Below are 56,481 nucleotides of genomic sequence, written 5' to 3' on the forward strand. Positions count from 1 at the left end.
TGATGCCGACCGCCTTCCACTTTTTCCTGGAGTTTCAGGGCAACAGCAGCGGCCTATCGGTCGAAGCGCTGCCCAGCGCGGACGCCTATCTCGGCCTCGTCATGCAGTTCATCCTGGCCTTTGGGATCAGTTTCCTGATGCCGGTGCTGCTGATGCTGCTCAATCGCGCCGGTTTCGTCACCCGGGCGCAACTGATCGGGTTGCGCCGCTACATGATCGTTGCGGCGTTCATCCTGGCCGCCGTGTTGACGCCGCCCGATGTGGTGTCGCAGCTGATGCTCGCGATCCCGCTGCTGCTGCTTTATGAAATCACCATCGTCGCGATCTGGTTTACCGATCGCAGGGCGGCGAAAGTGGAAGCGGCGGAGGAGGCCTCGGCCTGAGCCGGTGCTGGGTTGTCTGGCGGATTGCCGACATTTCACTTCGTCATGCTGAACGTGTTTCAGCATCCATGGTGCGCCAAAAGCCTTGTCCCATTTGGACAAATGGACCCTGAAACAAGTTCAGGGTGACGATGCTTAAGAGGTGGCCCAAACCCATTATTCCACCTCATCTCCACCCCAAAAAAAGGCCCGCCGTTTGACGGGCGGGCCATGCTAGGGAGCGGGGTAGTAAACCGAAAGTCTGCGCGACCCTTAGTTCGCGGATTTTTCCACGGCCTTGCCAGCGCTCTGCACGTCGCGGCCTGCGCCTTCGACCGTGTTGCACGCGGCAACCATGAGCGATCCGGTGAGCAGCACGGCGGCCAGAATCTTCTTCGTCATCGGAAAATCTCCTCGTCAAAATCTGTGACCGGATGGCGACGCCATCGCAGTGACGAAGCAAGAACCCGCGCTGCACGGATACGTTCCGCAGGCGAAAAGAATAATGATTTCAAAGGGGAAAGCCCCGGAAAAATTCTGAGCCCGGAACGCGTCGGGGGGGGGGAAGCGATCCGGGCTCATATTTTTTGGATAGCAAGAGCGGGGGGCAAAAGATTTGCTATCCGGAATGTAGAACCCGCCATCGCGCAAATCGGTTCCCGTTCGGCGCCGAAAAAAGCATTTTTTAATATGCTTTTTTCCAGTCACTTCGATGATCACCGGATCGTTAACCGCAAGAAAGTGGCGTTTCGGGCAAAAACATACGTCAAATGAGTGGGCGGCCGCTGTTGCGATATTCCGGCCGGATGGTGGATTCCGGCAGGCCGTCATCGGCGGGCTGGAGCGACGGTGCGGGCGTCCAGCCGGTGCGCGGCGCGGCCGGCGCCGGGGTCGGGGCGGGCGGCGTATAGGGTGTCGCCAGCATCTCGACCGGCTGCACCGGGCGCGCGGGCCAACTGGTGCGCGCCGGTCCCGAAATCGTCTCGCGCCCAAGATAAGGGTCCGAAAAGGCGGCGGCCGTGCCGTTGAAGCCGGGATTGCGATAGAAGATATGCGCGCCGATCACCGCCACGGCCTGCAGGCTGGAGGACCATAGGGGGCGTACCGCCAGCGTGTGATAATGGGTGGCGAGGCCAACGGGGGCATAGACCTTGCCCGCCAGTGCGTCTCCCGCCACGCGCCGCGCCCGGACCCAGGCGGCGGCGGCCGGCATCCGGGCCATCGCGCCGTCGCAACTGAATGTGAACTGGCATTTATAGTCGGTGCGTTCCGACCCCTGATAGACGACGCCGCAGACCGTATTGGGCCAGAGCGGGCTGCGCACGCGGTTCAGCACCACCTGCGCCACCGCGCGCTGGCCGTCATCGGGTTCGTTGGCGGCTTCATAATAGACGGCGGAGGTCAGGCAGTTGAGTGCGCGATAGCTGTCGAGGCCAGTGAGGCCGCGAAAGACCATGGCGGGCGCGGCCTTGGCTTCGTCCAGGCCCAGCACATGTTCGCTCTGCACCGTGGCGACGCCGGGCACCGGATCGAACGCGCCTTCGGCATAGAAAAAGGCGGAGCCGGGGAAGTTCGCGCCCGAATCTTCGGCCGGATCGGCCAGCGACCGGCTCTGTTCGCCATCCAGCATGTCGAGCGGCGCGGCGGTGATCAGGCGCGGCGCGACGAGCAGCAGCAGCGCGATCAGGGCGATCGCGCCATGGCCCTTCCACCCCTGCAACTGCGCAAGAAAACCCATGCCAAGCCCTAGTCGTCGCGCGACCCCATGTCGCCCAACGCGCCCTTAGCCCAATTTTCTTTTCCTTTCCTCTATGCATTTGGCCTGTGCCGCGATGGGACGCCGGAGGGTGAAAAGATTAACCGGGCAAAGATTGACGGGGCGATGAAATGGCCGCTTTCGCGTCGGCATCATTCCCTTGCTTGGCAAAGTCGCGCCCGCTCCGCTATGCGGGTGTCATGCTGCTTCAACCCAATAGTCTCGCATTGATCGGCAACACGCCGATGGTGCGCCTCGCCGGCCCTTCGCAAGAGACGGGCTGCGACATTTTCGCCAAGTGCGAATTCGCCAATCCCGGTGCCTCGGTCAAGGACCGGGCGGCGCTGTTCATCGTCAACGATGCCGAGGCAAAGGGGCTGCTCCAGCCCGGTGGCACCATCGTCGAGGGGACGGCGGGCAATACCGGCATCGGCCTGGCGCTGGTCGCCAATGCGAAGGGCTACAAGACGATCATCGTCATGCCCGAAACCCAGAGCCGCGAGAAGATGGACACGCTGCGCGCGCTCGGTGCGGAGCTGGTCACGGTGCCGGCCGCCCCCTATTCCAACCCCGGCCATTTCGTCCATACGTCCCGCCGACTGGCCGAAGAGACGGAAGGGGCGATCTGGGCCAACCAGTTCGACAATATCGCCAACCGCAAGGCGCATATCGTCGGCACGGCTGAGGAAATCTGGACCCAGATGGACGGCCGGATTGACGGCTTCACCTGCGCGGCCGGCACCGGCGGCACGATCGCGGGCGTGGGCCTGGGCCTGAAAGCCAAGGATGAGGCGATCACCATCGCGCTCAGCGATCCGCATGGCGCCGCGCTCTACAGCTATTATGCGACGGGCGAATTGAAGTCCGAAGGGTCGTCGGTGGCCGAGGGGATCGGCCAGGGGCGGATTACCGCCAATCTGGAAGGTGCGCCGATCGACACGCAGTTCCGCATTTCCGACGCGGACGGCATGGAGTGGGTGCGCCGCCTGCTGAGCGAGGAAGGGCTGTGCCTGGGCCTGTCTTCGGGCATCAACGTCGCGGGCGCGGTGGCGCTCGCGCGGGAGCTGGGGCCGGGCAAGCGGATTGCGACCATCCTGTGCGACACCGGCTTCCGCTATCTGTCGACCCTCTACAACCGGCAGTGGCTGGAATCTAAGGGCTTGACGGTATTCCCCTGGCTCGCGCAGACTGCATGACCGCCGACACGGGTCGCGGCGAAGAGGTCCAGAGCGTCACCATGGCTGAAACGCCCCGCCGACAGGAAGGGTTACAGCGCGTCCAGATCGGCCTGACCGGTCTGGCGGGTGTGGTGCTGCTGGTGGGCCTGGCCAATATCGTCATCGAAAAGGCGCGGATGGACGATGCCGCGCTGCCGCCGCCGGTGGTGCCGACGCTCAGCACGAACGGCAATGCCGTGTCGCCGCGCGATCCGCTGGCCGAGCTGGGCGTGCAGCCCGCGCCGGAACAGGCGCCGATCGTGCCCGACCTTCAGCCCGATCCCAATATCCGCAAGCCCATGGACCGCGACCCCGCGCAGCAGCAGCGCTGAGCGATGCAGCCGGGCCGGGATCGCCGCCGATGATGGCGGGGCTGAAACGATTCCTGTGGCTTTGGCTGCCGCCGCTGGCGATTGTCCTGATCGGCCTTTGGCGCGCCTGGCTGACCGGGCAGACCGATCCTTGGGACTGGGGCCTGCCGATGGCGTTGCTGCTGGCGGGCGCGGGCCTGCTGCTGGCGCGGCGCGGCCCGGCGATGCTGACCTGGGTGGGGATGGGTGGCGTCGGGATGGCGCTGCTCTTCTGCACGGTGGCCGCAGGACGCGCGCCGGATGACATGGCGGCGCTGGGATTGCTGGCCGTGGCGCTGCTGGCCGTTTTTGGCGGGGCGACGCTGCGCCACTTCCCGTTCGCTTCGAGCGAAGGCGAGAAGCCTGGCGCGAACACGTCTCGACTGGGCTCGAAGCGAACGGGCCTGGGCATGATTTTCCTCGTCCTGGCGGCGCTGCTCCTCTGGCGCGGTCCCGCTCAACCGTTGCAGCCCGTACCGGATCGTCCAAGGCTAGCCGTCATCGCTGGCTTGCCGCTCTTCTGGAACGAGGCGGGGCCACAGGACGCGCCCATCGTCAAGCTCCTGCGCACCCGCTTCACCGTGATCCCGATCGACGATCCGGTTCAGCTCAGGGCATCGGGCGCACGGCGACTCCTGCTGGCCCAGCCGCGCGCGCTGACGCCCGCGCAACTGGTCGCGATCGACAAATGGGTGGGGGTGGGCGGCACGGCGCTGGTGCTGGCCGATCCGCTACTGCGCTGGCCGTCCGACCTGCCGCTGGGCGATCGCCGCCGCGCACCGTCCGCCAGCCTGCTGGGCGCGCTGCTCGACCATTGGGGGTTCGCGCCGCCGGGCGTAGTGGATCAGGCGGAAATCCGGCATTTCCTGCCCGACGGCCCGCTCATCACCCTGTCGGGCGCCGGGCGGTCGGGAGACGCCCTGATGCAGCGCAAGCGCATCGGCAAGGGCGCGGTGCTGCTGCTGGGCGACGCCGATCCGCTCGACGACCGGCTGTGGCTCGCCGATCCCGCCGATCCGCTCGACCCGCGCCATTGGGTGGCCGACACGCCCGCCCTTGTCGTTCAGTGGCTGGGTGGGGCGTCCATTCCCGGCGACCGGCGCTGGATGCGGGAGGCGCAGGACGTCACCCGCGCGATCCGCTGGGCGCTCCTGGCTGGGACGATATGGGCGATAGTGGGCGCGATCCTGCTCCGCCTAGAAAGGCGGGGTCCGGCCCCCGGAACAAAAGGAGAAGATGGCAGCGGGAAAGATAACAATTCCAGTTAGTCCCGTATTTCACCGTCTTTTCCCATCACTACCCATGCTTTCCCATTGCAGTCGCCCCCTATGCTTGATAGGTAAATCGGCATTGGGGTTCGTCAGGCTTTGCGTTGTCCTGTGCGCTGGATGGTGTTCTCATGATTCCGGCGACAGGCGGCCTGCGCCCCGAATAAAAGGGGTCGGTTGCCAGCGTGTCGGACGTCATTCTCTATTCGGGCAACGCATTCAGCGTCGCGGACGGCAAGGGCCGTTTCGTGCTGCCCCTGGAGATGCGCAAGCTGGTCACCCAGGCCAGCGGCGGCCAGAACCGCCTGTGCCTGTCGATCCATATGGACAATGGCTGCGCCACTGGCTTTGGCCTGTCCCACAAGCAGTTTCTGTTCGACGAGGTCGAAAAGCTGGAACGTCAGGCCTATGAGGCCGGGCGCGATTTCAACGCCGATCTGGAACGCGAAAACCGCCTCGGCACGATCGAGGACGTCAATTTCGACGATGCCGGCCGTTTCTTCCTGCACCCTGATATCAAGGATGAAGCCGGCATCACCGACGCGATCTTCTTCTATGGCGTGGGTCGCTATTTCCAGGTCTGGAAGCCCGAAGCGCTGGTCGAAAGCCCCGATCGCCCGGCTTTGATCCGCAACAAGGTGCGGCGCTGGATCGACGCGCGTGCGGAAGGGGCGGCCAGATGAGCGACGCGCCCCACATCCCCGTCCTGATCGACGAAGTGCTGGACGCCCTCGCCATCGCCCCCGGCGAGATCCATGTCGACGGCACCTTCGGCGCGGGCGGCTACAGCAGCGCCATGGCCCGTGCCGGCGCGCAGGTCTTTGCCTTCGATCGCGACCCCGATGCGATCCGCGAAGGGCAGGCGGTCGCCGACGCCCATGGCATCACGCTAATCGCGGGCGAATTTTCGCGCATGGCGGAATTGCTGGCGGAGCGCGGCATCGACAAGGTGTCTGGCATCACGCTCGACATCGGCGTGTCGTCGATGCAGCTCGACCGCGCCGAGCGGGGCTTTTCCTTTCAGTCGGACGGCCCGCTCAGCATGACGATGAGTCAGGACGGCATGAGCGCCGCCGATTTCCTCAACAGCGCGTCGGAAGAGGATATCGCCAACGTCATCTATCGCTATGGCGACGAGCCGCGGTCGCGCCGGGTCGCCCATGCGATCGTCGATGCGCGCCCGCTGGAGCGCACCGGCCAGCTTGCGGCCGTGGTCCGCCGCGCGCTGGGGCACAAGCCGCATGACAAGAAAGACCCGGCCACCCGCACCTTCCAGGCGATCCGCATCCATGTGAACCGCGAACTGGAAGAGCTGGAACTGGCACTCGACGCGGCCGAGGAACTGCTGGAGGAGGGCGGCCGCCTCGCGATCGTCACCTTCCACAGTCTGGAAGATCGAATCGTCAAGCAGTTCCTGCGCAAGCGCAGCGGCGGCGAGGGGGCGGGGTCCAGACATCTGCCCGAACGCGCGGCCGGGCCGCAGCCGACCTTCGCCAAGCCGGCCAAGGCGGTGCGTCCGGGTGACGCGGAGCTGGTGCGCAACCCCCGCGCCCGATCGGCCACCCTGCGTGCCGCCGTCCGTACATCCGCCCCCGTTTCCTCGTCTCCCCGGAGTGCCCGCTCATGATCGCCGTCAAGAGGTTGCAGAGCCTGATCTGGGTGATCCTGGTCGCACTGGGCGCGCTGGGCGCCTACATGGTGTCGCTCAAGGTCGCGACCGAGCGCAACGAGTTGATGAAGGTGCGTGCGCAGATTGCGGGGGCGAAGGGCGACATTCGCTATCTGGAAACGGAATTCAGCGCGCGCGCCTCGATGCGCCAGCTCGAAAGCTGGAACCAGCATGACTTCATGTATGCGACGCCCAGCGCGCAGCAATATCTGGGCGGCGAGCGGGCGCTGGCGCATCTGGACGGCGTCCAGCCCAATGGTCCCGACTATGTCGCGCCGCCGGTGATGGTGGCGATGGTCCAGACCGCCGCCGACCTGCCGTCCGCGCCGCAAAAGGCGCCCGAAAGCCCGGCTGCGACCCAGATTCGCAGCGATATCGCCGTGATCCGGGAGGCCCATGCCGCCGATGCCGTCGACAAGCTGCCCAAGCCTGCGCCCCGCACCCCGGCGCAGCAGGCCAAGGTTGACGCCGATGTGACCAAGCCCAATCCGATCGCGCGCAAGGCGGAGCGGATGGCGATGCTCGACGCCAAGCTGCTGGACGACAGCACGCTGGGCGATCTCAGCGCCAAGGCGGCGCGCGAGAAGCGCAGGGAGGCGCGCTGATGGCCACAATCATTGTCCAGCCAGGCGGGGAACGGGCGGGGCGGCAGCGGGTCAACCTGACCGCCATCGCCCACAACCGGCTGATGCTGCTGCTGATCCTGTTCCTGGCTATCACCTCCATCCTGATCGGCCGACTCGCCTGGGTCGGCATTTTTGCGCATGGGGCGACGGGCGACGGCAGTCTGTCCGCCTTCCTGCCTGCACGCGCCGACATCGTCGATCGCAACGGCGTGCCGCTGGCGCGCACCATGGACGCCTATTCGGTGGCGGTCCGCCCGTCCAAGCTGATCGGCGAGCCGGCCGAACTGGCGCGCAAGCTGCACGAAATCTTTCCCGATGAACCCGAGGCGGCCTTCTACAAGAAGCTGCGTGGGCGCGGCTGGGCCTATCTGCGCCGCCGCGCGCTGCCCGAACAGGTGGCCGCAGTGAACGCGCTGGGCGAGATCGGCATCGAATTTCCGCGGGAGAAGGAGCGGCTCTATCCGCAGCGCACGCTCGCGGCGCATGTGCTGGGCTTCGCGCCCAATGCCGATGGCGTGGGCGGCATGGGGGTGGAGGCCGCGTTCAACGACCGGCTGACCGACGCCGCGCAGCGCGGCAAGCCCTTCGCCGTGTCGATCGACAGCCGGGTGCAGGGCGCGCTGGAAAGCGAACTCTATGCGCAATTGGTACAGACGCGGGCCAAGGGCGCGGGCGGCATCATCATGGACGCCAATACCGGCGAGATCATCGCCATGGCGTCGATCCCCGTCTTCGATCCCAACAAGCTGCAAAATTATGCGGGCAAGACGTGCAGCGAATCGCCGCTCTGCAACCATATGGTGCAGGCGCGCTACGAACTGGGTTCCTCGTTCAAGCCGCTGTCGATCGCCGCAGCGATGGACGCGGGCGTGGTGACGTCGATGAGCAAGCGGTACGACGCCACCGCGCCGCTTGCGGTCGCGGGCTTTCGCATCAAGGACGACCATGCGATGGGCCGCTGGATCAACGTGCCGGAAATCCTGGTTCACAGTTCCAATATCGGCACGGCACGGATCGCCGACGAAATGGGCGCGGCGCCGCTCCAGAAGATGTTCCGCAGCCTGGACTTCGACCAGCGCGCGCCGATCGAGTTCAACGAGCGCGCCAAGGGCATCTGGCCGTCAAGCTGGGGCCGGATCACCAGCATGACGACGGCCTATGGCCATGGCATTGCGGTCACGCCACTGCATCTGGCGGCCGCCTATGCCGCTTTGGTCAATGGCGGCATCTGGCGCCCCGCGACCGTGCGCAAGCTCAGCCCCGACGAAGTGCCGGAGGGACGCCGCGTCTTTTCCGCCGCCACCAGCGCGCGGATGCGGCAACTGTTGCGGATGATCGTGTCGGCGGGTACAGGACGAAGCGCCGACGCCAAGGGATTCCGGGTGGGCGGCAAGACGGGTTCCGCCGAAAAGCCTCAAGAGGGGCGCTATAACAAGACTTCGCTGGTGACGACTTTCGCTTCTGCCTTCCCGATGGACAATCCCCGCTATGTCGTCGTCGCGATCATGGACGAGGCGACGGGGCAATATGGCCTGCGCACGGCGGCCTGGACCGCCGCGCCGGTGGTGAAGCGGGTGGTTGAGCGCACCGGTCCGATGCTGGGCGTATTGCCGGACGAGAGCCGCGACGTCGATATTTCCGACCTGATGCCGTTGCTGCACGGCGACAAGGAGAAAGAATGATGCGCCTTGGCTCGCTGGTCGACGGTCTGGACGCTGCGATATCGGGTGAGGCTGGCGCGGGTGCCGGCCTCGATTCGTCGGTGACCGGTTTCGCCATCGACAATCGCAAGGTCGCGCCCGGCACCGTCTTCGGCGCGTTCCAGGGGCTGCGCGTCAATGGCGAGGATTATATCGCCGACGCCGTAAAGGCGGGCGCCGTCGCCGTGGTCGCCCGGCCGGAGGCGAAGGTCGACGGCGCGATCCACATCGCCCACGCCAATCCCCGCCGCCTGCTGGCGCTGATGGCGGCGCGCTATTTCGCGCCGTTCCCGGACGTAACCGTCGCCGTCACCGGCACAAACGGCAAGACCAGCACGGTCGAGCTCGCGCGCCAGCTATGGCGGATGATGGGGCATAAGTCCGCATCGATCGGCACGCTGGGCGTCACCACCGCGGTCGATCAGGTGTCGACCGGCCTTACCACGCCGGACATCGTCACCTTCCTCGCCAATATGTCGGGCCTGCGCCGCGAGGGCATCACCCATGCCGCGTTCGAGGCGTCTAGCCATGGGCTGGACCAGTATCGCACAGAAGGGCTGCCGGTAATGGCGGGGGCCTTCACCAACCTGTCGCGCGACCATCTCGACTATCATGGCGACATGGATCGCTATTTCGACGCCAAGATGCGGCTGTTCGATGAAGTCGTTTCGGCGGATGGCGCGGCGGTCGTCTGGGCGGACGATGGCTGGTCGGACAAGGTCATCGCGCGGGCTACGAAGCGGGGGCTTCGTGTGCTGAGCGTCGGGGTGCAGGGACAGGCGCTGCGCCTGGTCAACCGCACCCCGACCCAGTTGGGCCAGGCGCTGGAGATCGAAGCGGATGGCAAGATTTATAAGGTCAACCTGCCGCTGATCGGTGCTTATCAGGCCGCCAACGCCCTTACCGCTGCGGGCCTCATCATCGCGACCGGCGGAGACACGGCCAAGGTGCTGGAACTGCTCGGCCGGGTCCAGCCGGTGCGCGGACGCCTTGAACGCGCCGTCATCAGCAAGGCGGGGGCACCCGTCTATGTCGATTATGCCCATACGCCCGACGGGCTGAAGGCCGCGATCGAGGCGCTGCGCCCGCATACGCGCGGCAAGCTCATCACCCTGTTCGGCGCGGGCGGCGATCGTGATGCGGGCAAGCGCCCGTTGATGGGCAAGGTCGCGGCGGAACTGTCCGACCATGTCATCGTGACCGACGACAATCCACGCTCCGAAGAACCCTCCGCCATCCGCGCCGCCGTGCTGGCCGGCGCACCGGAGGCGCAGGAAATGGGCGGCCGCCGCGCCGCGATCGCCGCCGCGATCGCCATGGCCGGCGCGGACGACATCGTCCTGCTGGCGGGCAAGGGGCATGAGCAGGGCCAGATCATCGGCGACCGCGTGCTGCCCTTCGATGACGTCACCGTGGCGGGGGAGTGCGCGGGTTGATGCTTAACCCCCCTATATCCGAATCGAACCGGGGTTGGCGCTGATGCCAGACCTCTGGACCTCCACCGAAATCGCTGAGGCCACAGGCGGCGCCGCGTCGGCGCCGTTCGCCGTTTCGGGCGTCGCCTTCGACAGCCGCGAAGTCGGGCAGGGCGACCTGTTCGTCGCGATGAAGGGCGAGAAGACCGACGGCCACAGGTTCATCGACAAGGCGTTCGGGCAGGGTGCGGCAGGCGCGATCGTCAGCGAGCCGGTGGCGCACCCCCATATCCTGGTGCCCGACAGCGCCGCCGCGCTCGAAGCGCTGGGAAAAGCGTCGCGCAAGCGTATGGGCGGCAAGGTAATCGGCGTGACCGGATCGGTCGGCAAGACCGGCACCAAGGAAGCGTTGTTCCAGGCGCTCGATCGCGCCGCGCCGGGGCAGGTGCATCGCTCGGTCAAAAGCTACAATAATCATGTCGGCGTACCGCTCAGCCTCGCCCGGATGCCGCGCGGGTCGGCCCATGGCGTGTTCGAAATGGGCATGAACCATGCCGGCGAACTGTCCGCCCTGACGCGGCAGGTCCGCCCCCATGTCGCCATCGTCACCGCGATCGCGCCGGCCCATATCGAATTTTTCGGCACGGAGGCGAAGATCGCCGAGGCCAAGGCGGAGATTTTCGAGGGGCTGCAACCCGGCGGCACCGCGATCATCCCCTATGACAGCCCGCATGTCGCGCTGCTCTACAACAAGGCGGAACGCCACGCGGCGCGCATCCTGACCTTCGGCGCCAGCCCGCAGGCCGACATCTGCGCGCGCGAAGCCGTGCCGGCGCCGGGCGGCGGTACGCTGGTCACCGCAACCCTGCCCGACGCGGAGCTGTGCTTCACCGTCGCCGCGCCGGGCGACCATTGGGTGTCGAACGCGCTGGCGGTGCTGGCGGCGGTCGATGCGGTGGGCGGCGATCTGGCCGCAGCGGGCCTGGCGCTCGCCGAAATGCCGGGTCTGCCGGGCCGGGGCGAGCGGCGCATCCTGCCGGTCGCGGGCGGCGAAGCGCTGCTGATCGACGAAAGCTACAACGCCAATCCGCTGTCCATGACCGCGACGCTCACGCAACTGGGCCGCGAAAAGGCCGACCGGCGTATCGCCATATTGGGCGGCATGCGCGAGCTGGGCGACCGCAGCGTGGAACTCCATGCCGGCCTTGCCGAACCGCTCGGTACGGGCCGGGTCGATTATGCGATATTGGTCGGCGCGGAAATGGCGCCGCTGGCCGATCTGCTCGACGGCATCATTCCCTATGCGCATGTCGCCGATACGGCGGCGGCCATTCCCCTCATCCAAAGCGAAATACGCGCGGGCGACGCGATACTGGTCAAAGGCTCGAACGGTGTGGGCTTGTCCCGCCTGGTCGCCGCCATGGCCAACAGCGCCCGTGACGGAGATAGGAACTAATGCTCTACTGGCTGGCCGAAACGCTCGATTTCGCGGGGGTGTTCAACCTCATCCGCTACCTGTCCTTCCGTGCGGGCGCGGCGATCTTCACCGCGTTGCTGATCGGCCTGGTCATTGGCCCGAAATTCATCGGCTGGCTGCGCGTCCGCCAGGGCAAGGGCCAGCCGATCCGCGACGACGGCCCCCAGACCCACCTCGCCAAGCGCGGCACGCCCACCATGGGCGGCCTGATGATCCTGACCTCGATGGTCATTTCGGTGCTGCTGTGGATGGACCTGTCCTCCACCTATGTCTGGGCCTGCCTGTTCGTGACCCTGGGCTTCGGCGCGATCGGCTTCCTCGACGATTATGACAAGGTGACCAAGGCCAGCCACAAGGGGCTGTCGGGGAAGATGCGGCTGCTGTTCGAATTCCTTATCGCGGGCTTCGCCGCCTGGATGATCGTCAACCAGCATGGCAATACCGCGCTCTACGTGCCCTTCTACAATGGCCCGGCGATCGAGCTGGGGCCATTTTACTTCTGCTTCGCCGCCTTCGTCATCGTCGCCTTCGGCAATGCGGTGAACCTGACCGATGGCCTCGACGGCCTCGCCACCATGCCGGTCATCATCGCCAGCCTTGCCTTCATGCTGATCGTCTATCTGGTCGGTCGGGCCGACTTCGCCGCCTATCTGGGCATCCCGCACGTGCCGGGCGCGGGGAACCTGACCATATTGTGCGGGGCGATCATCGGGTCGGGCCTCGCCTTCCTCTGGTTCAACGCGCCGCCCGCCGCGGTGTTCATGGGCGACACGGGGTCGCTGGCGCTGGGCGGAACTATCGGGGTGATCGCGGTCACCGCCCATCATGAGATCGTGCTGGGCATTATCGGCGGCCTCTTCGTCGTGGAGGCGCTGTCGGTCATCATCCAGGTCTTCTTCTACAAGCGCACCGGCAAGCGCGTGTTCAAGATGGCGCCGATCCACCATCATTTCGAGCAACTGGGCTGGGCCGAGCCGACCGTGGTGATCCGTTTCTGGATCATCGCCTTCGTGCTGGCGCTCGCCGGTCTCGCCACCCTGAAGCTGAGGTGAAGGGATGATCGTTTCGGAGGCATTTGCGGGCAAGCGTTACGCCGTGCTGGGTCTGGCGCGGTCGGGCCTGGCGACGGTCGAGACGCTGGTCGCCAGCGGCGCGCGTGTCGTGGCGTGGGACAGTCGGGAAGAAGCGCGCGCTCTGGTCGAGGGCAAGGCGGAACTGGGCGACCCGATGGAGATCGACCTCAGCGGCTTTGACGGCATCGTCGTGTCGCCGGGCGTGCCATTGAACCGCCACCCCATCGCGATGCGTGCGAAGATTGCTGGCGTCCCGATCATCGGCGACATCGAACTGTTCGCGCTCGCCCGTCCGACGTTGCCGCCGCACAAGGTCGTCGGCATCACCGGCACCAACGGCAAGTCGACCACCACGGCGCTGATCCATCACATCATCGAGCAGGCGGCTTTCCCCACGGTGATGGGCGGCAATATCGGCCTGCCGATCCTGAGCCAGCCGCCGCTGGAACCCAATTTGCATGGGGTGGGCGTCTATGTGCTGGAACTGTCCAGCTACCAGATCGACCTGACCCGCAGCCTCGATTGCGACGTCGCGGTGCTGCTCAACATCACGCCGGATCATCTCGATCGCTATGATGGGTTCGAAGGCTATGTCGCGTCGAAGGCACGGCTGTTTGCGATGCAGTCGGCAGAATACGACGCTGTTTTTGCCGCAGACGATGCATCGACGCGTGAAATCGCTGAGAAGGAATGGCGTCGTCGAGGTGATAAGCCCAAATGGCATATCGTCCATGCGGCCGATATCGACCCTGCCACCCAGCTTGGCTGGCCCGCCCTGCAAGGCCCGCACAACGCGCAAAATGCAGCTGTCGCGATGGCGGTATCAAAAGCGCTGCGCATAGACGAACCCACCATCGACAACGCCCTCGTCAGCTACGCCTCGCTCCCGCACCGGATGCAGGCGGTGGGCACCCATAACGGCGTCCTCTACGTCAACGACAGCAAGGCGACCAACGCCGCCTCCACCGCGCCCGCGCTCGCCGCCTGGCCGGCAAAGGACGGCAAGCCCCGTATCCACTGGATCCTGGGCGGCGTCGCCAAATCCGACAATCTGGACGAATGCGTCCCCCATTTCGGCAATGTCGCCCACGCCTATACCATCGGTGAAGCGGGGCATATGTTCGCCGATCTGCTGCGCCCCGCTATGGCGGTGGACGACAGTGAAATGCTAAGCGCCGCCGTCCGCCGCGCGGCGCGCATCGCGCAGCCGGGGGATGTGGTGCTATTGTCGCCCGCCTGCGCCAGTTTCGACCAGTTTCGCGATTTCGAAGCGCGCGGCGATGCCTTCGCTGCCGCCGTCGCGGCGTTGGGATCGACGGGCGATTAAGCCAGCATAGCCGGGGGGCGAGACGATGGGCAGGGAAGGGACGACACGGATGTTCAAGGCTGGCGAACTGGTGAAGGGTTTCCGCACCCGCACCGTGCCGCGCGAACGGACGGCGCTTGCCATCTGGTTCTGGGAGATCGACCGCGTCCTGCTGTCGCTGATCGTCACCTTGATGGCGATCGGGCTGGTCGCGGTCGCGGCCGCGTCCCCCGTCGCGGCGATCGACCGGTCGACGGCGTCGGTGGCGGTCAATCCGCTCATCTATTTCTACCGTCAATTGATGTGGGTCTTCATCGGCCTGCCGATCATGCTGGTCATCTCGATGCTCCCCCGGCCGCAGGCGCGGCGGCTGGCGATATTCGGCTGCGCCTTCTTCTTCGTCATGCTGCTGTGCGTGCCGATATTGGGATCGACGGTGAACGGCGCGAAGCGCTGGATCGACCTGCCCGGCTTCCGCTTCCAGCCGTCCGAGTTCCTCAAGCCCGTCTTCGTCGTGGCGCTGGCCTGGCTGCTGTCGCTGCGGACCAAGGATATGAGCCTGCCGGTCGTGCCGCTGAGCTTCTGTGTCACCGGCCTGATCGCCATCATCCTGATGCGCCAGCCTGATTTCGGCCAGACCGTCATCTTCGCCGCCTGCCTTGGCGTGTTGCTGCTGCTGTCGGGCGTGTCGATGCGCTTCATCGGCGCGATGGGCGGGGTGGCGCTGGTCGGGTTGATCGCGGTCTATATGTTCTATGAAAATGGCCGCCAGCGCGTGAACGACTTCCTGGGCATCGGTGTCCAGCTCGACGCCGGCCCGGACCAGACCGATCTTGCCTTCCGCACCATTTCCCATGGCGGCTTCACCGGTGTCGGGCCGGGTGGGGGCCAGAACAAGTTCCGCCTGCCCGAAGCGCATACCGATTACATCTTCTCGGTCATCGGCGAAGAGTTCGGCCTGCTCGCCTGCATCGCCATCGCCTGCGTCTATCTCGCTATCGTGGTGCGCGTGCTGTTGCGCCTGCTGGACGAGGAAGATGTGTTCACCATCCTCGCCGCTGCGGGGCTCACCACCCAGTTCGGGTTGCAGGCGATCATCAATATGGGCGTCAATGCGCAGATATTTCCGTCAAAGGGTATGACGCTGCCCTTTATCAGCTATGGCGGCTCCTCTATGCTGGCGCTCTGCATCGGGGTCGGCCTGCTGCTCGCCTTTACCCGGCGCAATCCCTTCATGGGCCGGCATACCGTCGTCAAATGGAGTGGTCGATGAGCATTTCCCGTCACTTCGTCCTCGCCGCCGGCGGGACGGGGGGCCATATGATTCCAGCGCACGCCGTCGCCGAAGAGCTGATGGCGCGGGGCCATCATGTCGCGCTCGTCACCGATGAGCGCGGCGCGAAAATCCCCGGCATTTTCGATCACGCGCCGGACAATCGGGCGCAGGTCCATGTCATGCCCGCGGGACGCATGACCAAGAATCCGTCGAGCTGGCCGGGCGCCCTGAAGGCGATCCTGGCAGGCCGCGCCATGGCCCGCCGTTTGAACGAAACCTTCCGCCCCACCGCCGTCGTCGGCTTCGGCGGCTATCCTGCCATGCCCGCGCTGCTGGGCGCATTGGCGGATGGCATCCCGACCGCCATTCATGAACAGAATGCTGTGCTGGGCCGGGTCAATCGCCTGCTCGCCGGGCGCGTCGACGCCATCGCCACCGCCTATCCGGACGTGGAGCGTCTGAAGAGCGCCTATGCGGGCAAGGTTCACCTGATCGGCAATCCGGTGCGCGAGGAAGTGAAGCAGTTGCGCGAGGAGGATTTCCCCGCGCTGACCGACGAAAGCGTGTTTCGCGTGCTGGTGATCGGCGGCAGCCAGGGTGCCTCCATCCTCTCCAGCGTCGTGCCCGAAGGCCTGTCGATGCTGCCGGTGGCGCTCCGCCGCCGGTTGCAGGTGACCCAGCAATGCCGTGCCGAGGATATCGATCGCGTGCGCAAGACCTATGCGGAGATGGAAATCCCCGCTGACCTCGCCACCTATTTCAACGACGTGCCCGAAAAGCTGGGCTGGTCGCATCTGGTGATCGCGCGCGCGGGTGCCTCGACGCTGGCCGAACTCACCTGCGCCGGGCGTCCGGCGATCCTGATCCCGCTGCCCAGCGCGATGGACGATCACCAGACCGCCAATGCCAGGGAAATGACCGAGGCGGGTGGCGCGCGCACGATACCGCAGGCCCGCTTCACCGCGGTCGAACTGGCCAAGCAGATGCAGAAAATGGCGCTGGAACCCGGCGCGCTGCTGAACGCGGCCAAGCGCGCGCGCGGCTGCGGCCGCCCCCATGCGGCGCGCGACATGGCCGACCTGCTCGAAAGCATCGGCACTGCGCCGATCATGAACGATCCGGTGCGGGTCGGGCCGACGCCCACTACGCTCAATTTGCAGGGTGTCCCGGCGTGACCGGCCTTTTCCTTCGTCATCCCAGCTTCCGCCGGGATAACCGTATAGTTTCGGAGTTTATCGCATGAAGGGTGTCGGCACGGACATCGGCACGATCCATTTCATCGGCATTGGCGGCATCGGCATGTCCGGCATCGCCGAAGTGATGCATAATCTGGGTTATGACGTTCAGGGTTCGGACGTGGCCGAAGGCTATGTGGTCGAGGGGCTGCGGGCCAAGGGCATCCGCGTGATGATCGGCCATAAGGCGGAAAATCTGGGCGACGCCGCTGTGGTCGTCACCTCCACCGCGATCAAGCGCGGCAATCCGGAGGTCGAGCTGGCGCTGGAAAATCGCGTCCCCGTCATTCGCCGCGCCGAAATGCTGGCCGAACTGATGCGCCTCAAATCCACCGTCGCGGTGGCGGGCACCCATGGCAAGACCACGACGACGTCGATGGTCGCCGCGCTGCTGGACGCTGGCGGGGTGGACCCCACGGTCATCAACGGCGGCATCATCAACAGCTATGGCTCCAACGCGCGGCTGGGCAACAGCGACTGGATGGTTGTCGAGGCTGACGAAAGCGACGGCAGCTTCCTGCGCCTCGACGGCACGATCGCGGTCGTCACCAATATCGATCCCGAACATCTGGATCATTATGGCAGCTTCGACCGGGTGAAGGACGCCTTTGTCGAGTTCGTCGGCAACGTCCCCTTCTACGGCGCGGCCTTGCTGTGCCTGGATCATCCCGAAGTGCAGGCGATATTGCCGCGCGTGCAGGACCGGCGGATCGTGACCTATGGCTTTTCGGCGCAGGCGGACATTCGCGGCGACAATGTCGTCAGCTTCCCCGGCGGCAACCGCTTCGACATCCAGGTGCGCGAGCGCGACGGATCGACGCGCAAGATCGAGGGTATCGAAATGCCGATGCCCGGCCGCCATAATGTGCTGAACGCCATGGCGGCGATCGGCGTGGCGCTGCACATGGGCATCGATGACGCGACGATCCAGACCGGCTTCGCCAAGTTCGGCGGGGTCAAGCGTCGCTTCACCAATGTCGGGCAGATCGCCATCGCAGGCGGCACCGCCACCGTGATCGACGATTATGGCCACCACCCGGTCGAGATCAAGGCGGTCCTCGCCGCCGCGCGAGAAGGCGCGAAAGGCCGCGTCATCGCCGTGGTCCAGCCGCACCGCTTCACCCGCCTGCGCGACCTGATGGACGAGTTCCAGCAGGCGTTCAACGACGCCGACATGGTCTATGCCGCGCCGGTCTATACCGCGGGCGAGCAGCCGATCGAGGGCGTGGACAGCGCTGCGCTCGTCGCCGGCCTCAAGCGGCGCGGGCATCGCCATGCTTCCACCGTCACCGACGCGGCCGATCTGGCCGCGCTGGTGGCTGCCGATATCCAGCCGGACGACATGGTCATCTGCCTGGGCGCGGGGGACATCACCAAATGGGCGGCGGGGCTGTCGGCGGCCGTGTCCGCCAAGGTCAAGGAAGCGGTCTGATGTTCGAGCTTTTCGCTGTCGGCCTGGAAATGCAGAAGCGCATGATCGACGCCCAGATGCAGGGCGTGGAAGCCGCGCGCGACATGGTGGAGGCGGCCCAGCGTCAGGTCGAAACCGGCATGGCCACGACCCAGGCGAATGAAGCGGGCCTCAAGGCCATGAAAAACTGGATGAACCTGTGGGGCATGCGCGGTTGAGCACGACGATCGCCCTTCCGCCGGTGCGCGGCACGTTGAAGGCCGACGCCCCGCTGGCCCCGCTCGTCTGGTTCAAGGCGGGCGGCGCGGCGCAATGGCTGTTCGAGCCGAAGGATGCGGACGACCTGTCCGACTTCCTCGCCATGCTCGATCCGCAAGCGCCGGTGATGGCGCTGGGCCTCGGCTCCAACCTCATCGTCCGCGACGGTGGCGTGCCGGGCGTGGTCGTACGTCTGGGCAAGCCCTTCGCCAAGGTCGTGGCGCTGGATGAAACCACGCTGACCTGCGGCGGCGGCGCGTCAGGCATCCTCGTCTCCTCGACCGCGCGCGACGCGGGCATAGCGGGCCTGGAGTTTCTGCGCTCCATTCCCGGCACGGTCGGCGGCTTCGTGCGCATGAACGGCGGCGCCTACGGCCGCGAGACGCGCGACATATTGCTGTCCTGCGAGGTCGTGCTGCGGTCGGGCGAACAGGTGACGCTCCTGAACCGTGACCTTGCCTATACCTACCGCCATTCCAACCTGACCGATGGCGCGATCGTGGTGTCGGCGACCTTCCGCGGCGAACCGGGCGAGCCGGCCGCGATCCAGGCGGAAATGGATCGCATCGCCGCCGCGCGCGAGGAAAGCCAGCCGCTGCGCAGCAAGACGGGCGGCTCGACCTTCAAGAACCCCGACGGGCACAAGGCCTGGCAGTTGGTGGACGAAGCAGGCTGTCGCGGCTTGGCTTTGGGCGGCGCGCAGGTCAGCGAGAAGCACACCAATTTCCTGCTCAACAGCGGCGACGCCAGCAGCGCCGATATCGAAGCGCTGGGCGAAGAAGTCCGCCGCCGGGTCAAAGACAAAAGTGGAATAGAATTGGAATGGGAAATTCAGCGCGTCGGGATCGTGAAGTGACCCGTGGCCCCTGGCATGTCGCCGTCCTCATGGGCGGCTGGTCGGCGGAACGCCCCGTCTCTTTGTCCTCCGGCGAAGGTGTGGCCAAGGCGCTGGAATCGCGCGGCCATACCGTCACCCGCATCGACATGGACCGCAACGTCGCCGCCCGCCTGGCGGAGACCAGGGCGGACGTGATCTTCAACGCGCTGCACGGCGTCCCCGGCGAAGACGGCACGGTGCAGGGCATGATGGACCTGATGGGCCTCACCTACACCCATAGCGGCCTCGCCACCTCGGTCATCGCGATCGACAAGCAATTGACCAAGCAGGCGCTCGTGCCCCACGGCATCCCCATGCCCGGCGGCCAGATCGTGGAAAGCGAAAGCCTCTTCGCCGCCGATCCGCTGCCGCGCCCCTATGTGCTCAAGCCCGTCAACGAAGGCAGCTCGGTCGGCGTCGCCATCGTCACGGCGGAGGGCAATTATGGCAACCCCATCGCCCGCGGCAGCGTCGGTCCGTGGCAGGATTTTCCCGAACTGCTGGCCGAACCCTATATTCGCGGCCGCGAACTCACCACGGCGGTTCTGGGCGATGAGGCACTGCTCGTCACCGAATTGCGGCCCAAGAGCGGCTTTTACGATTTCGATGCCAAATATACCGACGGCATGACCGAACATGTCTGCCCCGCCGACCTGCCGCCGGAGATTACCGAGGCCTGCAAGGCGATCGCGCTGCGCGCCCACCAGTTGCTGGGCTGCAAGGGCGCATCGCGCGCCGATTTCCGCTGGGACGACACGCAGGGGATCGAAGGGCTGTTCCTGCTGGAGGTCAATACCCAGCCGGGCATGACTCCGCTCAGCCTCGTCCCCGAACAGGCGGCAAAGCTGGGCATTGACTATGCCACGCTGGTGGAGACTATTGTCGAGGAGGCGCTGAACCGCGCCCAAGGGCCAGACAAGGCAGGAAATGGTGATGGCTGAGGCACGGATCAGGCGCGGCGGCACCGCGCGGCTGAGCAGCGCGAAGGGCAGGGTGAACGCCGGCAAGTCCGGGGGCGGTCGCGGCCGCGCCCTGAAGCGCCAGAGCAGCCTCGACCGGCTGGTCGAGATGCTGCCGGTCAGCGAAGCCACGCTGCAACGCATGGCGAGCTGGGCCATCGTCGGCATCTTCGGCGCCATCGTCATCGCCATCGCCATCTTCATGGGCCTGCCCGGCATGGCCCGGCAGCAGGCGGCAGACATCGCGGCGCGCGCCGGCTTCGAGGTCGACAAGGTCGAAGTGCGCGGCGTCGAACGGATGGATGAACTGCCGGTCTATAATATCGCCCTGGGGCAGGTGGATCGCTCCATGCTCTCGCTCGACCTGCCCAGGGTGCGCAGCGAGATGCTCAAGCTCGGCTGGGTCAAGGATGCGCGCATTTCCCGCCGCCTGCCCGATACGCTGGTGGTCGACATCGTCGAGCGTGATCCTGTCGCGGTGTGGCAGCATAATGGCCAGTTGCACCTGATCGACGTGTCGGGCGTGGTGTTGCAGTCGGTGTCCGCCAGCGCGATGCCCGACCTGCCGCTGGTCGTCGGCCCCAACGCCAATCGCCAGACGGCGGGCCTTAACCGGCTGATGGAAAACGCCCCGGCGCTCAAGCCGATGCTGGCCGGCGCGACCTGGGTCGGGAACCGCCGCTGGGATCTGCGCTTTCAGTCGGGTGAGACGCTCTCCCTGCCGGAGGGCGACAAGGATTCGGCGGGCGCCTTGGTGAATTTCGCACGGATGGACGGCGTCAATCGCCTGCTGGGTCGCGGCATCGTCAAGTTCGACATGCGCGATCCCGACCGTTTCGTCCTGCGCCTGCCGCAGGGCAAGGTGGAGGAAAAGCCGGTGGACGACGGGACGAAGGACGTCGCCGCCGCGACGCCGGGCGAGGAAGGCTAAGGCCCATGGCGCAGCCCAAGGTCGAGAAGCTTATCACCGCGATCGACATCGGATCGTGGAAGGTGTCCGCCTTGATTGCGGGGCGCACCGACACGGGCGAGCTGGCGATCCTGGGCACCGGCCAGCGCGAAAGCCGCGGCGTGCGGCGCGGCTTTATCGCCGATATGGAGCGCACCGAACTGGCCGTGCGCGAAACGGTGGAGCAGGCCGAACGTGTCGCCGGCACCAATATCGAGGATGTCTGGGTCAGCTTCTCGGGCGGCAGCCTGGTCAGCGACGTCGTCACGGTCGAACGCGACATGGGCGGCTATCGCATCGAACAGCCCGATATCGACGATCTCCTGACCACCGGCCAGCAGGGCATCGACCCCGACGGCCGCATCGTCCTCCATGCCCAGCCGACCTGCTTCACCATCAACGGCAAGGTGCCGGTGAAAAAGCCGCTGGGCATGCACGCGGACCTGCTGGGCGTCGACATCCATGTCGTGCTGGCCGACGGCGCGCCGCTCGCCAATCTCGACCTGTGCGTGCGCGGCGCCTATCTCAACGTCAATTCGATCGTCGCCGCGCCGATCGCCACGGGCCTGGCCTGCCTGTCGGAAGAGGAGCGCGACCTGGGCGTCGCGCTGGTGGAGATCGGGGCCGGGGTCACCAACGTCTCGCTCTATGCGGGGGGAATGCTGGTCGGCCTGCATTCGATCCCGTTCGGCGCATCGGACATTACCGACGATATCGCCTCCGCCTTCGGCATCCGCCGCAGCCAGGCGGAGCGGATCAAATGCTTCTACGGCTCGGCGATGCAGAACCCGCGCGATTTCCGCGAGATGATAGAGATCGCGCCGCCCCATGGCGAAATGGCGGTGCCGGGGCAGGCGGCCGGGCCGAACGCCGAAGGGGGCAAGATCACCCGCGCCGCGCTGGTCGGGGTCATCTGCGAACGGCTGAACCAGATCATGACCGAAGTGAATGCAGCGCTGGCCGGCATGGGCTTTAACTCCACCGGGCGGCAGGTGGTGCTGACCGGCGGCGGCGCGGAAATGAAGGGCATTGCCGATTATGCGCAGGGCGCGCTGGGCCGCGCCGTGCGGATCGGGCGACCCAGGGGCTTGTCTGCGATGCCCGAAGCGCATAGTGGGCCCGCCTTCGCGACATTGGCGGGACTCGCGCTTTACGGCGCTTCCAACCCGGTTGATCTCCGCACGATGGCGCCCGCGCCGCAAACGGTGCATCGTCTGGGAGCGCCGCTCTGGTGGCAACGCATGATGCGCGCAATGAAGACCAACTATTGAACGAAATTGGACCAAGACGAAAATAGGTGGTGAATTCCCCTATTTTCTGGTGTTAACATTTAATGACGGCGTTGCTTCCTGACGAGGAAGCTGAGGGAGCACTATTTATGAGCATTGAAATCAGCCCACCGCATGTGGACGAACTGAAGCCGCGGATCGCGGTGATCGGTGTCGGCGGCGCGGGCGGCAATGCCATCGCGAACATGATCGCCGCCCATGTCGAGGGCGTGGACTTCATCGTGGCCAATACCGACGCGCAGGCGCTCAACGCCTCGCCGGCCGAACGCCGCATCCAGCTCGGCCCGCAAATCACCGAAGGGCTGGGCGCCGGTTCGCGCCCCGAAATCGGCAAGGCCGCCGCTGAAGAAACGATCGCGTCGGTCGAGCAGGCGCTGGAAGGCGCGCATATGTGCTTCATCGCCGCGGGCATGGGTGGCGGCACCGGCACCGGCGCGGCCCCCGTCATCGCCAAGGCCGCCCGCGACAAGGGCATCCTGACCGTCGGCGTCGTCACCAAGCCCTTCACCTTTGAAGGCAATCGCCGCATGAAGTCGGCGGATTCGGGCATCGATGAGCTGCAGAAGCATGTCGACACGCTGATCGTGATCCCGAACCAGAATCTGTTCCTGATCGCCAACCCGAACACGACCTTCAAGGAAGCGTTCCAGATGGCGGACGAAGTGCTGCAGCAGGGCGTGCGCGGCATCACCGACCTCATGGTCATGCCCGGCCTCATCAACCTCGACTTCGCCGACGTGCGTTCGGTGATGGGTGAAATGGGCAAGGCGATGATGGGCACCGGCGAAGCCGAAGGCGACGGCCGGGCGCTCCAGGCGGCGGAAAAGGCGATCGCCAACCCGCTGCTCGACGGCGTGTCGATGCGCGGCGCCAAGGGCGTGATCGTCTCGATCGTCGGCGGCGAGGACATGCGGCTGATGGAAGTGGACGAGGCCGCCAACCATATCCGCGAACTGGTGGACCCGGACGCGAACATCATCTGGGGCAGCGCCTTCAACGACAATCTGAACGGCAAGATCCGCGTGTCGGTGGTCGCTACCGGCATCGACAATGAAGTGGGCAACCATGCCGCGCCGCTGACCCAGCCGTTCAGCTTCGCCAACCGACCCGCCGTGGCCGTGCCTCAGTCGGCGGCGCCCAAGCCTGCGCCGGTCGCGCAGCAGCCCGCGCCGGTTGCAGCGCCTGCGCCGACGCCTGCTCCTGCGCCTGCGCCGCAGCCCGAAACGCTTGAACTGGACGTGCCGGCCGCGCCTGCGCCCGCGCAGCCGACGGTTGCACCGGCGCCGTTCGCTCCGGCCAAGCCCGCCGCGGTCTTTTCCGACGAAGATCCGGAAGAGGATGAACTGATCCTGGGCGCAGACAGCGCCGAAGCGGCCGCGCCGGCCGCACCCGCACCGCGCGTCGCCACCGGCGGCACGCTGTTCGAGCGGATGGCGGGCCTGACCCGTGGCACGGACAAGGCGCCGGGCGCCGCGGACGACGTCGCGCCGGGCGTCGATATCCCCCGTTTCCTCAACCGCCAGAACAACCAGTAAGGCGCAGTCGGTAAAAGGACGCACGGCTTGGGCCGTGCGCGACAGGAAAAGCGCGCTGTCGGTCGTCTGGGGCGACCCGGCGCGCTTTTTCGTTGGGCTAATTTCCCATTCATCCTGGGATCGGCTAAGGCGCGGATGTGACACGCACTTCTCCATGGATTCTCGGTCTTTGGCTGCCGGGCGCGCTGCTGCTCGCGGCCCCCGCGCATGCCCAGCAGGACCAATCGCAACTGGTTCGGCCGCTCGGCGCCGCCGACCTCAACAGCAATTTGGCGCGCCTGGCGTCCAATCCGCGCGACGTCGTCGCGCTGATCGGTGCGGGGGAGGCGGCGCTGTCGCTGGATGACCCGCGCGCGGCGGCCGGCTTCTTCGCCCGCGCCGACGCGATCGAGAGCGGCAATGGCCGGATCAAGGCCGGGCTGGGACGGGTCATGCTCAAGCTGCAAAACCCGGTCGAGGCGCTGCGCCTGTTCGACCAGGCGGGGCGGCTGGGCTATCCCGATGCGACGATCCTGTCCGACCGCGGCCTGGCGCGCGACATGACCGGCGATCAGGCGGGCGCGCAGCGGGACTATCAGGCCGCGCTCCTACGCACCCCCGGCGATGATGAACTGGTGCGCCGCTACGCCGCTTCGCTCGGCATAGCGGGGCAGGTCGCCGCGTCCGACAAGATCCTCGAACCCCTGTTCTACAAGAGCGACCGGGCCGCCTGGCGCTATCGCGCCTTCATCCTGGCGATGAACAACAAGCAGGCCGATGCGAAGAAGGTGGCGGAGCAGACCATGCCGGCGCAACTGGCCGCCGCGATCATTCCTTATATGCAGAAAATGCCCTATCTGACTGCCGCGCAAAAGGCGGCGGCGCTGCATTTCGGCCATTTCCCGGCCCAGATCGGCACCAGCATCGCCGCGATCACGCCGACCCCGCCGGCACCGGGCATCGCGGTGGCCGCCAGCGCGCCGGTCGCCGTCGCCTCCGCCAGCCCTGCGAAGACCAAACCGCTCAGCCGGTCCGAACAGCGTCGCCAGCAGCGCGAGGCCGCCCGTATCGCCCGCGCCGAGGGACTGGCCGCCGCTCGTCGTCCCGCCCAGCCGCAACTGGCCCAAGCCCAGACGATCCCGCCCAGAGCGCTCCAGCCCCAGCCGGCCCAATCCGCGCCCGTCCAGTCTGCGCTGCGATCCACGCCGACCCCGCCGCCCGCGCAGCAGCCGAGCGCGCCGCTGCCGGCCCCGGTGGTCCAGCCCTTGCCGTCGTCCACGGCACCCGCGTCGGCGGAGCAAACGCCGTCCGAACCGTCGCCCGTGCGTCAGGCGGCCGCATCGCCCGCCGCCGCTACGCCCAATGGCGCGGTGCAAGGGCCGCCCGCCCCCGGCTTCGATTCGATCGATCGTGCGCCGCCGGCCGCCGCGCCGCCCTCCAACGCGGGATCGCAGCTCAATGCGATCGCGCTGGCGCAGGCATCGCCGCCGCCTGAACCTGCGGGTTCAGCTCCGCCCGCCGCTGCAACCGCCACCACATCGCCCGCCGCAACCGTCCAGCCGCTCACGGCCGTGCCGCCGCCTTCTGTCCCGCAACCCGATCCGGTCGCCACCCGCACGCTGGCGGACATCATTCGCGCGATCGACGTCCCCGAAGCCGAGCGCCAGCCGACCGTCGCCGCCGTCGACCTCACGGAAATCGCCGCGATCCAGGCCGCCCGCCGCGCCGAGCGGCAGGCCGCGGCCAAGGCCGCCACGGACAAGGCGAAGAAGGACGCCCTCGCCAAAGCCAAGGCGGAAGCCGACGCCAAGGCGAAGAAGGAGGCCGAAGAGAAGAAGCGCCTGGCCGACAATCCGTCGCGCAACTGGCTGCAGGTCGGCGTGGGGCAGAGCAAATCGGCGCTAGGCTTCACCATGAAGGGGCTGCGCAAGAAATATACGATCCTGTCCCGCCAGGACGGATGGAGCGCCGGCTGGGGGCGGACCAATCGCCTGCTGGTCGGTCCCTTCGCCAGCTTCACCCGCGCCAAGGAACTGGAGGCTAATCTGAAGGCCGACGGCGCCGATGCCTTCGCCTGGAAAAGCGAAGCGGGGGAGGTCGTGGAGAAGCTGGGGGCCGAATGAGCATTTTGCAGTCGGCTGTTTCGGCCGGCTGGAGAAGGCTCTAAGAGGGCGGGCATGACGATCCTCGCTTCCTATGCCTGCCATTCCTCCGCCAGCCGGGGCCGCCTCCATCCCGAAGCGGGCGGCGAGATGCGCGGGCCGCGCGACGTCTTCCAGCGCGACCGCGATCGCATCATCCATTCCATTGCCTTCCGTCGCCTGCGGCACAAGACGCAGGTGTTCGTCTCGCCCGACGGCGATCATTTCCGCGTCCGCCTGACCCACAGTCTGGAGGTTGCCCAGATCGGCCGCACCACCGCGCGCACCTTGGGGCTGAACGAGGATCTGACCGAAGCGCTGTGCCTCGCCCACGACATCGGTCATCCGCCCTTTGGTCATGCCGGTGAAGATGCGCTGGAGGTCGCGCTCGACGATCATGGCGGCTTCGACCACAACGCCCATACGCTGCGCACGCTGATGCTGCTGGAAAGCCCTTATCCGCGCTTTGCCGGTCTTAACCTGAGCTGGGAAATGCTGGAAGGGCTGGCCAAGCATAATGGCCCGATCGTCCATCCCGGCTGGGCGATGCGGGAGCTGGACGCGCTCTTCCCGCTCGACCTGACCAGCCATGCCTCGCTGGAGGCGCAACTGGCCGCGATTTCCGACGACATCGCCTATGACAATCACGATATCGACGATGGTTTGCGCGCCGGGTTGCTGACGCTCGACCAGTTGATGGAAGTGCCGTTCGTGCGCGGCTGCTGGGACCGGGTGCGCGCCCGCTATCCCGACGTGGCGGAGGACCGGCTGCTGCGCGAGCTGGTGCGCGAGCAGATCGGCGTGATGGCCACCGACCTGATCGAATCGACCCGCGCCAACATCGCCGCATCGGGCGTGGAGACGGTCGAGGATGTCCGCGCGCTCGGCCGCACCCTGGTCGCTTTCTCGCCGGACCTTGCGGCGCAGGAGCGCGACCTCAAGCGTTTCATGTACGCCACCCTCTATCATCATCCCGAACAGCTCGCCGCCGCCGACCGGGCGCGCGTCATCGTCACCGACCTGTTCCGCGCCTATCAGGCCGATCCCGCGCTCATGCCGCCCGAATGGCGTGACGACTGCGTCGGGCAGGAACCCACCCGCAGCCGCCACATCGCCGACTTCATCGCCGGCATGACCGACCGTTACGCCGAAAAGCGCCATGCGGAAATCTATGGGGCGATGGCGCTGGCCGATTGACGCGCCCCTGCGATTGACGCAATGCGGACAGGTCTCCGGCGGATTCGTTCGTCGGGCATGATGCGGGAGAGCATGGGAAGCCTTGGAGGCCACCCCGTCACCGAAGGAGCAACCGCCCCGGAATCTCTCAGGTCAAAGGACCGCATCGCGCGCAAGGCACTCTGGAAAGCGGACAGTCGCATGACTGTCCCACCGAAGGGGTAAGCCATGTGGCCGCAAGGCCGCTGGTCAAAGCTCTCAGGTTCCGTGACAGAGGGGGTGGCAGATAGGACAGGTCCGACTCCGGGCCTTTGCATCGGTCGCCATCAACCCCGCACGGAAAGGACGCTTCATGTCCGGCAATGACGATATCGCCACAATCGCAGAGGAACTGCCGCTGGAGGCCCTGCCGCTCGATGCCTGGCACCGTGCCCGTGGCGCGCGCATGGTCGGCTTCGCCGGCTATCATATGCCGATCCAATATGAAGGCATCATGGCGGAACATGCTTGGACCCGCGAACATGCCGGCCTGTTCGACGTCAGCCATATGGGCCAGCTCAATTTTTCCGGCGAAAACGTCGATGACGCGCTGGAATATCTGTTGCCCAGCGACATCAAGGGGCTGAAGCCCTTCCGCCAGCGCTATTCGATGCTGCTCGATCAGGAGGGCGGCATCCTCGACGATCTCATGGTGTCGCGCTTGGGGGATGGCGCATTCGACGGCGCGGCCATCTACATGGTCGTCAACGGCGCGACAAAATATGACGATATCGGCTGGATGATCGAACATCTGCCCGACGCCGTGGTGATGAACCACATGGCCGATCAGGCGCTGCTGGCGTTGCAAGGGCCCGAAGCGGGCGATGCGCTGGCCGCGCTCATCCCGCAAACCGCCGACCTGTTGTTCATGCAATCCGGACCCTTCACCTGGCGCGGCATCCCGCTGTGGATCAGCCGGTCGGGCTATACCGGCGAGGACGGGTTCGAGATCAGCGTCCCCGCCGACGATGTCACCCTGCTCGCCGACGCGCTGTGCGCGCTGCCGCAGGTGAAGCCGATCGGCCTGGGCGCGCGCGATTCGCTGCGGCTGGAAGCCGGCCTGCCGCTCTACGGCCATGACCTGTCGCCTGCGGTCAGCACGATCGGCGCGGACCTGGGCTTCGCAATTCCGAAGCGCCGCCGCGAAGAAGGCGGTTTCATCGGTCATGCCCGCGTGACGAAGGAACTGGCCGACGGGCCGGGTTCCAGGCGGGTGGGCCTGACCATCGAAGGCCGCCTGCCGGCCCGCGAAGGCGCGCAAATCTATGCTGGCGACGTGCTGGTGGGCGAAGTTACCTCCGGCGGCTTCGCGCCGTCCGTGGGCGCGCCGATCGCCATGGGCTGGGTCAGCCTGCCCCATGCCGTGATCGGCGAGGCGCTGGAAATCGAAGTAAGGGGCAAGCGCATCGCCGCGGTGGTTGCGCCGATGCCGTTCGTTCCGCATCACTATCGCCGCAAGGCCTGATCCACTTTTACCGACGGGAGTATATCCATGAGCCGTTATTTCACCGACGAACATGAATGGATCGATGTCGAGGGCGAAATCGCCACCGTCGGCATCACCGACTACGCGCAGGAACAGTTGGGCGACATCGTATTCGTCGAACTGCCCGCCGAAGGCACCAATTTCGACAAGGGTGACGACGCCGCCGTCGTGGAATCGGTCAAGGCCGCATCGGACGTCTATGCGCCGATCTCGGGCGAAGTGGTCGAATCCAACAGCGCGCTGGAGGATGAACCCGCGCTGGTGAACAGCGACGCCGAAGAGGATGGCTGGTTCTTCAAGCTGCGCATCGCCGACACCAGCGAACTGGAAGGCCTGATGACCGAAGCGGCGTACAAGAAGTTCGTGGCGAGCCTCTAACCCACAACATAAGCCCCTCCCTTTCAAGGGAGGGGCGTTTCAGGTCGGTCAAGCCCCCGGCTTGACCTGAACAGCGCGGGGCGCTGTTCACCTGCAAAACGGGGTGGGTGGCGACCGTAGGGAGCCTCAATCCTATCCTAAAGAGCCGCCGCTGGCGCGGCGGACCCACCCCTTACCCCTCCCTAAAAAGGAGGGGGGAGAAGCAGAATGCGCTACCTACCCCTTACCGACACCGACCGGCAGGAGATGCTGTCCGTCATCGGCGCGGCGTCGATCGACGACCTCTTCGTGGACGTGCCCGCTGAAGCCCGCCTGACCGGCACCATCGCCGGCCTTCCGGATCATGCTAGCGAACTGGCGGTCGAGCGTCATATGGCGGCGCTGGCGCGGAAAAATCTGTCGGCGGGGGAGGCGCCCTTCTTCCTGGGCGCTGGCGCGTACAGGCATCATGTCCCCGCCAGCGTCGATCATCTGATCCAGCGCGGCGAGTTTCTGACCGCCTACACGCCCTATCAGCCGGAAATCGCGCAGGGCACGTTGCAGGTGCTGTTCGAATTCCAGACGCAGGTCGCGCGCCTGCTGGGCTGCGACGTCGCCAACGCTTCCATGTATGACGGCTCGACCGCCTGCTGGGAAGCGATCGGCATGGCCCGCCGGATCACCAAGCGCGGCAAGGCGATCCTGTCGTCCGGCCTGCACCCTCATTATGTCTCGGTCGCCAGGACGATGGCGAAATTCACCGGCGACGCATTGGCGCATGAAGCCCCGGCATTGGACGCCGCGACCGACATCGACGCGCTGATCGCGAGTATCGACAAGGATACGAGCTGCGTCGTGGTCCAATATCCGGACATTCTCGGCCGCATCGCCGACCTGGCCCCGCTGGCCGAGGCCGCCCATGCAGCCGGTGCGCTGCTGGTCGCGGTCGTCACCGAACCCGTCGCCCTGGGGGCGATCAAGGCGCCGGGCCATATGGGCGCGGACATCGTCGTGGGCGAAGGCCAGTCGATCGGCGTCGGCCTCCAGTTCGGCGGCCCCTATCTTGGCCTCTTCGCCTGCAAGCAGAAATATGTCCGCCAGATGCCCGGCCGCCTGTGTGGCGAGACGGTGGACGCGGCGGGCAAGCGCGGTTTCGTGCTGACCCTCTCCACTCGCGAGCAGCATATCCGGCGCGAGAAGGCGACGTCGAACATTTGCACCAATTCGGGCCTCTGTGCGCTGGCCTTCAGCATCCACATGACCCTGCTGGGCGAACGCGGCCTGCGTGAACTGGCAACGCTGAATCATGGCCTGGCCGCGCAGGCCGCCGATCGCCTGAGCCAGGTGCCGGGCGTCACGCTGCTCAACGACAGCTTCTTCAACGAATTTACCCTGATCCTGTCGAAGGACGCCCGCGACGTCGTGCGCACTCTGGCCGACAAGGGCGTGCTGGCCGGGGTCTCGCTCGGCCGCCTCTTCCCGCAGACGTCGGCGATAGGCAACGGCCTTGTCGTCGCCGTCACGGAGACCGTCACGGCGGAGGATATCGAAAGCCTTGCCGCAGCGCTGGAGGAGGAACTGGCATGACGATGCTCAAGGAAGGTCGCCCCACCGCGCCCGAACCCGTCAAGGAAGCCCATATGGCCCCCGCAACCGCCACCGGCAATCGCGCCCTGATGCTGGAAGAGGCGCTGATCTTCGAGATCGGCTCGACCGCTACGACCGGCGTCGATTTCGCGCCAGCACCCAGTGTCGCCAGCCGCCTCGGCAAACTCGCCCGCACCGACGCCATCGGCCTGCCGGGCCTGTCGGAACAGGAAACGGTGCGCCATTACACCCGTCTGTCGCGCCAGAACTACGCTATCGACCTTGGCCTGTTCCCGCTCGGTTCCTGCACCATGAAGCACAACCCGCGGCTCAATGAAAAGGTCGCGCGGATGCCCGGTTTCGCCGACCTCCACCCGCTCGCGCCCCAATCCACCGTGCAGGGCGCGCTGGGCGTCATCAACGAACTGGCAGTATGGCTCATCAAGCTGACCGGCATGCACGGCGTGGCCATGACGCCCAAGGCGGGGGCCCATGGCGAACTGTGCGGCCTGCTCTGCATTCGCGCCGCGCTGGAAGCGCGCGGTGATGCGCGTCAGGTCGTGCTGGTCCCCGAAAGCGCGCACGGCACCAACCCCGCCACCGCCGCCTTCTGCGGATACAAGGTGGAGGACATCCCCGCGACCCCCGAAGGCCGCGTGGACCTGGAAGCGCTCAAGGCCCGCCTCGGCCCCGACGTCGCAGCGGTGATGATCACCAATCCCAACACCTGCGGCCTGTTCGAACGCGACATGAAGACTATTTCCGACGCGGTCCACGCCGCCGGAGCCTTCGTCTATTGCGACGGCGCGAACTTCAACGCCATCGTCGGCCGGGTCCGCCCCGGCGATCTGGGCGTCGACGCCATGCATATCAACCTGCACAAGACCTTCTCCACCCCCCATGGCGGCGGCGGCCCCGGGTCCGGCCCGGTCGTCCTGTCCGAAGCGCTCTCGCCCTTCGGCCCGCTCCCCTATACCGCGCGCATGGCGGACGGCTCGATCCACCTGATCGAGGAGGAGAATGTCGGTGAGGAAATGCCGCAGAGCTTCGGCCGCATGTCGGCCTTCCATGGGCAGATGGGCATGTTCACCCGCGCGCTGGCCTATATCCTGTCCCACGGCGCGGACGGCCTGCGCCAGGTGGCGGAGGACGCCGTCCTCAATGCCAACTATATATTGCGCAGCCTGGACGATGTGCTGGACGCCCCCTTCGGCGACAGCGGCCCCTGCATGCATGAGGCGCTGTTCAGCGACAAGGGGCTGGCCGAGGGCTTCACCACGCTCGACATCGCCAAGGGGCTGATCGACGAAGGCTTCCACCCGATGACCATGTATTTCCCGCTGGTCGTCCATGGCGCGATGCTGGTCGAACCGACCGAAACCGAAAGCAAGGCGGCGCTGGACCAGTTCATCCTGGCGCTGCGCAGCCTCGCCGAACGCGCCAAGGCAGGGGACGAAGCGCTCAAGGGCGCGCCCTATCACGCGCCGCGCCGGCGGCTTGACGAAACCCTCGCGGCGCGCAAGCCGGTCCTCACCTGGACCGACCCTGCGCTGGCGGTCGCTGCCGAATGATCGACAGGCCGGAGCCGTGGGAACCCGGTTCCGGCCCCGCCGTCGCGGATAAACGCTACGCGCCCGCGACCGAGCGCAACCGCGACGCCATCGTCGCGGTCTTGCGCGACCAGCTCCCGTCCTCCGGTCTGGTGCTGGAGGTGGCGAGTGGGAGCGGCGAACATGCTGTCCACTTCGCTGTCGCCTTCCCCTCGCTCGACTGGCAGCCGAGCGATCCCGATCCCGCCGCGCTCGCCTCGATCGCCGCATGGCGCGCCGAAGCGGACCTGTCCAATCTCCGTTCGCCGATCCGGCTGGACGCGACGGGCGAATGGCCGAACGCCCAGGCCGATGCGATCGTCTGCATCAACATGATCCACATCGCCCCGTGGCAAGCGACGCTGGGATTGCTCAAGGGGGCAGGGGAGGCGCTGTCGCCCGGCGGCCTCCTCTATCTCTACGGCCCCTATGCGCGCGCGGGCGTCGACACCGCACCCAGCAACCTTGCCTTCGATGTCTCGCTCAAGGCCCGCGATCCGCGCTGGGGGCTGCGATCGGTGGAGGACGTGGTCGCGGCGGCGGACGCGCAGGGCCTGGGTCTTGATCGCCTTGTCGATATGCCCGCGAACAACCTGTCATTGCTCTTTCGTAAGGGATGGCTCTAGACACGGGTCAAAGCCTTTTTGAACGGTCCAATGCCCAGCCAGCTTCTTCCCCTCGTCACCGCGGAACTGAGCGCCCCGGCCGATCCCCGCGCGGCGGCGATGGCGGGGGCGCTCGCGGCGAAATATCCGCAGGCCGCCCGCGCTGTCCTTTTCTACGGCTCCTGCCTGCGCGAGCAAAATCTCGACGGGCTGATGCTCGATTTCTACCTGATCGTGTCGGACTATCCCGCCGCCTATGGCCAAAGCTGGCTGGCGCGCGCCAATCGCCTGATCCCGCCCAATGTCTTTCCGTTCGAGCATCAGGGCCTGATCGCCAAATATGCGGTCCTGTCCGAAGCCGACTTCGCCCGGTTGAACGGCATGGAGGCCGACAATGTCTCGGTCTGGGCGCGCTTCGCCCAGCCTTCGCGCCTGCTCTGGGCCGCCGACGATCTCGCTCGCCAGCGGGCCGTCGCCGCGGTTGCGCAGGCTGCGCCGACCCTGCTCGCGCTGGCGCGGCCGATGGCGGAGGGGCAGGGCGATGCGCTCGCCTTGTGGCGGACCGGCTTCACCCTCACCTATAATGCGGAGCTGCGTGCCGAGAAAAAGGGGCGCTCGCTCTCGATCGTCGATGCCGATCCGGAACGCTATCGCCGCGTCGGGGAGGCCGCGTTGGCCGATGGCCTGCCGTCCTCGCCGGCGGACGCGCCCGCGCGCTGGCGCGGTCTCCAGCGCCGCGGCAAACGGCTGTCCGTGATCCGCCTGGCCAAGGCCAGCTTCACCTATGCGGGCGGCATCGATTATCTGGCGTGGAAGATCAATCGCCATGCCGGTACGCAGATCGCGATCAAACCCTGGCAACGGCGCTGGCCGCTGCTGGGCGCGCTCACTCTGCTGCCGCGGCTGTTCCGGGGTGGTGCGATTCGCTGAGGGATTGCCCGTAAAGCGCTTGCCCGCCGAGCGTCGTCGCCAATGCCTGCCCCAGCGCCATCAGCGTGTAGGGCTTGCGCAGCACCTGATGCCCCTCGAAATTGGCGCTGTCATTGGCGTCGCCGGCATAGCCCGTGACGAACAGCACGGGCAGGTGGCGGAAACGGGCCGGCAGCGCCTTCACCATTTCCGGCCCGGTCATGTCGGGCATCAGCACGTCGCTGATGATCAGGCCGACGTCGCCATTATTGGCCAGCAATTTCGCCGCTTTGGCCGGATGGTCGCAGGCGATCGGCAGGTGGCCCAGCTCGCTAAGCGCCGCCATCGTCTGGTTCAGCACGCGCGGATCGTCCTCCACCACCAGGATGCGGGTCGGCGGCTGTTCGACCGGCGCGCGCGCGAAGCTGACCTCGGCATTGGCGACTTCGCCCTCCACGATGGACCGCGGCAGGTAGAGATGCACGCTGCTACCCTCGCCCGGCGCCGATTCGATTCGCACCTCGCCGCGGCATTGGCGGACGAAGCCGAAAATCTGGCTGAGGCCCAGGCCCGTGCCCTTGCCCACCGGCTTGGTGGTGAAGAAGGGTTCGAACACGCGCGCCAGCACATCGGGCGTCATGCCGCATCCATCGTCGATAACGGTCACGGTGACATAGTCGCCCGCCGCGCATTCGCCGATCTCGCCCGCCGCCAGCGCCGTCTGGCCGGTCGCCAGCGTCAGTTGCCCGCGTCCATCCATGGCATCGCGCGCGTTGACGCACAGATTCAGGATCGCATTTTCCATCTGATGCTGGTCGACGAAAATGCGCCAGTCGCTCGCCCCCTGGGCGAAGCGGACGGTGATCTGGTCGCCGATGGTGCGGTCGATCAGGTCGGCCATGCCCGACAACAGCGCATCGGGATCGACCGCGCTGGGCAGCAAGGGTTCGGACCGGGCGAAGGCCAGCAACCGGCGCGTCAGCGCGGAGGCGCGATTGGCCCCCTCCATCGCATTGTCCAGATGCCGGCTGGCCTCTTCGGGCTTCAGCCGGAACTTGCGCTTGGCCAGTTCCAGTCCGCCGACCACGACCGCCAGCATATTGTTGAAATCATGGGCGATGCCGCCGGTCAACTGGCCCACCGCGTCCATCTTCTGCATCTGGCGCAGATCATGTTCGGCCGCGGCCCGCTCCGCCGATTCCCGCTTCAACTGGTCATAGGCGTCGGACAGTTCGGCCGTGCGCGCTGCGACTGCCGCCTCCAGCCGGTCGGCCCGCTCTGTTTCCGCCTCCGCCAGCCGCCGCGCCGTCCGTCGTTCGCGAAAGGCCGTGTTGGCGAACCAGACGCCGAACAATATGCACACCAGCATCGCCAGCCCGACCAGCCGCGACGTCTTGCCCACCCATTCGCTGCGGTCGCCCGCCAGAGTCACCGCCAGGCTGCGTTCGCGCAGCCGGTCATTCTCCGCCTTGATGACCAGGTCGAGCAGGGCGGTGATACGGCGCAGATCCTGGCTCTTGCCGGCCTGGTGAAAGCGGCCCAGCGCCGTCATTTTCTGGTCGTAGGTGGTGCGCAGGCCGATCTCGCTCAGCGTCTTGCCGCGCTGGATGAAGGCATAATGCAGCGCTTCGACATTGCCATGCTGCCAGCCCGACCGGCGCGTGGCGTAGGTCAGCGCCTTCAACTGGCTGGCGGCGCCGCGCCACTGATCCTGAAACAGCCGTCCTGTGTCGGGATCGAGACTGATGACATAGCGCGCCAGCGTCACCTCGGCGCGGGCCATACGCGCCTCGAAACCGCGCGCCAGCGCGATTACCTCGAAGCTGCTCTGCTGTTCGGCAAGCGCCTGCGCATGGTCCTGCGACGCGTTGCTGGCGCTGTAGAGCAGCGCACCCAGCGATCCGATCAGCAAGGCGGCCAGCAGCAGCGGCAGGACGCGCCGCGTCAGCGCGCGCCAGCTTCTGGCCCACCCTTCCGGATCCCGTTCAAACTGATGGTCGCTGTCGGCCATGGACCGTTACACTAGACGAACAACATTAACCGCGAAATATCGCAGGTAAAAAGTTCCGTAAAATGACGTCATTCCGTCGTGCAAACGCCTCGATCGGGCGCGTTGGCGCCGCGACTGCCGGCGATCAGCCGATCGCCCCGGTCGCCTTGCCTGCGGCTTCGAACATGCCGATGATCTGTTCGACCTGTTCGTCGCTATGTTCGGCGCACAGCGAGCAACGCAGCAGGAAGGTGCCGGCCGGGGTCGCGGGCGGGCGCGCCATGTTGACGTAGAGGCCCAGTTCCAGCAGCGTCTGCCACATCGCGACCGCCTGGGTCTGGTCGGTCAGGATCACGGCGATGATCGCCGACTGCGGCGTCTTGGTGCCCAGGGTGAAGCCGAGGTCGGTCAGCCCCTTGTGCAGCCGCTGGCTGTTCTTCCACAGATGGGCGCGCTTGTCGCTCGCATGCATCAGCTTGCGGATGCTGGTCGCGGCGGTCGCCACGACGCTGGGCGGCAGCGAGGCGGTGAAGACATAGGGGCGGCAGACGAGGCGCAAAATCTCGAACTTGGGATGGTTGGAGACGCAGAAGCCGCCGACCGTGCCGACCGATTTGGAGAAGGTGCCGACGACGAAATCGACATCGGCCTCGACGCCCTGTTCCTCATAGACGCCCCGGCCGTTCTGCCCAAAAAATCCCATGCCATGGGCTTCGTCCACCAGGATCATGCAGTTGGGATGCTGGCGCACGGCCGCCACCATCTCGGGCAGGGGGGCGACGTCGCCCAGCATCGAATAGACGCCTTCCAGCACCACCAGCTTCAGTGCGTCGGCGGGCAGGCGGGCCAGGCGTTTGCCCAGATCCTCGACGCTGTTGTGGCGGAAGCGGACGATCTCCGCGTCGCCCAGGAAACAACCGTCATAGATGGACGCATGGCTGTCGGCGTCCAGGATGACATAGTCGCCCTTGCCCGCCAGCGTCGAAATCACGCCCAGATTGGCCTGGTATCCGGTCGAAAAGACCATCGCGCCGCTGGTGCCATAAAATTCGCGCAGCGCCGTCTCGACTTCGGCATGGCCCTGATAGGTGCCGTTCAGGACGCGGCTGCCGGTGGTGCCGGCGCCGAATTCGTCCAGCGCCTTCTTGCCGGCCGCGACGACGTCCGGGTCGAACGTCATGCCCATATAATTATAGGTGCCGAGCAGGATCGTGTCCTTGCCCTTGATGACGGCCTGGGTCGGCGACTTCACCTCGTCCATCACGATGGCGAAGGGATCGCGCACGCCGGTCGCCAGCAGCGCCTCGCGCTCGGCGATCAGGGCGTCGAATTTGGAAAACAGGTCGCGCGCGGCGGGCGTTTCGGCCGGGGTGTGGGCGTCGTTCGCGGTGGCGGCAGCGTCGGTCATATGTAAAATCCGTTCGGTTCTAAACCTCCGTTAGGTTCGAACTTGTCGAGAACCAAGCGCATCCTTCTCGACAGGATCGAAGCGAACGGGGACAGGGTGGGCGCTTAGCCCTTCAGCTTGGCGACCGCGTCCACCAACTGGCCGACGGTTTCGATCTCGGCCTGCATGTTCATGGTGATGATGATGTCGAACTCATCCTCGATCGCCGCGACGAAATCCATCACCGTCAGGCTGTCCCATTCCAGGTCGCCGGCGAAGGTGGTGGCTTCGGTGAGGTCGACGCCCTTTTTGTTGAAGGGCGCGATCTGGGCCGCGATGCTGTCGAAAATATCGGTGCGATCCGTCATTATCGTGAAAATCTTTCCGTCAAAGCGCGGCATTTGCCGCCCAAAGCATTTTGAAGTCGGCTGGAACAGCCGACGACTCGCAAAATGCGGTAAGCAAAAATAATCAGAGCATTATCCGATGCAATCGGATGGGACTCTGATCCGCTCTTTGGCAAGCGAATAAGGCGTCAATCGGGCAGCATCGCGCCCGAATATGAAGCAGCGAAAGCGGGCGCCTACCGGAAATTGTCGGCGTAGGCCTGCAATTTCAGCGTCTTGGGCGGCGTTGCGATGACGGTATAGGCGACGCCCTGCTTGTCTGCATAGGCGATCGCGGCCTCCTGCGAGGTGAAGCTCAGCTTCAATTGCTGCTTGGTGTCGCCCGAACCGGCCCAGCCGGTCAGCGGATCGGCCTGCTTGGCTTCGGCGGGCGCATATTCCAGCACCCATTTATGGGTCAGCGCCTTGCCGGACTGGAGGGCGTTCTTCTGGATCTGGTAAATGCGCGCGCTCATCGCGAAAGACTCCGGTAATACGTCATGCTGCGTTGCACCAGCGGCCGCGCCCAAGTCAAGACTTCCGGGAGGCATGTCCTCTGGCGTCGGCATTTTTGGTGCGCAATGTGGCGCTGGCTCCGGCCGGATCGTCGGGCCAGGGATGGCGCGGATAGCGGCCGCGCATTTCCTTGGCGACGTCGCGCCAGTTGCCCGCCCAGAAGCCGGGCAGGTCGCGCGTCGTCTGGATCGGCCGTCCGGCAGGCGATGTGAGCGACAGGACCAGCGGAATGCGCTGGCTGCCCACCGTCGGATGCTCGGCCAGCCCGAACAGCGCCTGCACCCGCAACTCCACCCGCGGCCCGCCCTCGGCGGCATAGTCGATCGCATGGCTACTGCCGGCGGGCGAGCGGAAATCGGGCGGGGCGAGCCGGTCGAGCTGGCTCTTGCCGTCCCAGCCGATCAGCCCCTCCAGCACGCCGGATAGCTGCGAGCGATCGATGTCCGAAAGCCGCCGCTTGCCCGTCAGTAGCGCCGGCAACCAATCGTCCAGTGTCGCGATCAAAGCGGTATCGGACATTGCCTCTACCCCGGCAAAGCCAGCCCGCATCCGCAGCGATTGCGCCGCTTCCGACCAGGGGAGGAGGTCGATCCCGCCCTGCCGCACGCCATCGACCAGCGCCGCGACCACGGCATCCGGGTCGGGCCGGTCGTCGGAACCCGACGACAGCCGCACCGCGCCCAGCCGTCGCTCGCGCAACGCCTCGATCCCGCCATTGGCCGGGCGGAACCTGACCGTGCGATGCTCGGCTATCCGCGCGCCGAACAGGGCGATCACCTCGCTCTCGCCGATCGGCGCGGCGGACAGGATGCGCGCGCCCGCCGCGCTGCCCTGCACCTCGCCCACCGCCAGCCACGCCTCGCGCGCCAGCGGCGACAGGGGATCAAGCCGAAATCCGCGCCCGCCCACGCTCGCCCAGTCCGCGCCGTCGGCGGAGCGGCGCTTGGCGACGCGATCGGGGAAGGCGAGGGCGAGGCACAGGCCGACCGCATGGTCGCCGTCGCCATTGCCCGGCGCGCGCTGCACCAGCCGCGCCCACCGCCGCGCCAAGCCCCGCGCTGCGTCGGCCCGCTTGCCGCTTTCGCGCCGCCAGCGCTGTCGCCGCAGGGTCAGGTCGGTGTCCTGCCCGCCCACGCCGCGCTCGCCCAGCAGCACGGCGACTTCGGCCGCGACATCCGCCAGCCCCATCTCGCCCGCGCGCACCAGCATATGGGCGATGCGCGGGGACAGCGGCAGCGTCGCCAGCGCCTTGCCATGCGGCGTGATGCGTCCGTCCTCGTCCAGCGCCTCCAGCACGGTCAGCCGCCTGCGCGCTTCCTCCACCGCCGCAGCGGGCGGCGGATCGAGCCAGCGCAATGTGCCCGGATCGCTCACCCCCCACAGCGCGCAATCGAGCAGCAGGCTGGACAGGTCGCTTTCCAATATCTCCGGCGGATCGAAGGGCGGCATCCCCGCGCTCGCCGCCGCTTCCCACAGCCGATAGGCGACGCCGGGCCGCTGCCGCGCCGCGCGACCGGCGCGCTGGATTGCCGACGCCTGGCTGGCCCGTTCCGTGACCAGCCGCGTCACCCCCGCCGCGCGATCATAGCGCGGCCGCCGGGCCAACCCGCTGTCCACCACGATCCGCACACCGTCGATCGTCAGGCTGGTTTCCGCGATGCTGGTGGCAAGAATGACCTTTCGCGCGCCTGAGCGGGAGCGCCTTATCGCTGCCCGCTGCGCGCCGGGATCGAGCGACCCATGCAGCATATGCACCTCGGCGATGCCCTCTATCCGCTCCGCCGTCCGCTCGATCTCGCGCATGCCGGGCAGGAAGGCGAGCAGGTCGCCCTCGGCTTCCTCCGCCAGCGCCCGGCGGATCGCCGCCGCCATTTCATCCTCGATCTTCTTTTCCGCCGCGCGTCCGATATGACGCAGCTCCAGTGGCTGGATGCGGCCCTCGCTCTCGATCACCGGCGCGGATCGTTCGGCATTGGCAAGCAGGCTCGCAAAGCGCGCGCCGTCCAGCGTCGCGGACATCGGCACGACCCGCAGGTCGGGCCGCAACGCGCTTTGGGCATCCAGCGCCAGAGCCAGCCCGAAATCGCTGTCCAGGCTGCGCTCATGCACTTCGTCGAACAACACCGCCGACACGCCCGCCAGTTCCGGGTCGTCCTGTATCCGCCGCACGAAGATACCCTCGGTCAGCACCAGCAGGCGCGTCCGCGCCGACACTTTGCTGTCCATCCGCGTCGCATAGCCGACCGTGCCGCCTGGCTGCTCGCCCATCATCTCGGCGATGCGCTCCGCAGCCGCCCGCGCGGCCAGTCGGCGCGGCGAGAGCAGCAGCACCTGGCCCGTGCACCATGGCTCGCCCAGCAGCGCCGGCGCGACCGCCGTCGTCTTGCCCGCGCCCGGCGGCGCCACCAGCACCGCATTGCTGCCCGTCCGCAAGGCGGCGAGCAGGTCGGGCAGGACAGCGTGGATCGGCAGGTCGCTCATCGCGCCTCCTCTCGCCCCGATTGCGGCAAATCGCAAGCCGCGCAAAAAGCAAGCGCCCATGGAAACAGTTGCCTTGCCGCACGTTCCGCGGCCAAAGGGATTGATCCATATTCGTCTGCCGCGAACATGGACGCGGCGCAGACGAAGGGACGACAAGCGCAATGGACAGCCTGATCGGGGATGCGGAACGCTATCGCATCCTGTTCGAAACGATGGAGGACGGCTTCTGCATCATCGAATTTTTCGATGGTCCCCACGGTCCCTTGAGCGACTATATCCATGTCGAGGCGAATCCCGCCTATGAACGCAATGCCGGCATCTCCAATGTGGTGGGCCAGAAGCTGCGCGAAATGGTGCCGGACGAGGCCGATGGCTGGGTCGAACTTTATGGCGGCGTCCTGCGGACGGGCAAGCCGATCCGCTTTCAGCGAGAGCTGGAAAAGACCGGCCATTATCTCGATGTCTCTTCCTTCCGCGTCGGCCCGTTCGAAAATCGGCAGGTCGCGGTCCTGTTCAAGGACATCAGCGCGCAGGTGAAGGCGCAAAAGGCGCTGCACGACCTCAACGAAACGCTGGAATTGCGGATCGAACAGGCGCTGGCCGAGCGGGAAGAGGCGGAAAGCGCGCTGCGCCAGGCGCAAAAGATGGAGGCGGTCGGGCAACTGACCGGCGGTCTCGCCCATGATTTCAACAATCTTCTGGCCGGCATTTCCGGCGCGTTCGAAATGATCGGCGTCCGGCTGGCGCAGGGCCGCACGGGGGATATCGACAAATATCTGACCGCCGGGCAGGGCGCGACCCGCCGCGCCGCGGCGCTTACCCATCGTCTGCTCGCTTTCTCCCGCCGCCAGACGCTCACTCCCAAGCCGACCGTCATCAACCGGCTGCTCGGCGATTTTTCCGAACTGGTCCGGCGCACCGTCGGTCCGCAGATCGAGGTGCAGACGATCGCCGCCTCCGGCCTGTGGCCCGCCTTGGTCGATGCCAACCAGCTTGAAAATGCGCTGCTCAACCTCTGCATCAATGCCCGCGACGCGATGCCGGTGGGCGGCAAGATCACGATCGAGACGGGCAATCGCTGGCTGGACGATCGCACCGCGCGCGACCATGGCCTGACGCCCGGCCAATATGTCACCGTCTGCACCAGCGATACCGGGACCGGCATCGACAAGGCGATCCTGGATCGGGTGTTCGATCCGTTCTTCACCACAAAGCCGATAGGGCAGGGCACGGGCCTCGGCCTATCCATGGTCTATGGCTTTGCGCGCCAGAGCAACGGCCATGTCCGCATCTATTCCGAACCGGGCGACGGCACGATGGTGTGCATCTACCTGCCCCGCCATCGCGGCGAGGAGGATGTGGATGCGCCCGACATCGCCGAACCGGCGGTCGAGGCGGAAGCGGGGGAGACGGTGCTGGTGATCGACGACGAACCGTCGGTGCGGATGCTGATCGTCGATGCGCTCGGCGACCTGGGCTATCATTGCCTGGAGGCGGCGGATGGCCCGTCGGGCCTGCGCATTCTGGAATCCCGTGGTCGGATCGACCTGCTCATCACCGATGTCGGCCTGCCCGGTGGCCTCAATGGCCGCCAGGTCGCCGACGCCGCCCGCACGCTGCGCCCAGACCTGCGAATATTGTTCGTCACCGGCTATGCCGAAAACGCCGTGCTGAACCACGGCCATATCGAACATGGCATGGAAGTGCTGACCAAGCCCTTCGCCGTGGACGAACTGCATCGTCGTGTGGCGACGCTCTTGCAGGCAGAATAATTTCCGTTCGCTTCGAGCCTGTCGAGAAGCGGGTGACGCAAGGGCTGTTACCCGAACAGATAGATATGGATCGGATTTTTCGGGTCCAGTAGCATCTTGGCGGTCAGCGCCAGCGACATGACGATCAGCAGCGGCTTGATCAGCCGCGACCCGAAGCGCATCGCCAGATGCGACCCGATCTGGCCGCCGGTGATGCTGCCGACCGCCATGGCCAGTCCGGCGACCCACAGCACATGCCCGCCCGCCAGCATCGTCAACAGCCCGGCGACATTGCTCGCGAAATTCGCCGCCTTGGTCTGGGCCGTGGCGCGCAGGATCGACAGGCCGCCCAGCGCCAGCAATATGGTGGTATAGAAGGCGCCCGCGCCCGGCCCGAAAAAGCCGTCATAGAAGCCGACTACGCCGACAAGGCCCGTCAGGCCCGCCATGCCGACCCGCGCATGGCGATCGGCGTCGCCCAGCTTGGGCGAGAAGGTGAAATAGGCGGCCATCGCGATCAGCAGCGCAGGCATCAGCCCGGCCAGGATCGACGGATCGACCCGCTGCAACAGCCATGCGCCGCCCACCGACCCGATAAAGGCGGCGGCGATCGGCGCCTTGTAGGTTTTGAGGTCCATATGCCCGCGCCGCGCATAGGCGATACAGGCGCCGAACGTGCCGAAACAGCTTTGCAGCTTGTTGGTCGCCACCGCCTGCACCGGCGGTATCCCGGCGGCCATCAGCGCGGGCAGGGTGATGAGCCCGCCGCCGCCCGCCATCGCGTCGATACAGCCTGCCATCGTTGCTGCGGCCATGAGGAAGGCGATGGTTTCGGGGGAGAGGATCATGCAGTGACGGGCCTTGTTATCGTTCCCGTTTGCCCTGAGCCTGTCGAAGGGCTTCTCTTCTTTGGGATGAAAGAAATGGGCTGCGACAGGCTCAGCCCGAACGGGCTAGGAAACGAGCGACGCCGCCCGTCTCCTCAATAGGCCCGCGCTATAGCGAACTCGACCGCTTCGGTAAGGGCCGCCTTGGCCTTGCCGGCATCGAACCGCCCCAGCGCGTCGATCGCGCGCTGGCCATAATGGCGCGCGCGCGCCAGCGTGTCGGCGATTGCCCCGGTCTGGCGGAGCAGGCCGGTCGCATGGGCCAGGTCTTCGTCGCCGATCTTGTGGCCCGCGATCGCCGCCTTCCAGAAAGCGCGATCCGCCTCATCCCCACGCGCATAGGCCAGGATGACCGGCAGGGTGACCTTGCCGTCGCGGAAATCGTCGCCCGCATCCTTGCCCATGGTCGCGCCGTCCGATTCATAATCGATCGCATCGTCGATCAACTGGAAGGCGATGCCCAGATTGCGGCCATAGACGTCCAGCGCCTGCTCCTCCGCCTCGTCACGGTCGGCGACCACGGCGGAAATGCGGCAGGCGGCGGCGAACAAAGCGGCGGTCTTGGCGCCGATGATGTCGAGATATTGTTCTTCGCTGGTGTCGATCTTGCGCTGCGCGGTCAATTGGTTGACCTCGCCCTCGGCGATCACCGCCGACGCATTGGCCAGAATCTTCAAGACCTTGAGCGATTCCGCCTCGACCATCAGCTCGAAGGAGCGGGAGAAGAGGAAATCGCCCACCAGCACGCTGGCGCTGTTGCCCCAGATGATGTTGGCGGTCTTGCGCCCGCGACGCAGCCCCGATCCATCGACCACATCGTCGTGCAGCAGCGTGGCGGTGTGGATGAATTCCACGGCGGCGGACAATTTGTAATGGCGCGACCCCGCGTAGCCGACCAGGTCGGCGCAGGCCAAGGTCAGCATCGGCCGCAATCGCTTGCCGCCGCCCGCAATCAGGTGGCCGGCCAGTTCCGGGATCAGCGGGATGCGCGACTGCATCCGGTCCAGGATCACGGCATTGACCTGGTTCATGCCGTCGGCGACGAGCGCCATGATGGGGGCGAGCGAAGGCGCGGCTGTGGCGCGGCCGATCGGGTGGACGTTACCGGGGGCGGGTGCTGTCATGACCGCGCTCATGTGGCGGCGCAAAATGTGAAAGGCAAGCGGGAATAGCTTGCGCGACGCGCCGGATGCGGCAAAAAGCGCGCCATCTGGAACCGGAGGCCCAAGTGGACGAGACTTTGAACCGCTATCGCGAAAGCATCGACAATATCGACGCGGCGCTGGTGTTCATGCTGGCCGAACGGTTCAAGGTCACGCAGGCCGTGGGCGAATATAAGGCGACTCACGACCTGCCCCCCGCCGACCCCGGCCGGGAAGAGCGCCAGATCACCCGCCTGCGCCAGTTGGCGCTCGACGCGAAGCTCGACCCCGACTTCACCGAAAAATTCCTGCGCTTCATCATCGACGAGGTGATCCGCCACCACGAGCAATTGCGCGAGGGCTGAAATCCCTTCGCAATGCCGATGGACATCACCCCGCCGGATAGCTCTCATGCCCGGCATTCTCCCAATGGAAGCCGGTATAGGTCAGCATGGTCGCGAAGCTTTCCGACCGCACCTGATGCCACCAGCCTATGGGCACGAACAGCAGGTCGCCCGGCGTCAGCAGCACCTCGTAGCGTAGCACGTCGCGCGCCTGCGGATGGAGCGCCAGCCGGGCAGGGTCGGTGACGTCGCGCACCTCGCTGAAGACATGCGACTTGTGCGCCAGCCGCTGCGTTTGCGACGGCGGGATCAGGATCACGCGCTTGGTCCCTGTCACCTGCGCCAGCAGATTGTTGGTCAGGTCGAAGTGCAGCGGCGTGAACGTGCCTTCGCCGCCGATCCACAGCATCCCCGGCGCGCGCGTCAGATAGGCGTCGAGATGCCCCAGGTCCGCCGCCAGCGGCGCCAGCGCCGGCGCATTGGCGGCGCTGTTCGACGCGGTCAGATAGGCGTCGTTGCCACCCGCCCGCGCCAGGGCGATGAACTGGCGGAAGGGCGCGCGCTTGCGGTGCCTATCCTTCTTCAGCTCATAATCCTGCGCACGTGATCGCCCGCCCTGATATTCGATCTCGGCGTCGCCGACCGTCTCGGCCAGATAGTCGGGCGTCCAGCGCTCCAGCGCCGGCCATCCGGCCATCGCACCCTTGATCAGCACCGGCCGACCCGGCGCGTAGAAGCTGTGCAGGAAATCCTCGCCCGACAGATTTTCCGCGGTCAGCAGACCCGAAGCATAGGGCGACAACGCCCGCTGCCGCTCCTGCACCGCCAGCAGCCAGTCGCGCCGCTTGAGCGCTAGCGCATCTTCGGCCGTCTGCGGCTTGGGCGCGGGCACCGCTGCCGCGCGCGGCGCAGCGCCGAAATCGATCTGCCGCAGCGCCATCTGCATTCGCATGTCATTGGCCTGGGCGGGGAGGGAAGGCGGGCGCTTGCTCATGTCGTCCCTTATCGCGCGATCATGACAGCGATGTTGCAGAAGATGACGGTTCGGTGACGGGCTAGTCCAAGCCCGTGCAGATCAAGCCGGCTCCACCACCCCAGTCATCTTCTTTCCCTGCGACCGCCCGAGCAGCACGCCGCCCAGCGCCAGCGCGAACCCGACAAGCTGCGCCGGCCCCAGCCGCTCGCCGAACAGCAGCCATGCCTCGATGGCGGCCAGCGGCGGCACCAGCAGCAACAGCATAGACATGCGCGTCGGCCCCTGATGCCGCACCAGCCACACGAGCAGCGACAGCCCCGCTGCCGACAGCCCCAGCACCGACCAGCCAAGGCCGATCCACAATAGCGGGTCATTGTCCCAGCGCCATTCCCCAACGATCAGCGTTGCGGCGATCGCCACCAGCGCGCCGCCCAGATTCTGTGCCGCGCCCGACATCAGGATCGGATCACCGGCGATCGCGCCGCGCTGGATCAGCGTTCCGCCGGTCATGGCGATGACCGCGATCACACCCGCCACCACCGGCACCAGACCGATCGCGCCGGCGCCGCTGCGCTCCAGTGCCGGCAACAACACGCACACCACCCCGCCGATCGCGATGGCGAGGCCCGCCCAACTCCGCCCCGGCAAGCGTTCGCCCAAAAGTGCGACGCTCGCCACCGCGACCATCAGCGGCTGGGTCGCGCCCAGCAGCGACATGATCCCGGCCGGCATCCCCCGGCTCACGGCCCACCAGCTTACGGTCAGGTACAGGCCATGCAGCATCGCCCCTGCCGCCAGGTGCAATCCCAGCCGTCGCCCCCGCGGCCACGCCTGTCGCGCATAGAGCGCGCACCCGCCCAGCAGCAGCGTCGTCGCGGTCAGCCGCACCGCCGGGATCAGTTCTGGCGCCCCATGCGGCACCACCGCCCGCGCGACGATGAAGCCGGTGGACCAGATCAGGACGAACAGAATGGATGCGACGATACCGAACATCCGCCGCCTTTGGCGCAAGGGCAGGGGGATGTCGAGCGGGCGGAAGAGAGGAGGGGACGGCGGCGCGCGTCCGCGTCCCGGTCAAAAGGAGAGGGCATTGGGCCGCTCGGCAGGGAGGTCGCCGCGGCTATCGCAGCGGGGCCGGCTCCCGCGCGCAAGGGGTGAGCGCCATCATGGCCGCATCGACCATCTGCCGGTGCGCATCGCTGCCCCGCGCCACATCCAGCCAAGGCTGGCCGGTCGCCGATCCGCGGCTCTCATGCCAGATCTTGCCGGCGACAAGGTCGATCTCCTCGTCGGTGGGCTGATGCTGGTCCGCCAGGCATCGCATCAAAAGCGCATGAAAAAGATTTCCGGAATTCGTTTGAATTCGGTTCATGGGCATCCTCTCCTGGCGCCGATGTTTTCTCGGCTGCCGTAAGGGAAACTGCCAGATTCGCCGCCGTTCGTCAATGAACGGAGGCCGCGTCACGAAATGCCTATTCCCGCCCGGCCCTGATCGCCGCCCCGCCGGCGAAGGGCGTGATCGCGACCAGCAGCAGCGACGCTGCGCCCAGGAACTTCAACGCCGCGCCGCTGCCGTCGCCCAGCGTCCCTGCGCCGAAGATCAGCAGCGGCACCGCCAGCGGCAGCGCCAGCAATCCCGCGAGCGCGCCGCTCGATCGCAGCCCGGCGGTCAGCGTCGCCACCAGCAGTCCCAGCGCCGCCAGCGCGGGCGTGCCGATCAACAGCCCGATCTCCAGTTGTATGATCGTCGCCCCGTCCAGCTTCAGCAGCGCCGCGGCGGGCAGGGTGGCGATCATCAGCGGCGGGCCGAAGCCCAGCCAATGCGCCGCCAGCCGGGCGATCACCACCATTTCCTCGCCGATGCCGCGCAGCGCGATCTGGTCCAGCACGCCGCTGTCCCGGTCCGGCGCGACCAGCCGGTCGACCGGCAACAGGCTGGCGAGCAGGGCTGCGATCCACAGCATCCCGCCGCCGGTGCGCCCCAGCAGCGCCGCATCCGGCCCGACCGCAAAGGGGTAGAGGCTGGCGACCAGCAACAGGAACGCGACTGGCAGCCACAGCCCCGCCGACGCCCAGGCCTGGCGCAAATCCCGCGCGGCGAGCAGCCAGAGCAGCCTCATGCCGGCTCCGCCTGATAGTCGCCCAGCGCGATCAGCACCGGCGCGTCGATCGGCAGCGGCTGGTGGGAGGCTGCGACCACGATCCCGCCTGTCGCCAGATGCGTCGCCACCGCCGCGCCCAGCAACGCCGTGGACGCCGTGTCCAGCCCGTTGCCCGGCTCGTCGAGCAGCCAGATCGCGGCCCCGCTGGCGATCACCCGCGCCAGCATCGCGCGCTTGCGCTGCCCGGTCGATAGCATCCGCACCGGCACCTCGGCCAGTGGCGTCAGCGCCATCGCGTCCAGCGCCGCCGCTACCGCCTGGCCGTCGGCCCGATCCAGCCTAGCCCAGAAATCGAGCGCTGGGCGCAGCGGCAGGTCGGCGTCCAGCGCCAGACGCTCGTCGGTCAGCGCGATCCCGCCGGTTCGCTCCACCGTGCCGGCGAAGGCCGGCAGCAGCCCGGCAATGACTCGCAACAGGCTGGACTTGCCCACGCCATTGGGGCCGGTCAGCAGCGCCCCGCCGCCCGGCGCCAGCGCCAGGTTCACGTCCCGGAACAGCATCCGCCCCCCGCGCAGGCAGGCCAGCCCGTGCAGGCGCAGCGCCGCCCCGCTCATGAGGCGACCATATCCTCCAGCACATGCATATCGATGTCGGACAGGCCGAAATGATGGCCGATCTCATGCACCACGACATGGGTGATGAGCGCGTCGAGCGGCACGCCGGTTTCGACCCATTCGTCGAGCAGCGGGCGGCGGAACAGATGGACGGTCGGGGGCACGTCCCCGGTCTGCGCCTCCTGGCCCACCGGACGGCCGCTATACAAACCGGTCAGGCCGAACGGGTCGTCAATCTCCATCTCCTTCAAAATGTCGGCTGGCGCGAACTCCTCCACGAACAGCACGACATCGGACAGATGCGCGTTGAACGGGTCGGGCAGGCGGCTGAGCGCCTCCAGCGCGAGCGTCTCGATCTCCTGGGGGGTCGGGGCGAAGCGGAGCGGTTGACCGGGGTGCGACATGCCTGCCACATAACCTAAGGCATTTCAGGCCCCAAGGCATTTCATGAGGATAGGGACATGATTGGCAAACTGAGCGAAGAGGATCGCGCCGTCGCGCTGGCCGACCTGCCGCAATGGACCAGCGTGGCGGAGCCGGAAGGGATATCGCGCCGCTTCACCTTCATCGATTTCGTCGGCGCCTTCGGCTTCATGACGCGGGTCGCGATCCTGGCCGAAAAGGCGGATCATCATCCCGAATGGTCGAACGTCTATAACCGGGTGGACATTCTTCTCACCACCCATGACGCGGGCGGCCTGTCACAACGCGACATCGACCTCGCCCATGCGATCGACGCGCTGGCGGATTGAGCATTCAGTAGTTGGAGACGCCCTCGATCCGGTCCTCATAGCCCCGCAAGGCCGCCGTCACAGATCGATCGCCTGCATAGCGCCGCCGCAGCATCGCCAGCTTCGCGTCGGTGCCGCTGCACAATTCGGCGATATTTTCGGCGATATAGGCGCGTCGTTCGGCGTCATAGGGTTCTTCGCCGCGGAAATGGTCGCACCCGTCGCGGTCCACCATGAAGGCCGTGACTTCCTGCGGGAAGGGCAGCGCCGACCCGCCATCGTCGGACGGCGGCAGGTCCAGCGTGTTGCGCGGCGCAGGCTGGGCGCGGACCGTCACGAGCGGCGACGCCTTCACCGGCTTCGCCACCGGTTCGGCCGCGGGCAGCAGCGGGGTGGGGTCCGGCTCGATCGTGGCGACGGTCGCGACTGGCGGCGCAGCGCCATTGTCGGCCTGCGCACTGTCGGCGGACGAGCCGCGACAGCCAGCCGCCAGGGCCAGCATCAGCACCACAGGAACCAGACCCAAACGCCCGCTCACCCGATCTCCTCCCGCAAGCTGGCGATCAAATCGGCTACATGGGGCAGCCGCGACTCTTCTTCGTCCAGGATCGCCAGAAACGCGGCCCGCCTATAGTCGGCCAGAGCGTCGGGCGAAAGACGGCTTGCTGCGGGCATTGCCGAAATCACGATGTCCAGAAGCCGCTCGGCGCCGTGCAATCGGCCCCACAGATAGTCATTCTCGCGATAGACCCTGCTAAAGAACGCGCCGAAGTTGTTGAATTCAATGCCCTTGAGTGTGGCGGCCGCGCCACCGCCGCGTATCGCGCCACAATCTTCCGGCGAAATCCGGTCGACTTTCACCGGATCATATTCATCCAGAGTGTCACCCTGGAGCAACGGTAGGGTGGCGATATCGGTGAAAGGAAAGCCCAGATAGGCGAGCAGCATCGTCCGCCGCCCCGTCTTGGGCAGCGCCGCGAAGGCGTCGGCCAGCATCTGGTCGGCCGCCTCGTCCCGCGCCTTCAACCCCCGCGCCTGTGCCACCGCCGCCAGCGCGGCGGCAGCATCGGTCGACACCGCCTTGGCCGCCGCGGCGACGTCGGCGCCATGGAAGTCGCTATCCTCGCATTCGGCATAGAGCGTCAGCGCGCCATAGATGGCGTCGTGCATCCCCTGCACCGCAGGATCGTCGGCCTGCGCGTCCAGTTCCAGCGTGTCGGCCAACCGCCGCGCGAGATAGCGCAGGCGGCGGATGCGAAAGGCCAGGTCGTGGGCGCGGAAGAAGGCGACCGGGGCAGAGGCCGAACCGCTCTCCGCGCTCAACTGGTCGGCGCCATCCTTGCGGATATCGGCCCAGATCGCCTGGCGATAGCTTTCGCGCATCATGGCGCTGTCTTCGCCGCTCAGGCGGAACAGCAGCGCGCAGAGCGATTCGACGATGCCCGACAGTTTCAGGTGCCCATAGGCCGGATAGGCGAAGCCCGCCGCGCTCGCCGCCCGCTGCTGCGCCTTGGCGCGCCAGGCGGACAGGCGCGCGGGCGTCGGCCGGTCCAGGAACAGCATCTTGCCGATCGCGCTCTCCACCTCCGTCTCGATGCCGGGACGCAGCGCGTCCAATATCCGCCGCATCCGCCGGATGCGCGTGCTGTGCCGGTCGATCGCCTCCAGATTGTCGCGGATCGGCTGTTCGCGCGGAATGTCCGACAGCGCGCCGAAAATGGTGCGGAAGAAGCCGGGCAGGGGCGTGTCCGCCCCGGTCGGCGCCTCCTGCTGCTCGCCTTCCTTGTTCAGGCGGATGGAGCGGTGCCCCGGCTTGGGATCGATATAGACGAAGCGTCGGTCGACTTCACGGCGCGAGGGCCGGTTGCGCAGCGCGCCGATCGCCTGGGCGAAGGGCGCATTGGCCAGCACCGATCCGTCGATCAGCACCGCATCCTCGGCCGTCCCGCGCGCGGCATGGCGGGGCAGGGCGCGGCCCAGAAAGGCGTCGCGAGTCGGCCAGGCGCGATGGCGGCGCTTCAACACCCGGTCCAGTTCGCGCACGGTGAAGGGCGGGAAGGCGCCGGGGAAGCTGGCGGTCGCGCGCGCCGCGAACACCAGTTCGGCCTGATCGGCGAACGGTCGCTCCCCGCGTCCGCGCGCCTTGAAGCCGATCGACAGCCGATGCTCCGTCTCGATAACCTGCGGCGGGCTGTTGAGGTTCAGGCTTTGCGGATGCCCCTCGAAATCGGTGACGGTGACGAACAGGTCCAGCGGATGTCCGTCGGGTAGCAGCGGCGGACCGTTGCCGGTCGCCGCCATTGCGTCGAAGGCGTCGATCAACATGGTGGAGAATATCTCTCCGCCAAAGGGTGGCTCGAACCAGCGCGACCGGATGAAGCGGGAGAGTTTCATCCGCACTTCCTCGCGCGTGTCCGGGGCCACGGTGCGCTCCACCGCGTCGCCCGGCCGCCGCGCCGCCATCCAGACCAGGGGCGTGGCCCAGAATTTGGTCATGGCGCGGGCCGGCCGCGCATCGGGGTCCAGCAGCCGGTCGACGTCGGCATTGTCCAGCCACATGCGTGTCAGGGGCTCCAGCGACTGGCCCGTCTCGATCGCCTGCGCCAGGAAGATGCCGTTGATCCCGCCCGCGCTGGCGCCCGCGATGATGTCCGGCATGACGCGCAGTCGCACGCCGCTGGCCGCCTCCATCGCTGCCAGCACCTGGGCATAGACCGTCTCGCTGCCGCCGCCGCCCGATGCGCCCTCATGGAAGGCGCGGCTGGCGCGGGCCAGATGCCACACCTCCTTGGTGATGCCATGCATGTAGATCGCCAGGCTGATGCCGCCATAGCAGACCAGCGCCAGGCGCAATTCCCGCTCCTTCATGGGGCAAGCGTCGCAGAGCGCGGCGGACTTGTCGAGGCTGACAAGCCAAAACAACGGAGGCAGCGGTTACCCAACCGCAAACTCGGCCCAGATCGGCAGATGGTCCGACGCCTTCCTTGCCGCGGCGCTTTCATGCACCCCGCAATCCTTGAGCGTCAGCTTGCCGCAATGCATGATCCGGTCGAGCCGCGCCACCGGCCGCCGCGCATGGAAGCTCCGGCCGCAGGGCGCAAAGCTGTAATGGCGCGCAAAGTCGGCCAGGCAGCCTCGCCCGGCGCTCCATTCGTTGAGATCGCCCATCAAGATCGTCGGCATCGCCGCGCCCTGCGCCGCGGCATGGATCACCGCGGCGGCCTGCTTGCGTCGCCACAGGCCCGACAGGTCGAGATGCATCCCGAACACGCGCAGGCTCGCGCCGCCCGTCGTCACCTCCGCCATGGTCGCGCCGCGCGGCTCCAGATAGGGCAGGTGCAGCACGTCATGTGCGCCCAGTTCGGCGTTCTTGCGCACTAGCAGCGCATTGCCGTGCCATCCCATCGAATCGGCCTGTACGTCCAGCGGCACCGCTTTATAGTCGCTCTGGCTGTCCATCAGCCGTGGCGGGATCGCCGCCGACCGCACGCCGAAACGCCGGTCGGCCTCCTGCAAAGCGATAATATCGGCGTCGACTTCCGCCAGCACCTCCAGCACCCGTTCGGGCATCCGCCGCCGGTCGGTGCCGATGGCTTTGCGGATATTATAGCTCGCGACGCGGATAGTTTTCATGGCCGTAACAATGCGCCAGCGCGCCGGATGTTTCCAGCGACGCAATCGATGTTCTTGCATTGTTCGCACTTGCCCGCCATATCGACCCCATGGCCAAGGCAAAGCGCAAATTCGTCTGTCAGCAATGCGGCACCGTCGCGGCCCGCTGGCAGGGCCAGTGCGAGGATTGCGGCGAGTGGAACAGCATCGTCGAGGAAGCGGCCGAAACCGTCTTCTCCTCGCGCCACGACCTGCAAAATGGCGGCCGGGCGATCACGCTGATCGGCCTCGACAGCAAGGTCGAACTGCCCCCGCGCACCAGCACCGGCATCGCCGAGTTCGACCGGGCGCTGGGCGGCGGCATCGTCGCGGGTTCCGCGACGCTGATCGGCGGCGATCCGGGCATCGGCAAATCGACGCTTCTGCTGCAAGCGGCCGCGCGGGTCGCCGCGCGCGGGCTGTCCGTCGCCTATATCAGCGGCGAGGAAGCGACCGACCAGGTCCGCTTGCGCGCGCAGCGGCTGGGCCTGGGCAATGCGCCGGTCATGCTCGCCAGCGCGACGTCGGTGCGCGACATACTGACGACCCTGAGCGAAGGGCCGCCGCCCGCCCTGCTGGTGATCGATTCGATCCAGACGATGCATAGCGACCTGATCGAGGGCGCGCCGGGCACCGTCAGCCAGGTCCGCGCCTCGTCGCAGGAACTGATCAAATTCGCCAAGCAACGCGGCACCGCCCTGATCCTGGTCGGCCATGTGACCAAGGACGGCAGCATCGCCGGCCCGCGCGTGCTGGAACATATGGTCGATACCGTGCTGGCGTTCGAGGGCGAGCGCAGCCACCAATATCGCATTCTGCGCGCGATCAAGAATCGCTTCGGCGGCACCGACGAGATCGGCGTCTTCGCCATGGTCGCCGAAGGACTGGAGGAGGTCGCCAATCCGTCCGCCCTGTTCCTGACCCAGCGCGACGAGACGGTGACGGGCGCGACCGTCTTCCCCGCACTGGAAGGCACGCGGCCGGTGCTGGTCGAAATCCAGGCGCTGGTCGTGCGCCTGTCGAGCGGCGCGACCCCCCGGCGCGCGGTGGTCGGCTGGGACAGCGGGCGGCTCGCCATGGTGCTGGCCGTGCTGGAGGCGCGCTGTGGCCTCAGCTTCTCGACCTGCGAAGTCTATCTGAACGTCGCGGGCGGCTATCGCCTGTCCGATCCTGCCGCGGACCTCGCCGTCGCCGCCGCTCTGGTGTCGGCTTTGTCGGAAAAGCCGTTGCCCTCCGACGTGGTCCTGTTCGGCGAAATCGCGCTGTCGAGCGAGATTCGTGCCGTTGCCCATGCCCCGCTGCGCCTGCGCGAAGCCGCCAAGCTCGGCTTCAACCGGGCCTTCATCCCCGCCGCCGCGGCGGACGGGGTGAAGGGAATCGCGGTCAGCGGTTTTCGCACCCTCGCGCAGCTTGTTGACCAGATGCTGGGACGCGGATAGCCACAGGCGCAATGAACGCCATCGACATATCCGTCCTGCTCGCCATCGGCGGTTGCGCCGTGCTGGGCCTCATGCGCGGTTTCGTGCTCGAAACCCTCTCGCTCATCGCCTGGGTGCTGGCGATCTTCTGCATCCGCCTGTTCCATGCCTCGGTCGCCGAAGTGCTGACCCCTTTCGTCGGCACCGCCAGCGGCGCGGCGATCCTGGCGCTGGTGCTGGTGTTTGGCGTGACCTTCGGCGCGGGCAAGCTGATCGCCCACGCCATTGGCCGCCGCACCCGACAATCGGTGCTGGGGCCGGTCGACCGGGTGCTGGGCGCGGGCTTCGGCGCGGTGAAGGGCCTGATCGGCGCAACCCTGCTCTTCCTCGCCTTCAGTCTGGTCTACGACACATTCTACGGCAGCGGCGCGCGCCGCCCCGACTGGCTATCGGACGCCCGCACCTATCCGCTGCTCAATGCCAGCGGTCAGGCGATCAGCGAATTTCTGGCGGAACAGCGCGCGAAGAAGCCGGCGATGGAAAACCAGTAACCTCCGTTGAGCGGTTACAGCCACCCCTTCTCCCGATAGGCCGCAGCCGTCGCCTGTAACCCGTCCTGCGTCTTCACCTGTGGTAACCATAGCCGCTTGGGCGGCTGCTTGCGCTTGCCCACTACCCAGTCGGGATGGCAGAAATAATCGACCCGATCCGGCGTCAATTTGGCATTCCGGCCCCGCACCATCCGGTCGGTCCGCGCCGCGATGTTCAGCAGCCATTCCGGCGTGGCGAAGGTCCGCACCGTCCGCCCTACAGCCCGGCCGATCGCGGCCCCGAAATCCTGATGATCCCAGCCGCCCGGCGTGCCGTCATCCACCTCATAGGTGCGCGTCAGGCTGTTTTCACGCTCCTGCGTCAAGGACAGCAGCAGCGCCGCCAGATCGCGCACATGGATCACCGACAACCGCCCGCCCGGCGGCAGCAGCATGATGCCGCGCTTGGCCATGCGGAAAAGCTCCAGCATCTCCTTGTCGCCCGGCCCGTATATCGCCGGAGGCCGCACGATGGTCCAGTCCAGCCCGCTCGCCTTCACATGCTTCTCGGCCAGTTCCTTGGACCATCCATAGTCGGACAGGCCCGGCTCCCGCGCCGCCAGCGACGACACATGCACCAGCCTTTTGATCCCGCGCTTCCGCATCGCATCGACCACCGCCATGGTGCCGCGCGCATTGCCCGCCTCGAAACCGTCGCGGTCGGGCGCGTTCACCACGCCGGCAATGTGGATCACCGCATCGGCGTCGCGCACCAGCGTATCGAGCGCGGCGCCATCCTCCAGCGACCCATGCACCCATTTCAGTTTCGCGCGCGGCGGCTGCGCCCGGCGAGTCAGCGCATTGATGCGCAATCCATCCGCCAACGCCTGCTCCAGCGTTTCGGCGCCGACGAAGCCCGTCGCGCCGGTCATGGCAATCCGCATCTGCTGCATGTCGCTCAGACCATCGCCATATGGTCGCGATGGACCAGTACGGACCGCGGCATTTCGCCCAGCAGCGCAGCGATATCCTCGCTGCGCCTGCCTGCGATCTTCACCGCGGCCTCGCTGTCATATTCGATCAACCCGCGCGCAATCACCCGACCGTCCTGCGCGACGATGTCGACCACGTCGCCGCGATCGAACACGCCCTCGACGCGCGCGACCCCGGCGGGCAGCAGGCTGTTGCCTTTAGTCAGCGCCTTTTCCGCGCCTGCATCGACGATGATCCGCCCGCGCGTGGTCAGCCGTCCGGCCAGCCAGCCCTTGCGCGCGCCTTTTCCTTGCGCGGCGAGGAAGATCGATCCCTTGCCGCCACCGGCCCAGTGGGACAACGGCGCGTCCACCTTGCCCGAAATGATCGCCAGATGCGCGCCCGCGCCGGTTGCGATCCGCGCGGCCTGGATTTTCGACACCATGCCGCCCGATCCCATGCCCGACGCCGATCCGTCATCGGCCATAGCCGCGATCCGCGCGTCGATCGTCTCTATCGTCTCTATCAGCATGGCGCCGGCATCGGCGTGCGGGTTGGCGGTGTAAAGCCCGTCGACATCGGAAAGCAGCACAACCGCGTCAGCCCGTGCCGCCTGTCCGATGCGCGCCGCCAGCCGGTCATTGTCGCCGAAGCGAATTTCGGCCGTCGCCACGCTGTCATTCTCATTGACCACCGGCACGACATTGAGCGCCATCAGCCGCTCCAG

The 56,481-nt window shown here is 66.7% G+C and carries 54 protein-coding genes and 1 riboswitch (2 of these 55 cut by a window edge); of the genes, 34 read left to right on the forward strand and 20 right to left on the reverse strand.

The window, feature by feature from the left end; genetic code table 11:
* Positions 1-383: the end of a twin-arginine translocase subunit TatC gene (gene tatC, locus K9B33_RS09635; RefSeq protein WP_224548380.1), read on the forward strand. The gene continues 397 nt to the left of window position 1, outside the view; the window shows 383 of its 780 coding nt (coding positions 398-780); its start codon lies beyond the left edge, outside the window; it ends in the stop codon at positions 381-383.
* A 252-nt stretch (positions 384-635) separates the two neighbouring features.
* On the opposite strand, the gene K9B33_RS09640 is transcribed toward tatC, so the two are convergent.
* Positions 636-764 (reverse strand): entericidin A/B family lipoprotein, encoded by a 129-nt coding sequence (locus K9B33_RS09640; RefSeq protein ID WP_056683165.1) that lies wholly within the window; start codon positions 762-764, stop codon positions 636-638.
* 364 nt (positions 765-1,128) lie between these two features.
* Positions 1,129-2,100: a cell wall hydrolase gene (locus K9B33_RS09645; RefSeq protein ID WP_224548381.1), complete on the reverse strand. Its 972-nt coding sequence runs from the start codon at positions 2,098-2,100 to the stop codon at positions 1,129-1,131.
* A gap of 218 nt (positions 2,101-2,318) precedes the next feature.
* Here K9B33_RS09645 and K9B33_RS09650 point away from each other — a divergent pair, with 218 nt between their 5' ends.
* The 28 genes from K9B33_RS09650 (at position 2,319) to K9B33_RS09785 (ending at position 33,897) form a co-directional block, all read left to right on the forward strand.
* A complete protein-coding gene (locus tag K9B33_RS09650; RefSeq protein ID WP_224548382.1) occupies positions 2,319-3,314 on the forward strand; it encodes a cysteine synthase A in 996 nt (331 codons plus the stop codon).
* A gap of 41 nt (positions 3,315-3,355) precedes the next feature.
* A complete protein-coding gene (locus K9B33_RS09655; RefSeq protein ID WP_315975815.1) occupies positions 3,356-3,667 on the forward strand; it encodes a hypothetical protein in 312 nt (103 codons plus the stop codon).
* 29 nt (positions 3,668-3,696) lie between these two features.
* Positions 3,697-4,953 (forward strand): GldG family protein, encoded by a 1,257-nt coding sequence (locus tag K9B33_RS09660; RefSeq protein ID WP_224548384.1) that lies wholly within the window; start codon positions 3,697-3,699, stop codon positions 4,951-4,953.
* Positions 4,954-5,138: 185 nt separating this feature from the next.
* The gene (locus tag K9B33_RS09665; protein ID WP_224548385.1) at positions 5,139-5,636 is read left to right on the forward strand and encodes a division/cell wall cluster transcriptional repressor MraZ; all 498 of its coding nucleotides are present in this window, start codon (positions 5,139-5,141) and stop codon (positions 5,634-5,636) included.
* On the forward strand, positions 5,633-6,580 hold the full coding sequence (gene rsmH, locus K9B33_RS09670) for a 16S rRNA (cytosine(1402)-N(4))-methyltransferase RsmH (RefSeq protein WP_224548386.1): 948 nt from the start codon (positions 5,633-5,635) through the stop codon (positions 6,578-6,580). The genes K9B33_RS09665 and rsmH overlap by 4 nt, the downstream gene beginning before the upstream one ends.
* Positions 6,577-7,227, forward strand: coding sequence for a colicin transporter (locus K9B33_RS09675; RefSeq protein ID WP_224548387.1), 651 nt, complete (start codon positions 6,577-6,579; stop codon positions 7,225-7,227). Before rsmH ends, K9B33_RS09675 begins: the two co-directional genes overlap by 4 nt.
* Positions 7,227-8,930: a peptidoglycan D,D-transpeptidase FtsI family protein gene (locus K9B33_RS09680; protein WP_224548388.1), complete on the forward strand. Its 1,704-nt coding sequence runs from the start codon at positions 7,227-7,229 to the stop codon at positions 8,928-8,930. Before K9B33_RS09675 ends, K9B33_RS09680 begins: the two co-directional genes overlap by 1 nt.
* Positions 8,930-10,384, forward strand: a complete 1,455-nt coding sequence (locus K9B33_RS09685; RefSeq protein WP_224548526.1) for a UDP-N-acetylmuramoyl-L-alanyl-D-glutamate--2,6-diaminopimelate ligase — start codon at positions 8,930-8,932, stop codon at positions 10,382-10,384. Before K9B33_RS09680 ends, K9B33_RS09685 begins: the two co-directional genes overlap by 1 nt.
* Before the next feature lie 43 nt (positions 10,385-10,427).
* Positions 10,428-11,819 carry a UDP-N-acetylmuramoyl-tripeptide--D-alanyl-D-alanine ligase gene (locus tag K9B33_RS09690; protein ID WP_224548390.1) on the forward strand — a complete coding sequence of 464 codons (1,392 nt, stop codon included), beginning with the start codon at positions 10,428-10,430 and terminating at the stop codon, positions 11,817-11,819.
* Positions 11,819-12,892, forward strand: a complete 1,074-nt coding sequence (gene mraY / locus K9B33_RS09695; RefSeq protein WP_224548392.1) for a phospho-N-acetylmuramoyl-pentapeptide-transferase — start codon at positions 11,819-11,821, stop codon at positions 12,890-12,892. Before K9B33_RS09690 ends, mraY begins: the two co-directional genes overlap by 1 nt.
* A gap of 4 nt (positions 12,893-12,896) precedes the next feature.
* Complete coding sequence (murD, locus tag K9B33_RS09700) at positions 12,897-14,240, forward strand: UDP-N-acetylmuramoyl-L-alanine--D-glutamate ligase (RefSeq protein WP_224548394.1); 1,344 nt, start codon at positions 12,897-12,899, stop codon at positions 14,238-14,240.
* A 49-nt stretch (positions 14,241-14,289) separates the two neighbouring features.
* Positions 14,290-15,492 (forward strand): FtsW/RodA/SpoVE family cell cycle protein, encoded by a 1,203-nt coding sequence (locus K9B33_RS09705; RefSeq protein WP_224548396.1) that lies wholly within the window; start codon positions 14,290-14,292, stop codon positions 15,490-15,492.
* Complete coding sequence (gene murG, locus K9B33_RS09710) at positions 15,489-16,670, forward strand: undecaprenyldiphospho-muramoylpentapeptide beta-N-acetylglucosaminyltransferase (RefSeq protein ID WP_224548398.1); 1,182 nt, start codon at positions 15,489-15,491, stop codon at positions 16,668-16,670. Before K9B33_RS09705 ends, murG begins: the two co-directional genes overlap by 4 nt.
* 64 nt (positions 16,671-16,734) lie before the next feature.
* Positions 16,735-18,162: a UDP-N-acetylmuramate--L-alanine ligase gene (gene murC / locus K9B33_RS09715; protein WP_224548400.1), complete on the forward strand. Its 1,428-nt coding sequence runs from the start codon at positions 16,735-16,737 to the stop codon at positions 18,160-18,162.
* Positions 18,162-18,359 (forward strand): hypothetical protein, encoded by a 198-nt coding sequence (locus K9B33_RS09720; protein WP_224548402.1) that lies wholly within the window; start codon positions 18,162-18,164, stop codon positions 18,357-18,359. Before murC ends, K9B33_RS09720 begins: the two co-directional genes overlap by 1 nt.
* A complete protein-coding gene (murB, locus tag K9B33_RS09725; protein ID WP_411974000.1) occupies positions 18,341-19,255 on the forward strand; it encodes a UDP-N-acetylmuramate dehydrogenase in 915 nt (304 codons plus the stop codon). Before K9B33_RS09720 ends, murB begins: the two co-directional genes overlap by 19 nt.
* A complete protein-coding gene (locus K9B33_RS09730) occupies positions 19,252-20,217 on the forward strand; it encodes a D-alanine--D-alanine ligase (RefSeq protein ID WP_224548406.1) in 966 nt (321 codons plus the stop codon). The genes murB and K9B33_RS09730 overlap by 4 nt, the downstream gene beginning before the upstream one ends.
* Positions 20,210-21,166, forward strand: coding sequence for a cell division protein FtsQ/DivIB (locus tag K9B33_RS09735; protein WP_224548408.1), 957 nt, complete (start codon positions 20,210-20,212; stop codon positions 21,164-21,166). The genes K9B33_RS09730 and K9B33_RS09735 overlap by 8 nt, the downstream gene beginning before the upstream one ends.
* Before the next feature lie 5 nt (positions 21,167-21,171).
* Positions 21,172-22,455, forward strand: coding sequence for a cell division protein FtsA (gene ftsA / locus K9B33_RS09740; RefSeq protein WP_224548410.1), 1,284 nt, complete (start codon positions 21,172-21,174; stop codon positions 22,453-22,455).
* A gap of 107 nt (positions 22,456-22,562) precedes the next feature.
* A complete protein-coding gene (gene ftsZ / locus K9B33_RS09745) occupies positions 22,563-24,008 on the forward strand; it encodes a cell division protein FtsZ (protein WP_224548412.1) in 1,446 nt (481 codons plus the stop codon).
* A 137-nt stretch (positions 24,009-24,145) separates the two neighbouring features.
* Positions 24,146-26,110 carry a tetratricopeptide repeat protein gene (locus tag K9B33_RS09750; protein ID WP_224548413.1) on the forward strand — a complete coding sequence of 655 codons (1,965 nt, stop codon included), beginning with the start codon at positions 24,146-24,148 and terminating at the stop codon, positions 26,108-26,110.
* A gap of 54 nt (positions 26,111-26,164) precedes the next feature.
* Positions 26,165-27,325, forward strand: coding sequence for a deoxyguanosinetriphosphate triphosphohydrolase (locus K9B33_RS09755; RefSeq protein ID WP_224548414.1), 1,161 nt, complete (start codon positions 26,165-26,167; stop codon positions 27,323-27,325).
* A gap of 53 nt (positions 27,326-27,378) precedes the next feature.
* Positions 27,379-27,478: riboswitch (glycine riboswitch) on the forward strand.
* Between the two features lie 178 nt (positions 27,479-27,656).
* On the forward strand, positions 27,657-28,808 hold the full coding sequence (gcvT, locus tag K9B33_RS09760) for a glycine cleavage system aminomethyltransferase GcvT (protein WP_224548415.1): 1,152 nt from the start codon (positions 27,657-27,659) through the stop codon (positions 28,806-28,808).
* A 27-nt stretch (positions 28,809-28,835) separates the two neighbouring features.
* A complete protein-coding gene (gene gcvH / locus K9B33_RS09765; protein WP_224548416.1) occupies positions 28,836-29,207 on the forward strand; it encodes a glycine cleavage system protein GcvH in 372 nt (123 codons plus the stop codon).
* A gap of 207 nt (positions 29,208-29,414) precedes the next feature.
* A complete protein-coding gene (gcvPA, locus tag K9B33_RS09770; RefSeq protein WP_224548417.1) occupies positions 29,415-30,773 on the forward strand; it encodes an aminomethyl-transferring glycine dehydrogenase subunit GcvPA in 1,359 nt (452 codons plus the stop codon).
* On the forward strand, positions 30,770-32,344 hold the full coding sequence (gene gcvPB / locus K9B33_RS09775; RefSeq protein ID WP_224548418.1) for an aminomethyl-transferring glycine dehydrogenase subunit GcvPB: 1,575 nt from the start codon (positions 30,770-30,772) through the stop codon (positions 32,342-32,344). Before gcvPA ends, gcvPB begins: the two co-directional genes overlap by 4 nt.
* Positions 32,341-32,988, forward strand: coding sequence for a DUF938 domain-containing protein (locus K9B33_RS09780; RefSeq protein WP_224548419.1), 648 nt, complete (start codon positions 32,341-32,343; stop codon positions 32,986-32,988). The genes gcvPB and K9B33_RS09780 overlap by 4 nt, the downstream gene beginning before the upstream one ends.
* 30 nt (positions 32,989-33,018) lie before the next feature.
* The gene (locus K9B33_RS09785) at positions 33,019-33,897 is read left to right on the forward strand and encodes a hypothetical protein (RefSeq protein ID WP_224548420.1); all 879 of its coding nucleotides are present in this window, start codon (positions 33,019-33,021) and stop codon (positions 33,895-33,897) included.
* Here the strand turns inward: K9B33_RS09785 and K9B33_RS09790 are convergent.
* From K9B33_RS09790 to hrpB, 5 genes are all read right to left on the reverse strand, one after another.
* Positions 33,854-35,887, reverse strand: coding sequence for an ATP-binding protein (locus K9B33_RS09790; RefSeq protein ID WP_224548421.1), 2,034 nt, complete (start codon positions 35,885-35,887; stop codon positions 33,854-33,856). The genes K9B33_RS09785 and K9B33_RS09790 overlap by 44 nt on opposite strands.
* Positions 35,888-36,011: 124 nt before the next feature.
* Positions 36,012-37,274 (reverse strand): serine palmitoyltransferase, encoded by a 1,263-nt coding sequence (gene spt, locus K9B33_RS09795; RefSeq protein ID WP_224548422.1) that lies wholly within the window; start codon positions 37,272-37,274, stop codon positions 36,012-36,014.
* Between the two features lie 104 nt (positions 37,275-37,378).
* Complete coding sequence (locus K9B33_RS09800; protein ID WP_224548423.1) at positions 37,379-37,621, reverse strand: acyl carrier protein; 243 nt, start codon at positions 37,619-37,621, stop codon at positions 37,379-37,381.
* Positions 37,622-37,836: 215 nt separating this feature from the next.
* A complete protein-coding gene (locus K9B33_RS09805) occupies positions 37,837-38,115 on the reverse strand; it encodes an ETC complex I subunit (protein ID WP_224548424.1) in 279 nt (92 codons plus the stop codon).
* Positions 38,116-38,170: 55 nt separating this feature from the next.
* Positions 38,171-40,636: an ATP-dependent helicase HrpB gene (hrpB, locus tag K9B33_RS09810; protein ID WP_224548425.1), complete on the reverse strand. Its 2,466-nt coding sequence runs from the start codon at positions 40,634-40,636 to the stop codon at positions 38,171-38,173.
* Positions 40,637-40,797: 161 nt separating this feature from the next.
* Between hrpB and K9B33_RS09815 the strand changes: the two genes are divergently transcribed.
* On the forward strand, positions 40,798-42,408 hold the full coding sequence (locus tag K9B33_RS09815) for an ATP-binding protein (protein ID WP_224548426.1): 1,611 nt from the start codon (positions 40,798-40,800) through the stop codon (positions 42,406-42,408).
* A gap of 47 nt (positions 42,409-42,455) precedes the next feature.
* On the opposite strand, the gene K9B33_RS09820 is transcribed toward K9B33_RS09815, so the two are convergent.
* On the reverse strand, positions 42,456-43,235 hold the full coding sequence (locus tag K9B33_RS09820) for a TSUP family transporter (protein WP_224548427.1): 780 nt from the start codon (positions 43,233-43,235) through the stop codon (positions 42,456-42,458).
* 134 nt (positions 43,236-43,369) lie between these two features.
* On the reverse strand, positions 43,370-44,398 hold the full coding sequence (locus K9B33_RS09825; protein WP_224548428.1) for a polyprenyl synthetase family protein: 1,029 nt from the start codon (positions 44,396-44,398) through the stop codon (positions 43,370-43,372).
* Positions 44,399-44,502: 104 nt separating this feature from the next.
* Between K9B33_RS09825 and K9B33_RS09830 the strand changes: the two genes are divergently transcribed.
* Positions 44,503-44,781, forward strand: coding sequence for a chorismate mutase (locus tag K9B33_RS09830; RefSeq protein ID WP_224548429.1), 279 nt, complete (start codon positions 44,503-44,505; stop codon positions 44,779-44,781).
* 25 nt (positions 44,782-44,806) lie between these two features.
* Here K9B33_RS09830 and K9B33_RS09835 read toward each other — a convergent pair whose 3' ends face one another.
* The 6 genes from K9B33_RS09835 to K9B33_RS09860 all read right to left on the reverse strand — a co-directional run bounded on the left by K9B33_RS09835 (position 44,807) and on the right by K9B33_RS09860 (position 48,856).
* Positions 44,807-45,754, reverse strand: coding sequence for a cupin-like domain-containing protein (locus tag K9B33_RS09835; RefSeq protein WP_224548430.1), 948 nt, complete (start codon positions 45,752-45,754; stop codon positions 44,807-44,809).
* 81 nt (positions 45,755-45,835) lie between these two features.
* Entirely contained in the window at positions 45,836-46,729 is an 894-nt protein-coding gene (locus tag K9B33_RS09840) for a DMT family transporter (protein ID WP_224548432.1), read from the reverse strand.
* Between the two features lie 127 nt (positions 46,730-46,856).
* The gene (locus K9B33_RS09845) at positions 46,857-47,060 is read right to left on the reverse strand and encodes a hypothetical protein (protein WP_224548434.1); all 204 of its coding nucleotides are present in this window, start codon (positions 47,058-47,060) and stop codon (positions 46,857-46,859) included.
* 148 nt (positions 47,061-47,208) lie between these two features.
* Positions 47,209-47,856: a heme exporter protein CcmB gene (locus tag K9B33_RS09850; RefSeq protein ID WP_224548436.1), complete on the reverse strand. Its 648-nt coding sequence runs from the start codon at positions 47,854-47,856 to the stop codon at positions 47,209-47,211.
* Entirely contained in the window at positions 47,853-48,452 is a 600-nt protein-coding gene (gene ccmA / locus K9B33_RS09855) for a heme ABC exporter ATP-binding protein CcmA (protein ID WP_224548438.1), read from the reverse strand. Before ccmA ends, K9B33_RS09850 begins: the two co-directional genes overlap by 4 nt.
* Positions 48,449-48,856: a metallopeptidase family protein gene (locus tag K9B33_RS09860; protein ID WP_066604047.1), complete on the reverse strand. Its 408-nt coding sequence runs from the start codon at positions 48,854-48,856 to the stop codon at positions 48,449-48,451. Before K9B33_RS09860 ends, ccmA begins: the two co-directional genes overlap by 4 nt.
* 21 nt (positions 48,857-48,877) lie before the next feature.
* Here K9B33_RS09860 and K9B33_RS09865 point away from each other — a divergent pair, with 21 nt between their 5' ends.
* Complete coding sequence (locus K9B33_RS09865; RefSeq protein WP_261936784.1) at positions 48,878-49,204, forward strand: 4a-hydroxytetrahydrobiopterin dehydratase; 327 nt, start codon at positions 48,878-48,880, stop codon at positions 49,202-49,204.
* A gap of 4 nt (positions 49,205-49,208) precedes the next feature.
* Here K9B33_RS09865 and K9B33_RS09870 read toward each other — a convergent pair whose 3' ends face one another.
* The 3 genes from K9B33_RS09870 to K9B33_RS09880 all read right to left on the reverse strand — a co-directional run bounded on the left by K9B33_RS09870 (position 49,209) and on the right by K9B33_RS09880 (position 52,816).
* Positions 49,209-49,688 carry a hypothetical protein gene (locus K9B33_RS09870; RefSeq protein ID WP_224548527.1) on the reverse strand — a complete coding sequence of 160 codons (480 nt, stop codon included), beginning with the start codon at positions 49,686-49,688 and terminating at the stop codon, positions 49,209-49,211.
* A gap of 29 nt (positions 49,689-49,717) precedes the next feature.
* Positions 49,718-52,051, reverse strand: a complete 2,334-nt coding sequence (locus K9B33_RS09875; protein ID WP_224548440.1) for a patatin-like protein — start codon at positions 52,049-52,051, stop codon at positions 49,718-49,720.
* 66 nt (positions 52,052-52,117) lie between these two features.
* Positions 52,118-52,816 (reverse strand): endonuclease/exonuclease/phosphatase family protein, encoded by a 699-nt coding sequence (locus tag K9B33_RS09880; protein ID WP_224548441.1) that lies wholly within the window; start codon positions 52,814-52,816, stop codon positions 52,118-52,120.
* Between the two features lie 89 nt (positions 52,817-52,905).
* Between K9B33_RS09880 and radA the strand changes: the two genes are divergently transcribed.
* Positions 52,906-54,273 carry a DNA repair protein RadA gene (gene radA, locus K9B33_RS09885; protein WP_224548529.1) on the forward strand — a complete coding sequence of 456 codons (1,368 nt, stop codon included), beginning with the start codon at positions 52,906-52,908 and terminating at the stop codon, positions 54,271-54,273.
* An 11-nt stretch (positions 54,274-54,284) separates the two neighbouring features.
* Positions 54,285-54,803 (forward strand): CvpA family protein, encoded by a 519-nt coding sequence (locus K9B33_RS09890; RefSeq protein ID WP_224548442.1) that lies wholly within the window; start codon positions 54,285-54,287, stop codon positions 54,801-54,803.
* A gap of 14 nt (positions 54,804-54,817) precedes the next feature.
* Here K9B33_RS09890 and K9B33_RS09895 read toward each other — a convergent pair whose 3' ends face one another.
* Both K9B33_RS09895 and proB read right to left on the reverse strand, forming a co-directional pair.
* On the reverse strand, positions 54,818-55,714 hold the full coding sequence (locus K9B33_RS09895) for an NAD-dependent epimerase/dehydratase family protein (protein WP_224548443.1): 897 nt from the start codon (positions 55,712-55,714) through the stop codon (positions 54,818-54,820).
* 26 nt (positions 55,715-55,740) lie between these two features.
* On the reverse strand, positions 55,741-56,481 hold the 3' portion of the coding sequence (gene proB, locus K9B33_RS09900) for a glutamate 5-kinase (protein ID WP_224548444.1). 387 nt of this gene lie beyond the right edge of the window; the window shows 741 of its 1,128 coding nt (coding positions 388-1,128); the start codon falls outside the window, past its right edge; it ends in the stop codon at positions 55,741-55,743.

Source organism: Sphingobium sp. 3R8 (assembly GCF_020166615.1).
In the GTDB taxonomy this organism is placed as follows: Bacteria; Pseudomonadota; Alphaproteobacteria; order Sphingomonadales; family Sphingomonadaceae; genus Sphingobium; species Sphingobium bisphenolicum.

What these genes read in the sequence shown, in the direction of transcription:
- K9B33_RS09640 (WP_056683165.1), bottom strand. Translation starts at nt 764, where the DNA reads ATGACGAAGAAGATTCTGGCCGCCGTGCTGCTCACCGGATCGCTCATG.
- K9B33_RS09645 (WP_224548381.1), bottom strand. Translation starts at nt 2,100, where the DNA reads ATGGGTTTTCTTGCGCAGTTGCAGGGGTGGAAGGGCCATGGCGCGATC.
- K9B33_RS09650 (WP_224548382.1), top strand. Translation starts at nt 2,319, where the DNA reads ATGCTGCTTCAACCCAATAGTCTCGCATTGATCGGCAACACGCCGATG.
- K9B33_RS09655 (WP_315975815.1), top strand. Translation starts at nt 3,356, where the DNA reads ATGGCTGAAACGCCCCGCCGACAGGAAGGGTTACAGCGCGTCCAGATC.
- K9B33_RS09660 (WP_224548384.1), top strand. Translation starts at nt 3,697, where the DNA reads ATGATGGCGGGGCTGAAACGATTCCTGTGGCTTTGGCTGCCGCCGCTG.
- rsmH (WP_224548386.1), top strand. Translation starts at nt 5,633, where the DNA reads ATGAGCGACGCGCCCCACATCCCCGTCCTGATCGACGAAGTGCTGGAC.
- K9B33_RS09675 (WP_224548387.1), top strand. Translation starts at nt 6,577, where the DNA reads ATGATCGCCGTCAAGAGGTTGCAGAGCCTGATCTGGGTGATCCTGGTC.
- K9B33_RS09680 (WP_224548388.1), top strand. Translation starts at nt 7,227, where the DNA reads ATGGCCACAATCATTGTCCAGCCAGGCGGGGAACGGGCGGGGCGGCAG.
- K9B33_RS09685 (WP_224548526.1), top strand. Translation starts at nt 8,930, where the DNA reads ATGCGCCTTGGCTCGCTGGTCGACGGTCTGGACGCTGCGATATCGGGT.
- K9B33_RS09690 (WP_224548390.1), top strand. Translation starts at nt 10,428, where the DNA reads ATGCCAGACCTCTGGACCTCCACCGAAATCGCTGAGGCCACAGGCGGC.
- mraY (WP_224548392.1), top strand. Translation starts at nt 11,819, where the DNA reads ATGCTCTACTGGCTGGCCGAAACGCTCGATTTCGCGGGGGTGTTCAAC.
- murD (WP_224548394.1), top strand. Translation starts at nt 12,897, where the DNA reads ATGATCGTTTCGGAGGCATTTGCGGGCAAGCGTTACGCCGTGCTGGGT.
- K9B33_RS09705 (WP_224548396.1), top strand. Translation starts at nt 14,290, where the DNA reads ATGTTCAAGGCTGGCGAACTGGTGAAGGGTTTCCGCACCCGCACCGTG.
- murG (WP_224548398.1), top strand. Translation starts at nt 15,489, where the DNA reads ATGAGCATTTCCCGTCACTTCGTCCTCGCCGCCGGCGGGACGGGGGGC.
- murC (WP_224548400.1), top strand. Translation starts at nt 16,735, where the DNA reads ATGAAGGGTGTCGGCACGGACATCGGCACGATCCATTTCATCGGCATT.
- K9B33_RS09720 (WP_224548402.1), top strand. Translation starts at nt 18,162, where the DNA reads ATGTTCGAGCTTTTCGCTGTCGGCCTGGAAATGCAGAAGCGCATGATC.
- K9B33_RS09735 (WP_224548408.1), top strand. Translation starts at nt 20,210, where the DNA reads ATGGCTGAGGCACGGATCAGGCGCGGCGGCACCGCGCGGCTGAGCAGC.
- ftsA (WP_224548410.1), top strand. Translation starts at nt 21,172, where the DNA reads ATGGCGCAGCCCAAGGTCGAGAAGCTTATCACCGCGATCGACATCGGA.
- ftsZ (WP_224548412.1), top strand. Translation starts at nt 22,563, where the DNA reads ATGAGCATTGAAATCAGCCCACCGCATGTGGACGAACTGAAGCCGCGG.
- K9B33_RS09755 (WP_224548414.1), top strand. Translation starts at nt 26,165, where the DNA reads ATGACGATCCTCGCTTCCTATGCCTGCCATTCCTCCGCCAGCCGGGGC.
- gcvT (WP_224548415.1), top strand. Translation starts at nt 27,657, where the DNA reads ATGTCCGGCAATGACGATATCGCCACAATCGCAGAGGAACTGCCGCTG.
- gcvH (WP_224548416.1), top strand. Translation starts at nt 28,836, where the DNA reads ATGAGCCGTTATTTCACCGACGAACATGAATGGATCGATGTCGAGGGC.
- gcvPA (WP_224548417.1), top strand. Translation starts at nt 29,415, where the DNA reads ATGCGCTACCTACCCCTTACCGACACCGACCGGCAGGAGATGCTGTCC.
- gcvPB (WP_224548418.1), top strand. Translation starts at nt 30,770, where the DNA reads ATGACGATGCTCAAGGAAGGTCGCCCCACCGCGCCCGAACCCGTCAAG.
- K9B33_RS09780 (WP_224548419.1), top strand. Translation starts at nt 32,341, where the DNA reads ATGATCGACAGGCCGGAGCCGTGGGAACCCGGTTCCGGCCCCGCCGTC.
- K9B33_RS09785 (WP_224548420.1), top strand. Translation starts at nt 33,019, where the DNA reads ATGCCCAGCCAGCTTCTTCCCCTCGTCACCGCGGAACTGAGCGCCCCG.
- K9B33_RS09790 (WP_224548421.1), bottom strand. Translation starts at nt 35,887, where the DNA reads ATGGCCGACAGCGACCATCAGTTTGAACGGGATCCGGAAGGGTGGGCC.
- spt (WP_224548422.1), bottom strand. Translation starts at nt 37,274, where the DNA reads ATGACCGACGCTGCCGCCACCGCGAACGACGCCCACACCCCGGCCGAA.
- K9B33_RS09800 (WP_224548423.1), bottom strand. Translation starts at nt 37,621, where the DNA reads ATGACGGATCGCACCGATATTTTCGACAGCATCGCGGCCCAGATCGCG.
- K9B33_RS09805 (WP_224548424.1), bottom strand. Translation starts at nt 38,115, where the DNA reads ATGAGCGCGCGCATTTACCAGATCCAGAAGAACGCCCTCCAGTCCGGC.
- hrpB (WP_224548425.1), bottom strand. Translation starts at nt 40,636, where the DNA reads ATGAGCGACCTGCCGATCCACGCTGTCCTGCCCGACCTGCTCGCCGCC.
- K9B33_RS09815 (WP_224548426.1), top strand. Translation starts at nt 40,798, where the DNA reads ATGGACAGCCTGATCGGGGATGCGGAACGCTATCGCATCCTGTTCGAA.
- K9B33_RS09820 (WP_224548427.1), bottom strand. Translation starts at nt 43,235, where the DNA reads ATGATCCTCTCCCCCGAAACCATCGCCTTCCTCATGGCCGCAGCAACG.
- K9B33_RS09825 (WP_224548428.1), bottom strand. Translation starts at nt 44,398, where the DNA reads ATGACAGCACCCGCCCCCGGTAACGTCCACCCGATCGGCCGCGCCACA.
- K9B33_RS09835 (WP_224548430.1), bottom strand. Translation starts at nt 45,754, where the DNA reads ATGAGCAAGCGCCCGCCTTCCCTCCCCGCCCAGGCCAATGACATGCGA.
- K9B33_RS09840 (WP_224548432.1), bottom strand. Translation starts at nt 46,729, where the DNA reads ATGTTCGGTATCGTCGCATCCATTCTGTTCGTCCTGATCTGGTCCACC.
- K9B33_RS09845 (WP_224548434.1), bottom strand. Translation starts at nt 47,060, where the DNA reads ATGCGATGCCTGGCGGACCAGCATCAGCCCACCGACGAGGAGATCGAC.
- K9B33_RS09850 (WP_224548436.1), bottom strand. Translation starts at nt 47,856, where the DNA reads ATGAGGCTGCTCTGGCTGCTCGCCGCGCGGGATTTGCGCCAGGCCTGG.
- ccmA (WP_224548438.1), bottom strand. Translation starts at nt 48,452, where the DNA reads ATGAGCGGGGCGGCGCTGCGCCTGCACGGGCTGGCCTGCCTGCGCGGG.
- K9B33_RS09860 (WP_066604047.1), bottom strand. Translation starts at nt 48,856, where the DNA reads ATGTCGCACCCCGGTCAACCGCTCCGCTTCGCCCCGACCCCCCAGGAG.
- K9B33_RS09875 (WP_224548440.1), bottom strand. Translation starts at nt 52,051, where the DNA reads ATGAAGGAGCGGGAATTGCGCCTGGCGCTGGTCTGCTATGGCGGCATC.
- K9B33_RS09880 (WP_224548441.1), bottom strand. Translation starts at nt 52,816, where the DNA reads ATGAAAACTATCCGCGTCGCGAGCTATAATATCCGCAAAGCCATCGGC.
- radA (WP_224548529.1), top strand. Translation starts at nt 52,906, where the DNA reads ATGGCCAAGGCAAAGCGCAAATTCGTCTGTCAGCAATGCGGCACCGTC.
- K9B33_RS09890 (WP_224548442.1), top strand. Translation starts at nt 54,285, where the DNA reads ATGAACGCCATCGACATATCCGTCCTGCTCGCCATCGGCGGTTGCGCC.
- K9B33_RS09895 (WP_224548443.1), bottom strand. Translation starts at nt 55,714, where the DNA reads ATGACCGGCGCGACGGGCTTCGTCGGCGCCGAAACGCTGGAGCAGGCG.